Here is a 57,347-nt window from a genome sequence, read left to right on the forward strand (position 1 = left end):
CCTTGAGTGCGATTTCATTTTGCGTTTTTGGTAACGGGTCACTGCCGAAGAAACTATTCGCCGTAGCGGCATCCGCCTGATAGGCCGCTGCCTTACGTGTGACAAGTGTCTGGCGGACGGACATCTCGCGTTTTACCGCTTCGACGGGAGGTAGACTATTAGTTCCAAATTCCAGTCGCGTCGCCGCCAGTTGAGCTTCAATGGATGCTGCCAACGCCTGCGAGTCCGCGGCATACTGATCTTGCACTGGCTTCAGAATCGCATTGGTAAATGCAACCGTATAGGAGATGGAGGTGTTGAGCCGCCCCATCACCGTGCTCATTTGATGCGAAGTAAATACCGGCATACCGACATAATTACCAGGAATGAAGTTGTAACCACCGCCATTGCCCCAGTCTCGAACAGGGTCATATTTGTTATCAGGGTATACAAAACTTGTATCAAGCAGAATTGGACCAGCCATGACAATCTCCGAATATCTTGTGCAAACATGCACTTGATGAAGTCGAGCATGTATTACTCAACTTCCGCTCTCTGGCGCTGTTCGAGACTCATCGGTCTTCATGTTATTCAAGGTTCCACAGCGTGGACACTTGATTTGTATTTCGCTATACCGTCCCGCCCGGGCCAGAAGCTTGTTGCACTTTCCACATCTGCATTCCGTTAGCATGTGCAAGTCCCTTTGTTTGTGCATGGTGTCATGCCAATCGCACCTGCTACCTGCGACCCGCCATCTCTCATGCTGTCCCATAGATGGAATTTCAACAGTCCGACCGGCTTGCGAGAGATAGGCATTCCAAAAAGCCCGGCAGTCACCCGCCAGGCTTTTCAGTAATGCGCTCCTTCGCCTTCCTTCAATTCCTGTAACCCGGAAGGAAGCTGACTTTTCGGCGCTACTGGCGCGGTACGAGTCCATTCAGATTGTTTTTCCGACCGCGGTCCCTGCCCGCCGGATAACTGCTTCTGGTGCTTTACGCTGCACACCCGGGTCAGTTGCCAACCCTCTGAACCGTTGAGGCCGGTTCATCGCTGCCTGTTCTTGTCGAACTAAAGAGCTTGTCTTGCCAGCCGCTTTGTCGAGCGGCTTGGTGACAAGAATATGCATGGATGCATATACAGTCAATGCATAAATGCATTTATTTATGCACAAGAAATGCACGAACGCATGAAAAGCCGCGTGGTTGAAGGTCTTGGTGGCTTTTTCGAGGCGAAAAAAAACCCGCTGAGGGGCGGGTTCTATCTGACGGCGATCTGCTTATCGGGCGTACATGCCCCACCAGAAGACGTGACCAATGATGACGATCTGCTCTTCTTGGATTTCCTGGAAGCTGTAGTCCTCGTCCGGATGTTCGTCACGATTGAAGCTGCGCAAACGGATACCGGTGGGCAGGCGATAGAGTTGCTTCACCCGCAATTGACCGTTGTGGTTGATTGCATAAAGGTCGCCATCGATGATGTCGCCAATGCCGCATTTGCCGGCGTTGACACCGACGGTGGCGCCGTCACGCAGCACCGGCAACATGCTGTTGCCGCGCACGGTCACGCATTTGGCCTGGTCGAATTGCACACCGTTATGGCGCAAGCTGCGCTTGCCGAAGCGCAGACTAGAGCGCTCGCTCTCTTCCACGATGAATCTTCCTGATCCAGCCGCCAATTCAACCTCGCGAAGAAACGGTACCGACACCTCGTCATCATCGACCGGTGTGTCGTCGTCCCACAGGCTTATGTCCTTGAGTTCCGCGTGCACATCGTTGTTGCGCGCGCCAGCGCTCGCCGGCGGCGCATCCGCGCGACCGCGCAACAAGTCGGTGCTTACGGCGAAGTACTCGGCGATCTTCGAGATATGTTTATCCGAGGGATCGACGATCTTCCCGCTGAGAATTCGCGAGAGAGTGGATTGCGGCACGCCGGTGCGACGGTGAAGCTCCGTGGGGGAGATCCCGTGCTGATCAAGCAGTGCTCTTAAGACGGTTGCTACGTTGCGTTTTTGCATAACGCGCATAGTGCTTGAAGTTTTATCTCAAGACAAATGCCGAATTGCATAAAATGAGCATACAAAACGCATAAATCAAGATTTGACGCGTCGAGCCGCCGCGTTGGCGCGTTTGATCCGATCATTGCGCGCCTTTTTGTCGTAATCGTCTTTGGCGCCCATGATGCCACCGGCGGCGTGTACCCAATCGGTGGCGGTGCAGCCGGTGAGCAAAATGGCTGAGGTAAAGATTGAAGCGAAGATCACTGCGGTTTTCATTGGAAGGTTTCCTGATGTCATTGACACATACGTCATTCACAACGGCGGCTGTCACTCATCCACAAGCCGCTGCAATTTTTCCTCGGCGCGTTCGAGCCTGGCTTCGTGCTTCTTGATGACTTTCACATCACCGTACTGACGCGCTGCTTTCAGATGGTTTTGACGGCGCCGCACTTCGGCTTCGGCCTTGCGAATCGCTCTTGAATGATCATCCTCGGCAGAGGGCTCTCGGCAATAACGCTCGACATTGGCCAGCGCCTGCTCAAGTCCGGCCTGGCGATAAACGTTATCCGCCGCTTCTGCACGGTCTATTTGGCGAATAATTTCAGCGCGGCGCTCGGCGCAACTTTGTCGCGAGTCGGCGAATGAGTTTTCAATGATTAATACGCCGCTGACTGCGAGGGACAGACTGCAGAAAATACTGAGTTTCATGAGGCATACCCCAAGTAACTTCTCTCGCCATAATGCCCACCGAAATAGCTGACGCGAGACCAGGCATCGCGACAATTCAAGTTTCTTTGTATCGCAGTTAATGCTGCCATGACCATGTCGCGACAACGTGCCTTGCACATCGGAAAGTGTTCAACCATCCACGCCATCGGCACATAAACATGATCAAAACACAGCAATACCGGGATCCGTTCTGACAGTGTGGAAATACTCACCTCTTTTTCTTTCCCACCCACCGCCGCCGCAACAAACACAGTGCCTTGTCTGTTTATCGCAATTGATCGTTTCCAGACTGGAGCCTGAACGCCATATGCACTGCGCACACAAAACCAGAGCATGTATAAAACCCCTCAACACTCTAAACATCGTCACATTCTTCAAGGCAATAAAAACAGCCGAACTGCGCGGACTCTTCGGTGCCGTCGCAGAGGCTGTTGGCTTGAATCGCTTCCTTTGTAGGAGCTGCCGAAGGCTGCGATCTGTTGATCCTGATCTTCTTAAAGCAAGATCAAAAGATCGCAGCCTTCGGCAGCTCCTACGGGGAATGACATTAACAATGCGGGGCTGTCGTGGCCTTACTGGCGTCTTACTCAGTCTTACTTAGTCGCGCCGGGGGCTGAGTCAGCGAGGGACGTGGCAGACACCATTGATCAGGTTGTTGATGTTGTAGTAGTACTCGGCATCGGAGAAATAATTGAACGTGACCATGCCGCCTTGAAAGCCTCGCTCCATAAACGGCAGTTCATCTCCAGCGGTATCGGCATCGAACTTCACAACAGAACGTGTTTTGAACAGGAACCTTGAAGTGTCCAGATGCGTCAGGGCAATGTCGAACTTTCGATCATAGGTATAGACTTTTCCCTCTGGCGTTTTCACTACGTAATACACATAGAGAGCGCCTTCCTTTGGATCAATCGTCATATCACCGACACCATGCCAGCGGACTTTGTGATCATGGGTATGAACGAAGTCAATAGAAGCAAAACACGGTGCACGTGGAATATCACGATTGATCACGTAGAAATACCTGACCACCAGCCCACCGAAAACCAACACAGAGGCGATTGCCATCAATGCGATTATTTTTTTCCAACGAGCTGGTAATTCACGCATATGGCCTCCCCTTTACTTTCAGGCTTGACGCACTTGATCAATAACTGGGAGAGCGGCTTTCTTACATAATAATTAATGTCGGATAACACAATGGGCGGTTCAAACTCGCCGAGTGCTTTTACAATCTCGTCCTTGGACATCTTTTCACTTTCTTCCACATATAACTGCGCATCACCGTCTTGCCAGATGAGTTTCCACTCTTCCAGGTCGGCTGGTTTTTTAAACATCAGGTAGGCGTAAAACAACGGAAGCGCGATAGCCGGCACAACCAATGCAGGCAGCAAAAAACGCCAGTAGCGGTGCCGCGGCTTCGTTACCGAGATGACCGCCGGCGCTGCCGGTACGGACTCAGGCACCTCTGCGCTGATCAAACGGATCTCACACAACAGCACCACGCCCCGGCGCGGCAACGTCTTGAGGCTGTCACGCGGCAAACCAACATCAGCAAAATGCGTGCGCAGCATGTGCAGCGTCTTGTAATAACTGCTGTCGGAAATCACCAGCCCGCGCTCACCCCAGACCCGCGAAATCAGCTGCTCCTTGTCCGTCACCCCGGCAATCAACGCCAGCAACAGATCACTCTCATTACTGCCCAGAATCACCGACTGCTGCGCCCGAGTGAGGGTCATTTTTTCTGCATCGTAGTAACAATCGCTCGATGACGATCCCGAGCCGATGCCTTCAGACTGTTCCACGCCGCTTCCTCAACTGACCTTCAACCCACGAACTCCGATGATTCGATAGCTTTTCGGCACTATAGGACACAATGCCAACCCGAGCGGCGGCGCGTTGCTGCATCCACCTCAAAAAAACTTCATACTCCGCCCACTGAATCAACTCAGGGGCCTGCACCTCTGCCCCGACACATTTTCTCGGTATAGCTAAACCTCTGATGAATAAAGCAATTTCAGATCTGTCCTCCCACACTCCGATGATGCAGCAGTACTGGCGGCTGAAGAATCAGCACCCGGATCAGCTGATGTTCTACCGCATGGGCGACTTCTACGAGATCTTCTACGAAGACGCGAAGAAGGCTGCCAAGTTGCTCGACATCACCCTGACCGCGCGCGGGCAGTCGGCGGGGCAGGCGATTCCGATGTGTGGGATTCCTTACCACGCGGCGGAAGGTTATCTGGCGAAACTGGTCAAGCTCGGCGAATCCGTGGTGATTTGCGAGCAGGTCGGCGACCCGGCGACCAGCAAAGGCCCGGTTGATCGTCAGGTCGTGCGGATTCTCACGCCGGGTACGGTCAGCGACGAGGCGCTGCTCGATGAGCGCCGTGACAACCTGATCGCCGCGCTGTTGGGGGATGAGCGTCTGTTTGGTCTGGCCGTGCTGGACATCACCAGCGGCAATTTCAGCGTGCTGGAAATCAAGGGTTGGGAAAACCTGCTGGCGGAACTAGAGCGCGTCAACCCGGTTGAGTTGTTGATCCCGGACGACTGGCCACGCGACCTGCCAGCGGAAAAACGCCGTGGCGTCAGCCGTCGTGCGCCGTGGGATTTTGAGCGTGATTCGGCGCTGAAAAGTCTCTGCCAACAGTTTTCCACTCAGGATCTGAAAGGCTTCGGTTGCGAGAACCTGACGCTGGCCATCGGCGCTGCCGGTTGCCTGCTGGCTTACGCTAAAGAAACCCAGCGCACCGCCCTGCCCCATTTGCGCAGCCTGCGTCACGAACGTCTCGATGACACCGTGGTGCTCGACGGCGCGAGCCGTCGCAACCTCGAGCTCGACACTAACCTGGCCGGTGGCCGCGACAACACGTTGCAATCGGTGGTTGATCGCTGCCAGACCGCAATGGGCAGCCGTCTGCTGACGCGTTGGTTGAACCGTCCCTTGCGCGACCTGACCGTGTTGCTGGCGCGCCAGACCTCGATCACTTGCCTGCTCGATCGCTACCGTTTCGAAAAGCTGCAGCCGCAGCTCAAGGAAATCGGCGACATCGAGCGGATTCTCGCTCGAATCGGCCTGCGCAATGCCCGTCCTCGTGACCTCGCCCGCCTGCGCGACGCCCTCGGCGCCCTGCCTGAGCTGCAAGTGGCGATGACCGATCTGGAAGCGCCGCACCTGCAAGGTCTGGCGACCATCACCAGCACTTACCCGGAACTGGCAGCGCTGTTGGCTAAAGCCATCATCGACAACCCGCCGGCGGTAATCCGTGACGGCGGCGTGTTGAAAACCGGTTACGACAGCGAACTCGACGAGCTGCAATCGCTGAGCGAAAACGCCGGCCAGTTCCTTATCGATCTCGAAGCCCGCGAGAAGGCCCGTACCGGCCTGAGCCACCTGAAAGTCGGCTACAACCGCATTCACGGCTACTTCATCGAGTTGCCGAGCAAGCAGGCCGAGTCGGCGCCAGCGGATTACATTCGCCGGCAAACCCTGAAAGGCGCCGAGCGTTTCATCACGCCTGAGCTGAAAGAGTTTGAAGACAAGGCGCTGTCGGCCAAGAGCCGCGCCCTCGCCCGCGAGAAAATGCTCTACGAAGCGTTGCTGGAAGACTTGATCAGCCAGTTGCCACCGTTGCAGGACACCGCTGCGGCGCTGGCCGAACTGGACGTGCTGAGCAACCTCGCCGAGCGTGCGCTGAACCTCGATCTGAACTGCCCGCGTTTCGTCAGCGAGCCGTGCATGCGCATTACTCAGGGTCGTCACCCGGTGGTCGAGCAAGTGCTGACTACGCCGTTCGTGGCCAACGACCTGAGCCTGGATGACAACACGCGCATGCTGGTGATCACCGGCCCGAACATGGGCGGTAAATCCACTTACATGCGGCAAACCGCGTTGATCGTGCTGTTGGCGCACATCGGCAGCTTCGTGCCAGCGGCCAGTTGTGAACTGTCGCTGGTCGACCGCATCTTCACCCGGATCGGTTCCAGCGATGACCTCGCCGGTGGCCGTTCGACTTTCATGGTCGAGATGAGCGAAACCGCCAACATTCTGCACAACGCCACCGAACGCAGCCTGGTGCTGATGGACGAAGTCGGTCGCGGCACCAGCACCTTCGACGGGCTGTCGCTGGCATGGGCAGCGGCCGAGCGTCTGGCGCATCTACGCGCGTACACGCTGTTCGCCACTCACTACTTTGAACTGACCGTGCTGCCGGAAGCCGAGCCGTTGGTGGCGAACGTCCACCTCAACGCGACCGAGCACAACGAACGCATCGTCTTCCTGCACCACGTGCTGCCGGGGCCTGCCAGCCAGAGCTACGGCCTGGCGGTGGCGCAACTGGCCGGTGTGCCAAGCGAAGTGATCGTGCGGGCCCGCGAGCACCTGAGCCGACTGGAAGAAACCGCGTTGCCCCATGAAGCGCCGAAACCGGCGGCCAAGGGCAAACCGGCGACGCCGCAGCAAAGCGATATGTTTGCCAGCCTGCCGCACCCGGTTCTCGATGAGCTGGCTAAACTGGATCTGGACGACCTGACACCACGCCGTGCGCTCGAAATGCTCTATGCCCTGAAGAACCGGATATAAGCACTGAAGAAGCGGATATAACGCAAACGGCTTCAAGCTGTTAGAATCTCGCGCGGTTTGGGATGCTGCTGGCTAATAGCCTGGCCAGCAGGTATCGCTCCCGAACCTGGCGACCCCAACCGTGAAGGGGCAACGCTGCCGCCGCCTGAGGAGAAAATTAGAAATGACCTTCGTCGTCACCGACAACTGCATCAAGTGCAAGTACACCGACTGCGTAGAAGTCTGTCCGGTGGACTGCTTTTACGAAGGCCCGAACTTCCTGGTGATTCACCCGGATGAGTGCATCGACTGCGCCCTGTGCGAACCAGAATGCCCGGCCGTGGCCATTTTCTCCGAGGACGAAGTTCCGGAAGAGATGCAGGAGTTCATCCAGCTGAACGTTGATCTGGCTGAAATCTGGCCAAACATCACCGAGAAGAAAGAATCGCTGCCGGATGCCGAAGAGTGGGATGGCGTCAAAGGCAAGATCAAAGACCTCGAACGCTGATCTGTCACGCGCTCGAATAAAAGGCCCCTTGCGGGCCTTTTTGTTTGTCTGCGATTTACTTTTCTGCGGACAAAAAAAGGGGCGGTTTGACCCGCCCACATTTTTTCCCTAATCCCTGTATTCCTTTTCATCGTCCTGATGAATCGCATCCTGCGATGTCCATTCCCCTCTTCCTTGAAGGGCGTGTCTGTCCGTCGACACAACCTGAATACTAGAGGGTTCTGCGGCGGGGGCAATCGGCCTTCCGTGCTGAAAGCGTTTGTCATAACCGCTTCATATTTCAAAATAAGCTTATTAGTCAGCAGGTTAGTGATCGTCGACTGACTGAATGGGCGTCTGCCGAACTGTAAAAATAACGAACACCTACGAAAGAGTAAGCCAAGGCTTACAGCAGCACACTACAAACCCTCCCCCTGTAGGAGCTGCCGAAGGCTGCGATCTTTTGACCTTGATTTTAAAAAGCAGAATCGAAAGATCGCAGCCTTCGGCAGCTCCTACAAAAGCAACAGCAACAGCAACAGCAACAGCAACAGCAACAGCAACAGCAACAGCAACAGCAACAGCAACAGCAACAGCAACAGCAACAGCAACAGCAACAGCAACAGCAACAGCAACAGCAACAGCAACAGCAACAGCAACAGCAACAACAACATCAAAAGCTGCAGCAACAGCAACAGCAACAACAACATCAAAAGCTGCAGGCAACAAAAAGCCCCGAACCAGTCGGGGCTTTTTGCGGGCGGACGTGTGAGGCGCTTACTGAAACAGCGACTCGCTCGACAGGCCATTCTTCTCAAGGATTTCTCGAAGGCGCTTAAGGCCCTCTACCTGGATCTGCCGCACCCGCTCGCGCGTCAGGCCGATCTCCAGGCCTACATCTTCCAGCGTACTGCTCTCGTGGCCGCGCAGGCCGAAGCGGCGAATCACCACCTCGCGCTGCTTGTCGGTCAGTTCCGAGAGCCATTGATCGATGCTCTGCGACAGGTCGTCATCCTGCAGCAGTTCACATGGATCGGTCGGACGATCATCCGTCAGGGTGTCCAGCAGGGTTTTATCCGAATCCGGACCCAGCGAGACGTCGACCGAAGAAACCCGTTCGTTGAGGCCGAGCATGCGCTTGACCTCGCCCACCGGTTTTTCCAGCAGGTTGGCGATTTCTTCGGGTGAAGGTTCGTGGTCGAGTTTTTGCGTCAGCTCCCGTGCAGCCCGCAGGTACACGTTTAGCTCCTTGACCACATGAATCGGCAACCGGATGGTCCGGGTCTGATTCATGATGGCGCGCTCGATGGTTTGACGAATCCACCAGGTGGCGTAGGTCGAGAAGCGGAAGCCGCGCTCGGGGTCGAACTTTTCCACCGCGCGGATCAGTCCGAGGTTGCCCTCTTCGATCAGATCCAGCAGCGACAGGCCCCGATTGACGTAACGTCGGGCGATTTTAACCACCAGCCGCAGGTTACTTTCGATCATGCGCTTGCGTCCGGCAGGGTCGCCACTTTGCGACAAGCGCGCAAAATGAACTTCTTCTTCCGGAGAGAGCAATGGGGAAAAGCCGATTTCGTTGAGATACAACTGCGTGGCATCGAGTGCCCGCGTGTAGTCGATGTACTTATGCTGTTTGAGTGTCGCAGATTGTCTGGATTTGGAACGAACGGAAGGCGGTGCAGCCCCTTCATCATTCGACATCGAAGAATCCGAATCGATGCCGGCCTCCATAAGGAGAACCTCATCGTCGATGTCAAACTCCGGCACTTCTTTACTGAGAGCCATTGTTATAGTCCTTTGGTGAGTTCGACCCCAAGCTCAAGCGACGCCTTTATCCTTGGCAACGCTGGAGCCTGTCCCCTCTACGCGACGGAACAGGCTGGATGACAAATCAACGTCGTGGCAGGAACTGCAGTGGATCTACAGGTTTACCTTGGCGGCGAATCTCAAAATGCAGTTTCACCCGGTCTGTACCCGTTGACCCCATTTCGGCAATTGTCTGTCCGACCTTGACCTGCTGACCCTCCCGAACCAACAGCCTGCGGTTGTGACCGTAAGCACTGACGTAGGTTTCGCTGTGTTTGATGATGACTAATTCGCCGTAGCCCCTTAAGCCACTCCCGGCGTAAACCACCGTCCCATCAGACGCAGCTAAAACAGGCTGTCCCAAATCCCCGGCGATATCAATTCCTTTATTCAAACTACCGTTTGAAGAGAATTTTCCAATGAGAATGCCATTAGATGGCCATCCCCAGCCGGTCGGGGCCGGGCCTGCAGGAGGCATCGGAGCGGGGGTTTGCTTATTCGCGACGGACGGTGCAGCGCCCGTAGAACCGGTGGTTGTGGTGGTCGTCGTGCCATTCGCCTGGCGCCGGATTACCGTGGTTTTGCTCGACGAAGAAGGCGAAGAACTCGAGTTGCTTACCACCGCGCTCGACGTTGAACCGGTGCGCCCGTCAAAGCGAATTGTCTGACCCGGATGGATCGTATATGGCGTAGGAATATTGTTCCGGGCTGCGAGGGCTTTGTAGTCCCAGCCGTAGCGAAAAGCGATCGAAAACATCGTATCGCCCGGACGGACTACGTACTGCCCGGTCGTCACTGTCGGACGCTGGGCGACCGCCTTGTTGCGATCGACGACACTCACGTTGCTCGATTTGGTGCTGGAGCAACCGACCAGCAAGGTGCTCAAGACAAGGCCAGTCACCAGGCGCTGAAAGCTCGTGTTACCCATACGCTGCGCAATGACTGTGAGACTCACCCGCCGCTCCCTTTGTGGTGGCTGAAAAATTTGGAATGCCGGATTTCGGCATGAACTGTCGCAAGTATAACGGGCAGATTCGGCTTTACCCTTAATGAAGCGAAATCGCTTCACGCACACGTTTGCCAGCTGGCAATACGCTACGTTTAATCCGCTATCGCCGGTGTAAGACCGGAGCCGTTGAAAGGAATTCAACAGCGGCGAACAAATGCTCAGGCCAACGGCCCGTTGAGCAATGGAACGAAGCGCACCGCCCCCAGAACGTGACGGGAAAAACCGTTTTCTTCCCGCACGATCAACAGCAATTGCTGAACTTCGCCGGAGCCAACCGGAATCACCATGCGCCCGCCCGGGGCCAATTGATCCAGCAAGGCTTGCGGCACATCGGTGGCCACGGCGGTTACGATGATGCCGTTGTACGGCGCCAGCGCCGGCCAGCCTTCCCAGCCATCACCCCAACGAAACACCACGTTGCGCAGGTTCAGCTCGACCAGGCGTTCCTTGGCCCGATCCTGCAAAACCTTGATACGCTCAACCGAAAAAACTCGCTCAACCAGTTGCGACAACACCGCCGTCTGGTAACCGGAACCGGTGCCGATCTCCATCACTTTATCCAGCGGCCCGGCCTCGAGCAGCAGCTCGCTCATGCGCGCCACCATATAAGGCTGGGAAATGGTCTGGTTGTGGCCAATCGGCAGTGCCGTGTCTTCGTATGCGCGATGCGCCAGCGCTTCATCGACGAACAGATGGCGCGGCGTGCGGCGAATCACTTCGAGTACCTTGGCGTTCGACACGCCTTCTTCATACAGACGCTGGATCAGGCGTTCCCGCGTGCGCTGGGAAGTCATGCCGATGCCGCTGCGCAGTCTGTCGTCGTGTTCGCGAGCCATCAGCGCAGTCCCTCCAGCCAGCCGTCGAGACTTCTGAAGGCATCGTTGAAGGTGCGATCAAGCTGCAACGGGGTGATGGAAACGTAGCCCTGCATCACCGCATGGAAGTCGGTGCCCGGGCCGCCGTCTTCGGCGTCGCCGGCGGCAGCAATCCAGTAACCGGCCTTGCCACGCGGATCGACCACTTTCATCGGCGCCGCCGCCCGAGCGCGATGGCCGAGACGGGTCAGCTGAATGCCGCGAATGTGATCGATCGGCAGATTCGGAATGTTCACGTTGAGCACCGTGCGCGGCGGCAGATCCAGCCCGGCGTGGGCCTCGACCAGTTTGCGCGCGAAGTACGCCGCTGTCGGCAGATTATCCACCTGACGCGAGACCAGCGAAAAAGCGAACGACGGACGTTCGAGGAAGCGCCCTTCAAGGGCCGCTGCCACGGTTCCGGAATACAGCACATCGTCACCCAGATTGGCGCCGAGATTGATCCCCGACACGACCATGTCCGGCTGGCGTTCCAGCAAGCCATTGAGGCCCAGGTGCACGCAGTCGGTCGGGGTGCCGTTGAGGCTGATAAAGCCGTTGGCCAGGTATTGCGGGTGCAACGGACGGTCGAGCGTCAGCGAACTGCTGGCGCCGCTTTTGTCCTGCTCCGGGGCGATAACCACGCATTCGGTGTAATCCGCCAACGCAGCATAAAGCGCGGCGAGACCGGGTGCGGTTACCCCATCGTCGTTAGAAATCAGAATACGCATGGGCTGTCCGTCTGCCCCACCGGCACCAGATCAACGAGCTCGCGCACCAATACGGTGGCAAAGCATCCGGCCGGGAGGACGAATTCCAGTTGCAGAATGTCAGGCTGGGGATAATGCCACGTCAACCCGCCAATGGGCAGCCGCAGGATGCGACGCTCGTGGCTCATGCCGGCGTGAATCAACCAATCGCGCAGCTCCGCTTCGCGCGCGGCAATCCCCTGCTCCAGTTCATGGACAACGCCTGCGGTCGGCGAGTCACCTTCGCCCCACTGCGGGCCGGTCGGATGCAGATCGAGAATCGCCAGACGCGGGTCGCTGCATTCAGCTTCACCGGCGGGGAAAAAGCTGCGACTGTCGGTGAACGCGAGCAGATCACCGACTTGCGCTTGCTGCCAGGTGCCATCGGCCACACGCGCCGCCAACACTTGATTGAACAGAAAACTACGCGCCGTCGACAGCAGTCGCGAACGCACGTTGCGCTGCTCCGGCAAGGCTTTGCGCGCCGCCCACCCACGCGCATCAACAACGTTACCGCCGTCATGGCCGAAACGCTGGGCGCCGAAATAATTGGGAATGCCTTGCCTGGCGATCAGTTGCAAACGTTGTTCGATCGCGTCTTTGTCGCCAGCGAACTGGGTCAGGCGCAAGGTGAAACCGTTGGCCGAGTGTGCACCGCGTTGCAGCTTGCGCTTGTGGCGCGTGGTCTTGAGGATCTTCAGCGTGTCGTTTTCCGCCGCCGACAGATCCGGATCAGCCTTGCCCGGCAATTGCACGCTGAACCACTGTCGGGTCAGCGCCTGACGATCCTTGAGACCGGCATAGCTGACGGTGCGCAACGGCACGCCGGCAGCCTTGGCAATACGCCGTGCAGCTTCTTCAGTGTTGAGGCCACGTTTTTCCACCCAGATCCACAGGTGTTCACCGTCGCCGCTGAACGGGATGTCGAGGACTTCATCGACCTGAAAATCTTCAGCGATGGCTTTCAGTACCGCCGTGCCGAGGGGTTCGCCATAGGCACGCGGGCCGAGCAGTTGCAGTTCATTCATGCGCGCAGCAACAAGGCAACGGAGTGCACGGCGATGCCTTCTTCGCGACCGACAAAGCCAAGCTTTTCGGTGGTGGTAGCTTTCACGTTCACTTGATCCAACTCAACTTGAAGATCCGCCGCGATCAGCGCGCGCATCGATTCGATATGCGGGGCCATTTTCGGTGCCTGGGCAACGATGGTGTTGTCGACGTTGCCGACTTTCCAGCCTTTGGCGTGGATCAGCGCGACCACATGCCGCAGCAACGCTCGGCTGTCGGCGCCCTTGAATTGCGGGTCGGTGTCCGGGAAGTGTTTGCCGATATCACCCAGCGCCGCAGCACCGAGCAAGGCATCGCTCAAGGCGTGCAGCAGGACGTCACCGTCGGAATGAGCGAGCAGCCCGAAGCTGTGTGCAATGCGCACGCCGCCCAGAGTAATGAAATCGCCTTCAGCGAAACGATGCACATCATAGCCGTGGCCAATACGCATAAAAAAAACGCCCCGATTTTTGTCAGGGCGTGATTCTACCCGCATTAGCCCTTGAGGGCGCGTGCATGATGTTGCAAGTGGTCGTCAATGAAGCTCGCGATGAAGAAATAGCTGTGGTCGTAGCCCGGTTGCAGACGCAATGTCAGCGGATGGCCCGCTTGTTTTGCCGCTTGTTGCAGGGCTTCGGGTTTCAGCTGTTTTTCAAGGAAGTCGTCGCGATCACCTTGATCAACCAGCAGCGGCAATTGTTCATCCGCTTCAGCGATCAGTGCGCAGGCATCCCACTCTTTCCATTTCGAACGATCCTCGCCCAGATAACGCGAGAATGCTTTCTGCCCCCACGGGCAATCCATCGGGTTATTGATCGGCGAAAAGGCTGACACCGATTGGTAACGCCCCGGGTTGCGCAGCGCACAGACCAGCGCACCGTGGCCACCCATGGAATGACCGCTGATGCTGCGTTTATCCGACGCGGGGAAATGCGCTTCAACCAGTGAAGGCAATTCCTGCACGACGTAGTCATGCATCCGATAGTGCCGCGACCAAGGTTCCTGCGTGGCATTCAGATAGAAGCCGGCACCGAGACCGAAATCCCAGGCGCCATCCGGATCGCCCGGCACATCCGGGCCACGCGGACTGGTGTCGGGCGCGACGATGATCAGACCAAGCTCGGCGGCCATGCGCAGGGCGCCAGCCTTGTGCATAAAGTTCTCGTCGGTGCAGGTCAGGCCGGACAGCCAGTACAGCACCGGCAATTTGCCGCCCTGCTCCGCTTGCGGTGGCAGGTAAACGGCGAACACCATGTCGCAACCGAGCACGTCGGAGCGATGGCGATAGCGTTTGTGCCAGCCACCGAAACTTTTCTGACAGGAGATGTTTTCCAGGCTCATGGGGATTCTCCCAGCTGCAAGCAGCAAGCTCCGAGCTTCAAGAACAGGCAAAAGCGCAGTTACTTGCAGCTTGAAGCTTGTAACTTGCCGCTGCTTTTAGAAATGAATGACGGTACGGATGCTCTTGCCTTCGTGCATCAGGTCGAACGCTTTGTTGATGTCTTCCAGGCCCATGGTGTGGGTGATGAAAGTATCCAGCGGGATCTCGCCGCTTTGCGCCATGTCGACGTAGCTTGGCAACTCGGTACGGCCGCGCACGCCGCCGAATGCCGAACCGCGCCAGACGCGACCGGTGACTAACTGGAATGGACGGGTGGCGATTTCCTGGCCGGCACCGGCCACGCCGATGATGACGGATTCGCCCCAACCTTTGTGGCAGCACTCAAGCGCGGCGCGCATCAGTTGCACGTTGCCAATGCATTCGAAGGAGAAGTCGACGCCGCCATCGGTCATGTCGACGATCACTTCCTGAATCGGACGATCGAAATCTTTCGGGTTCACGCAATCGGTGGCACCGAGTTGCTTGGCGATCTCGAACTTGGCCGGGTTGATGTCGATGGCGATGATGCGCGCAGCCTTGGCTTTCACAGCGCCGATCACCGCAGACAGACCAATACCGCCCAGACCGAAGATGGCCACGGTGTCACCCGGTTTCACCTTGGCAGTGTTGAGCACTGCGCCAATGCCGGTGGTAACGCCGCAACCGAGCAGGCAAACCTTTTCCAGCGGGGCGTCTTTGGAAATCTTCGCTACGGAGATCTCCGGCAGTACGGTGTATTCCGAGAATGTCGAAGTACCCATGTAGTGGAAAATCGTTTCGCCCTTGTAAGAAAAACGCGAAGTGCCGTCCGGCATCAGACCTTTGCCTTGAGTCGCGCGAATCGCCTGACACAGGTTGGTCTTGCCCGACTTACAGAATTTGCACTGACCGCATTCCGGGGTGTACAGCGGAATCACGTGATCGCCAACGGCAACCGAGGTCACGCCCTCGCCGATCGCTTCAACGATGGCACCACCTTCGTGGCCAAGGATCGACGGGAAGATGCCTTCCGGATCAGCGCCGGACAGGGTGTAGGCGTCAGTGTGGCAAACACCGGAGGCGACGACGCGCAGCAATACTTCACCGGCCTTGGGCATGGCGACATCGACTTCTACGATTTCCAGCGGCTTTTTGGCCTCGAAGGCAACGGCGGCGCGCGACTTGATCATGCTGACTCTCCAGTGAATCCAATGAATAAAAAAACCAGACAGCGAGTGTAGTTCAGCGCTGGCTGATGAATAATCCGGACAAATGCAAAATATTATTGCCGTACAGGGATAATCCAATGTCCGAGAACCGCTGGGAAGGCATCGACGAGTTCGTCGCCGTCGCCGAGTGCAGCCAATTCACCGCTGCGGCCGAACGCCTTGGGGTTTCTTCCTCCCACGTCAGTCGACAAATCGTACGACTGGAAGAGCGTTTGCAGACGCGTCTGCTCTATCGCAGTACCCGCCGGGTGACGCTGACCGAGGCCGGGCAGACGTTCCTCCAGCATTGCCAACGTTTGCAGGATGGTCGTGAGGAAGCATTGCGCGCGGTCGGCGACCTGACCAGCGAACCGAAAGGCATGCTGCGCATGACCTGCGCGGTAGCGTACGGCGAACGCTTTATCGTGCCGTTGGTGACACGGTTTATGGGGCTGTATCCGCAGTTGCGCATCGATATCGAACTGAGCAATCGCCAACTTGATCTGGTGCATGAAGGGCTGGATCTGGCGATTCGGTTGGGTCGGTTACAGGACTCGCGATTGGTCGCAGCACGACTGGCCCCCCGGCGCATGTACCTGTGTGCATCCCCGTCCTACCTCGAACGGTATGGACGCCCACACAGTTTGTCGGAATTGAGTCGGCATAATTGCCTGATCGGCAGCTCGGACGTCTGGCAACTGGAACAGAACGGGCGGGAATTTTCTCAGCGGGTGCAGGGAAACTGGCGCTGCAACAGTGGGCAAGCGGTGCTGGACGCGGCGTTGCAGGGCGTCGGGTTGTGTCAGTTGCCGGATTATTACGTGCTGGAGCACCTGCACAGTGGCGCGTTGATTTCGCTGCTGGAGGCGCATCAGCCGCCGAATACGGCGGTGTGGGCGTTGTATCCACAGCAACGGCATCTGTCGCCGAAGGTGCGCAAATTGGTGGATTTTTTGAAGGAGGGGTTGGCTGAGCGGCCGGAGTATCGAGGTTGAAAGCAAAAGATCGCAGCCTTCGGCAGCTCCTACAAAAGCATGCGATCCATGTAGGAGCTGCCGAAGGCTGCGATCTTTTGATCTTTTAGCGGCGGTTAGCCCAACGCTGGCGCAACCACTCCAGATCTTCCGGCCGCGTCACCTTGAGGTTATCCGCGCGCCCTTCGATCAGTCGCGGCTTCAGCCCCGCCCACTCCATCGCCGACGCTTCGTCAGTGATCACGGCATCCGCGACCAGACTGTCCGCCAGCGCCCGATGCAACGCCCCAAGACGAAACATCTGCGGCGTATACGCCTGCCAGATCACGCTGCGATCGACGGTTTCAAGCACACGACCGTGCTTGTCGACCCGCTTCAACGTGTCGCGTGCCGGCACGGCGAGCAAACCGCCGACCGGGTCATCCATCAGTTCAGCAAGCAGCTTGTCGAGATCATCGCGACTCAGATTCGGCCGCGCCGCATCGTGCACCAGTACCCAATCGTCATCATCGGCACCCTGCGCATGCAAGTGCAGCAAGGCATTGAGCACCGAAGCCGATCGCTCGGCCCCGCCGTCAACCCGCTGAATTCGCGAGTCGCTTGCGCACGCCAGGTTCGGCCAGTAAGGATCATCAACAGTAAGACTGACCACCAGCCCTTGCAGGCTTGGGTGATCGAGGAAACAGCCGAGGCTGTGTTCGAGAATTGTGCGTCCGCCCAGCTGCAGGTATTGCTTGGGACGATCCGCGGCCATTCGGGCTCCGACGCCCGCGGCAGGAATCACGGCCCAGAAGGCCGGCAGGGAATTGATCATTGGGCCAACTGGTAGAGGGTTTCGCCGTCCTTGACCATGCCCAACTCATGGCGAGCGCGTTCTTCAACGGTCTCCATGCCTTTCTTCAGCTCGCTGACTTCAGCGTCCATCACCCGATTGCGCTCCAGCAGGGCTTCGTTCTCGGCGTGTTGATCAGCAATCTGCTGATTCAGCTCGGCGACTTGCGCCAGACTGCCATTGCCCACCCACAGGCGGTACTGCAGACCGGCCAGCAGCAAGAGCAAAACGAGAAACAACCAGTAGGGACTGCGCATCGAATATCAGGTATCCAGTGAAAAAAGACAGCCATGCCAAAACTTTGAAGCATCTGATAGCACGAAGCCTGGAAGATCCAGGCTTGTGCATATAAGGCATCAGATTAGTGGCAAATCCATCGCTGTCACGACTTTTCCGACACAATCCGGTGTCTTTTTACCATCTACGGCTTAACCGCGAAACTCGGAGCGACCGTTGTACTTGGCTTTGCCATTCAACTGCTCTTCGATACGCAGCAGTTGGTTGTACTTGGAAACGCGGTCGGAACGGCACAGCGAACCGGTTTTGATCTGGCCAGCCGAGGTGCCCACAGCCAGGTCGGCGATGGTCGAATCTTCGGTTTCGCCCGAACGGTGCGAGATCACAGCAGTGTAACCGGCAGCCTTGGCCATCTGGATGGCTTCCAGCGTTTCGGTCAGGGTGCCGATCTGGTTGAACTTGATCAGGATCGAGTTGGCGATGTTTTTATCGATGCCCTCTTTCAGGATCTTGGTGTTGGTGACGAACAGGTCGTCGCCCACCAGTTGCACCTTCTCGCCGATCTTGTCAGTGAGGATTTTCCAGCCAGCCCAGTCGGACTCGTCCAGACCGTCTTCGATCGAGATGATCGGATAACGTTCGGTCAGGCCTTTCAGGTAATCAGCGAAACCTTCAGCGGTGAACACCTGGCCTTCGCCGGACAGGTTGTACTTGCCGTCTTCATAGAATTCGCTCGCCGCGCAGTCCAGCGCCAGGGTCACGTCAGTGCCCAGCTTGTAACCGGCGTTGGCCACCGCTTCGGAGATAACTTTCAGCGCGTCTTCGTTCGAGGCCAGGTTCGGTGCGAAACCGCCTTCGTCGCCAACGGCAGTGCTCAGGCCACGGGCCTTCAGCACGGCTTTCAAGTGATGGAAAATCTCGGTGCCCATGCGCAGACCTTCCGAGAAAGACTTGGCGCCAACCGGCTGCACCATGAATTCCTGGATGTCGACGTTGTTATCGGCGTGCTCGCCACCGTTGATGATGTTCATCATCGGCACCGGCATCGAGTAAACACCCGGAGTGCCGTTCAGGTTGGCGATGTGTGCGTACAACGGCAGATCCTGATCCTGTGCAGCAGCCTTGGCCGCCGCCAGGGACACGGCGAGGATGGCGTTGGCGCCCAGGGTCGCTTTGTTTTCGGTACCGTCGAGCTTGATCATCGCGTGATCCAGCGCTTTCTGGTCGCTTGGGTCGGTGCCCAGCAGCAGATCGCGGATCGGGCCGTTGATATTGGCGACTGCTTTCAGTACGCCTTTGCCCAGATAACGGCTCTTGTCGCCATCACGCAGCTCGAGCGCTTCACGCGAGCCAGTGGATGCACCGGACGGCGCGCAAGCGCTGCCGATGATGCCGTTGTCGAGAAGCACATCCGCTTCCACGGTGGGATTGCCACGGGAGTCGAGAACTTCACGACCTTTGATGTCGACGATTTTTGCCATTGTTGTAAACACTCCAAAGTTGACGAAAACGACGCAGCTAGAGGAAATCTTTTTACCGTCGGCAAGTGTTGTGCAGCGGGCAGCTTGCAGACGACAACGCACATGCCCGAGGGCATGTGCGACAAATCGTGCGGTACTTTACCGGAGAATTGAGTGTTACGCGGTTTCTACCGTCGGAAAACTCTTCACCAGTTCGTCCAAAGCTTTGAGCTGGGCCAGAAATGGCTCCAGTTTGTCCAGACGCAAGGCGCAAGGGCCGTCGCATTTGGCGTTGTCCGGATCCGGATGTGCTTCGAGGAACAGACCCGCCAGCGACTGGCTCATGCCGGCCTTGGCCAAATCCAGCACCTGCGCACGGCGACCGCCAGCGGAGTCGGAACGACCGCCTGGCATTTGCAGCGCGTGGGTCACGTCGAAGAAAACCGGATACTCGAACTGCTTCATGATGCCGAAGCCGAGCATGTCGACCACGAGGTTGTTGTAGCCGAAGCTCGAACCACGCTCGCAGAGGATCAGTTGGTCGTTACCCGCTTCCACGCACTTGCTCAGGATGTGTTTCATTTCCTGAGGCGCGAGGAACTGGGCTTTCTTGATATTGATCACTGCGTTGGTCTTGGCCATCGCGACGACCAGATCGGTCTGGCGCGACAGGAAGGCCGGCAGTTGAATGATGTCGCAGACCTCAGCGACGACCGCGGCCTGATCAGGCTCGTGGACGTCGGTGATGATCGGTACGCCGAAGGCTTGTTTGATGTCCTGGAAGATGCGCATGCCTTCTTCCAGGCCAGGGCCACGATACGAATGCACAGAAGACCGGTTGGCCTTGTCGAAACTGGCCTTGAACACGTAAGGGATACCGAGTTTTTCGGTGACCTTTACGTACTCTTCGCAAACCTGCATGGCCATGTCACGGCTTTCCAGCACGTTCATGCCGCCGAACAGCACCATGGGTTTGTCGTTGGCAATCTCGATGTCGCCGACGCGGATGATCTTCTGTGCCATCGGGTTACGCCTTCTTCTGGTGTTGAGCCAACGCTGCTTTGACGAAACCGCTGAACAGCGGGTGGCCATCGCGTGGTGTCGAGGTGAACTCAGGGTGGAACTGGCAAGCAACGAACCATGGGTGATCGGCCGCTTCTACCACTTCAACCAGCGCTGCGTCAGCCGAGCGACCGGAGATTTTCAGGCCGGCTTCGATCAGTTGTGGCAGCAGCTTGTTGTTCACTTCGTAACGGTGACGGTGACGCTCGACAATCACATCCTTGGCGTAGCAGTCGTGCACCTTGGAGCCGGCTTCAAGCAGGCATTCCTGAGCGCCGAGGCGCATGGTGCCGCCCAGATCGGACGCCTCGGTACGCACTTCAACGGCGCCGGTCGCGTCTTCCCATTCGGTGATCAGACCCACAACCGGGTGGCCGCTGGCGCGGTCGAACTCGGTGGAGTTGGCGTCTTTCCAGCCCATCACGTTACGGGCGAACTCGATGACCGCCACTTGCATGCCGAGGCAAATGCCCAGGTATGGAACCTTGTTCTCACGAGCGTACTGAACGGCGGTGATCTTGCCTTCCACGCCGCGCAGACCGAAGCCGCCCGGTACGAGGATCGCGTCGACACCTTCGAGCAGCGCGGTGCCCTGGTTTTCGATGTCTTCGGAATCGATGTAACGCAGGTTTACCTTGGTGCGGTTGCTGATGCCGGCATGACTCATCGCTTCGATCAGCGACTTGTAGGCGTCCAGCAGCTCCATGTACTTGCCGACCATGGCGATGGTCACTTCGTGTTCCGGGTTCAGCTTGGCATCAACCACCGCTTCCCACTCGGACAGATCAGCGCTGCCGCACTGCAGACCGAAACGCTCAACGACGAAATCGTCCAGACCCTGCGAGTGCAGGATCCCCGGGATCTTGTAGATGGTATCGGCGTCTTCCAGCGCGATCACCGCACGTTCTTCAACGTTGGTGAACTGAGCGATCTTGCGACGCGACGAGATGTCGATCGGGTGATCGGAACGGCACACCAGTACGTCTGGCTGCAGGCCGATCGAACGCAGTTCTTTCACCGAATGCTGGGTTGGCTTGGTTTTGGTCTCGCCGGCAGTGGCGATGTACGGCACCAAAGTCAGGTGCATCAGCATCGCGCGCTTGGCGCCGACTTCGAAACGCAGTTGGCGGATCGCTTCAAGGAACGGTTGCGACTCGATGTCACCGACGGTGCCACCGATTTCAACCATCGCCACGTCAGCGTCGCCAGCACCCTTGATGATGCGGCGCTTGATTTCGTCGGTGATGTGCGGAATCACCTGGATGGTTGCACCCAGGTAGTCACCACGGCGCTCTTTGCGCAGCACGTGCTCGTAAACACGGCCAGTGGTGAAGTTGTTGTTCTGGGTCATGGTCGTGCGGATGAACCGCTCGTAGTGGCCCAGGTCCAGGTCGGTCTCGGCGCCGTCGTGGGTGACGAACACTTCGCCGTGCTGGAACGGGCTCATGGTGCCCGGGTCAACGTTGATGTACGGATCCAGCTTCAGCATGGTGACCTTAAGTCCCCGCGCCTCCAGGATGGCTGCCAATGAAGCCGATGCAATGCCTTTCCCCAAAGAAGAAACAACACCGCCCGTGACGAATATGTAGCGCGTCATGAAAAACCCTAGAAGTCTGCGTTAAAGCGGTCCGAGCCGCCGGGGGAAGCGAAGGAAGGCCGAAGCCCCCGATCACCTGCATTAATCACAGTGCACCTTTCAAAAAAACCGCCGCGTTGGGACAGACCGGCAGATGAAACACCGGTACGTTGCTCGCTACACATTTTTTGGAATCGCCCAGCAAAGACTGCTTGGTAATCGGCAACTCCTGCAATTCAGGCGAATCCACAGAAGTTGTATCAAGAAGGGAGCGTAGTCTACCGGAATGCTCCTTTCAGCTCAAACCCAGATCTTCGCCTGTTGGCTGCCAATGCAATTTCCAGCCGTCCTGCCCATTGCCATCAAGCCCCGGCAGGTTCGCCACCGCGAGCAATTCGTCACCGCGAAACAGCAGCGGCAATCTGCCACGCACAAAACCCGGCACCGCGCGCTCATTGAGCAGGCGTTTGAGATCGCGATGACCGCGATCCGCCAAATGCATCACTTCGCCGCCCTGACGATAGGCGATACGCAACGGGCCGCAAGGATTTTGCCCGTCGAACATGACGCGACCATTATCGGCCAAGCGTAGCGGTGAAGACGGCACTTGCCAGTCGGCGCCGATCATCGGCGTGCGCAACCAGTGGCCGCTGAGCCACCACACACGTCCGGCGCTGCGATGCAATTCGCCATTGGCCAGACACCAGATAGGGGAAGCATCGGAAGCCGCTTCGCACAGATCCGTCCAACCCGACCAATGGTCGCTATCCGGCAGTTGGGTGAAGGGTTCGAGCCAATGACTGATCGCGTTGCGTTGGCGCGCGGCGGACAGTGCGGCGAGTGGCGCCAGTTCCAGCGACGGCAAACCCAGCCATTCGAAATCGTGCGGGGTGCTCGCCTGTGTCAGATCGATCTGCGCCAGTTCATCGAGCAGCCCCTGCGCCTCACGCAGATGCGCGGCACTGCGGGCCATGCTCGCCTGCGCTTGCGGCCAGCGCCCGGTCAGCAGCGGCATGACCTGATGGCGCAGATAGTTGCGCGAGAATTGCCGATCCTGATTGGACGGGTCTTCGATCCAGGTCAATTGATGTGACTGCGCGTACGCTTCCAGTTCGGCGCGGGAGATGTCCAGCAGCGGCCGAACCAGTGTGCCCTGCCCCACCGGCCGCTGCGCCGGCATTGCAGATAGTCCGCGCACACCGGCGCCGCGCAACAGGCGAAATAACAGCGTCTCCGCCTGATCATCGCGATGCTGCCCGGTCAGCAACAGATCATTGGTCTGCGTCAGCGCACTGAACACCGCGTAACGCGCATCCCGTGCTGCTCGCTCCAGACTCGCACCCGGTTGCACCGTAACCCGCTCGATCAGCAACGAAACACCCAGCGCATCGCAAACGGCTTGGCAATGTTGCGGCCACGCATCAGCCGCAGCCTGAAGGCCGTGATGGATATGGACAGCGCTTAGCAGCGGGAGGGAATCGGATTTTGCCAGAGAGGCCAGCAGATGCAGCAGGACGGTGGAATCAAGACCACCAGAGAAGGCGATACGCCAATGAGCGGCATTGCGCCAAGGCTCAAGGTTCAGCAGAAGCCGGGAAGGCAAATCACTCTTCGAAGAATTCATAGAGAGGGTCGCTTCTCAAGGATCCTGTAGGAGCTGCCGAAGGCTGCGATCTTTTGATCTTGAAAGATCGCAGCCTTCGGCAGCTCCTACAGGGGTATTGCGTTCGACTTAGAGGCCGTAGCTCATCAGTCGATCATAACGGCGCTTCAACAGCGCTTCGTTATCGAACTTCTTCAGCATCGCCAGTTGCGAGCTCAGCTCGGCACGAATCGAAGCAGCGGCAGTCGCCGGATCACGGTGCGCGCCGCCCAGAGGCTCGCCAATCACCTTGTCGACAATGCCCAGGCCTTTCAGACGCTCAGCGGTGATGCCCATCGCTTCGGCAGCATCCGGCGCTTTTTCGGCGGTTTTCCACAGAATCGATGCGCAACCTTCCGGCGAGATCACCGCGTAGGTCGAGTACTGCAGCATGTTCAACTGATCGCAGACGCCAATCGCCAGTGCACCGCCGGAACCACCTTCACCGATAACGGTGGCGATAATCGGGGTTTTCAGGCGCGACATCACACGCAGGTTCCAGGCGATCGCTTCGCTCTGGTTGCGCTCTTCAGCGTCGATACCAGGGTAAGCGCCCGGGGTGTCGATGAAGGTCAGGATCGGCATTTTGAAACGCTCGGCCATTTCCATCAAACGGCATGCCTTGCGGTAGCCTTCCGGACGCGGCATGCCGAAGTTGCGGCGAACCTTCTCGCGCACTTCGCGGCCTTTCTGGTGACCGATGATCATCACCGGCTGGTCTTCCAGACGGGCGATACCGCCAACGATGGCGGCGTCGTCAGAGAAGTGACGGTCGCCGTGCAGCTCGTCGAACTCGGTGAAGATGTGCTCGATGTAATCGAGGGTGTACGGGCGTTTCGGGTGACGCGCCAGGCGTGCGATCTGCCAGCTGGTCAGCTTGCCGAAGATGTCCTCGGTCAGCGTTTTGCTCTTGTCCTGCAGGCGGGAGATCTCATCGCCGATATTCAGCGAATTGTCATTACCGACCAAGCGCAACTCTTCGATCTTGGCTTGCAGGTCGGCGATCGGCTGTTCGAAATCTAGAAAATTCGGGTTCATAGGCGTCCGTCTTGGGTCGAGTCCCAAATAAGCTTGGGCCGGCCGGTTGTCTATTCGCGCCCTACCTTAAGGGAGAGGCGCGCTGAGGTCGAGATTAAAAATTCAGGTTTCGGGCAAGTGCAATGATGGCACTCGCCGGTCAACGGTATTGGAGGAAGACGTTGTCTCGCCCGAACTGGTCACGCAGAGCCTGAATCAACGCATCCGCCGGGTCGATTCGCCACGTCTCGCCAAACTGCAGCAAGGTCTTCGCATCGGGGCTGGTGTACTCCATGGTCACCGGGCACGCGCCGCGATGGCGCTTGAGCAAATCACCCAACCAGCGTAGCTGATCGCCTTTCAGATCCTGGGTTTGCAGCTTCAGGCGCAGGCTCTCGGCAAGGTTGGTGCGCGCATCTTCCATGCTCATCACACGCTTGACCCGCAGGCGCAGGCCGCCGGAGAAGTCATCGTTGCTGACCTCGCCTTCAACCACCACCATCGCGTCGGTCTGCAACAGCGACTGTGCGGAGTGGAACGCATCGGCGAACAGCGACGCCTCGATTCGCCCCGAACGGTCGTCGAGGGTGATGAAGCCCATCTTGTCGCCCTTTTTGTTCTTCATCACGCGCAGGGCAATGATCATCCCGGCCACGGTCTGCGTATCGCGGGCCGGCTTCAGGTCGATGATGCGCTGACGGGCGAACCGGCGGATCTCACCTTCGTACTCGTCAATCGGGTGACCGGTCAAGTACAGGCCCAGGGTGTCTTTTTCACCCTTGAGGCGTTCTTTGAGGGTCAGCTCTTTGGCCTTGCGATGCACCGCGTAAACGTCGGCGTCTTCCTCAACGAACAAGCCGCCAAACAGGTCGGCGTGGCCGCTGTCGTGGGTGCGCGCCGTCTGCTCGGCGGATTTGATCGCTTCTTCCATCGCAGTCAACAGCACCGCACGGTTGCGGTCGATGTTGGCCTGATAAGCCTTTTGCTCTTCATGGAAGAACGGGCCGAGACGATCAAGCGCGCCGCTGCGGATCAATCCATCGAGGGTGCGCTTGTTGATTCGTTTGAGGTCGACGCGGGCGCAGAAATCGAACAGATCCTTGAACGGCCCGTCCGCGCGCGCCTCAGTGATCGCCTCGACCGGACCCTCGCCCACCCCCTTGATCGCGCCGAGGCCATAAATGATGCGGCCTTCGTCGTTCACCGTGAACTTGAATTCCGAAGTATTCACATCCGGCGCGTCGAGACGCAGCTTCATGGTGCGAATTTCTTCGATCAAGGTCACGACCTTGTCGGTGTTGTGCATGTCCGCCGACAGTACCGCGGCCATGAACGGCGCCGGGTAGTGAGTCTTCAGCCAGGCCGTCTGGTACGAAACCAGACCGTATGCAGCCGAGTGAGACTTGTTGAAGCCGTAACCGGCGAATTTTTCCACCAGGTCGAAAATGTTACCGGCAAGGTCGGCTTCGATATTGTTGGTCTTGCAACCTTCAATAAAACCGCCGCGCTGCTTGGCCATTTCTTCGGGCTTTTTCTTACCCATCGCCCGACGGAGCATGTCCGCACCACCGAGGGTGTAACCGGCCATCACCTGGGCAATCTGCATCACCTGTTCCTGATACAGGATGATGCCGTAGGTCGGTGCCAATACCGGCTTGAGGCCTTCGTATTGATAGTCGGAGTGCGGATACGCCAGCTCGGCGCGACCGTGCTTACGGTTGATAAAGTCATCAACCATGCCGGATTGCAGCGGGCCCGGACGGAACAGGGCCACCAGTGCGATCAAGTCTTCCAGGCAGTCGGGCTTGAGCTTTTTGATCAGCTCTTTCATGCCGCGGGATTCAAGCTGGAACACCGCGGTGGTTTCAGCTTTTTGCAACAGCGTGTAAGTCGGCTTGTCGTCGAGCGGAATGAACGCGATGTCCAGCGGCGGCTCGTCGACCTTGGCGCGGTCGCGGTTGATGGTCTTCAGCGCCCAGTCGATGACCGTCAGCGTCCGCAGACCGAGGAAGTCGAACTTCACCAGACCGGCGGCTTCAACGTCGTCCTTGTCGAACTGGGTTACCAGACCGTCACCGGCCTCGTCGCAATAGATCGGCGAGAAGTCAGTCAGCTTGGTCGGCGCGATAACCACACCACCGGCGTGTTTACCGACGTTACGCACCACGCCTTCGAGCTTGCGCGCCATCTCCCAGATTTCGGCGGCCTCTTCATCGACCTTGATGAAGTCACGGAGGATTTCTTCCTGCTCGTAGGCTTTTTCCAGAGTCATGCCGACTTCGAACGGAATCATCTTCGACAGACGATCCGCCAAACCGTAGGACTTGCCCTGCACCCGCGCCACGTCGCGCACCACAGCCTTGGCGGCCATGGAACCGAAAGTGATGATCTGGCTTACCGCGTTGCGCCCGTATTTCTCGGCCACGTAGTCGATCACGCGGTCACGACCGTCCATGCAGAAGTCGACGTCGAAGTCGGGCATCGATACCCGTTCCGGGTTAAGGAAACGTTCGAACAGCAGGTCGTATTCCAGCGGATCAAGGTCGGTGATCTTCTGCACGTAGGCCACCAGCGAACCGGCACCCGAACCACGGCCAGGGCCTACCGGCACGCCGTTGCTCTTGGCCCACTGGATAAAGTCCATAACGATCAGGAAGTAACCGGGGAAGCCCATCTGGATGATGATATCCAGCTCGAAATTCAAGCGATCTACATAGACCTGACGCTTGGCTTCGTAGTCTTCGGTGGTGTCTTTTGGCAGCAACACCGCCAAGCGCTCTTCGAGACCGTCGAAGGAGACTTTGCGGAAATATTCGTCGATGGTCATGCCATCGGGGATCGGGAAGTTGGGCAGGAAGTGCGTGCCCAGTTTCACGTCGATGTTGCAGCGCTTGGCGATCTCGACGGTGTTTTCAATCGCGTCGGGAATATCGCTGAACAGCTCGATCATCTCCTCGGCGCTTTTCAGGTATTGCTGATCGCTGTAATTCTTCGAACGACGCGGATCGTCGAGGGCGCGGCCCTCACCGATGCACACGCGGGTTTCGTGGGCGGCAAAGTCTTCCTGCTTGATGAAGCGCACATCGTTGCTCGCCACCAGCGGCGCGCCGAGTTTGTCGGCCAGCGCCACGGCGCCGTGCAGTTGTTCTTCATCGTTGGGACGGTTGGTGCGCTGGATTTCCAGATAGAAGCGATCCGGGAACACCGCCATCCATTCGCGCGTCAGGGCCTCGGCTTCAGCCGGGTTGCCACTGATCAGGGCCATGCCGATCTCGCCTTCTTTGGCGGCGGACAACATGATCAGGCCGTCGTTGGCTTCAGCGACCCACTCACGCTCGATGATGATCATGCCGTTGCGCTGGCCTTCAATGAAGCCGCGCGAGATCAACTCGGTGAGGTTGCGATAGCCCTTGGCGTTCATCACCAACAGGCTGAGCCGGCTCAGCGGCGCGTCCGGATCTTTGTTCGACAGCCACAGGTCGGCGCCGCAGATCGGCTTGATGCCGGCGCCCATGGTGTTTTTATAGAATTTGACCAGGGAACACATGTTGTTCTGGTCGGTGACCGCGACCGCCGGCATGTTCATGGCGGTCAGCGCCTTGACCAGCGGCTTGATCCGCACTAGCCCGTCGACCAGCGAGTATTCAGTGTGCAGGCGTAGATGAACGAATGAAGCCGGCATAGTGATCCTGTCCAGTTACATAGAGACAACAAGGCCCGGATTGTACCGGGCCTCGAACAAAACATCAGCCTTGCGACTAAACCTGCGTCAGGCCTTCCAGCGCTTCGTAAGCCAGACGCACCGGGGCAAACGAGCGCCGGTGAATCGGCGTCGGGCCCAGACGTACCAAGGCTTCCAGATGAACGGGCGTCGGATAGCCTTTATGCCCGCCGATGCCGTAACCCGGGTAGATCAATTCAAACGCAGCCATTTCACGGTCACGACTGACCTTGGCCAGAATCGACGCGGCAGCAATGGCCGGCACCTTACCGTCGCCCTGCACCACCGCTTCAGCGCGCATCGGCAAGTGTGGGCAGCGGTTGCCGTCGATCATCGCCAGTTTCGGCTGAATATGCAGGCCGGCGACCGCGCGCTGCATGGCGAGCATGGTCGCGTGAAGGATGTTCAGTTCGTCGATTTCTTCGACTTCGGCGCGGGCAATACACCAGCTCAGCGACTTCTCGATGATCTCGTCGTAGAGCTTTTCACGCTTGGCTTCGGTGAGCTTCTTCGAGTCGTTGAGACCGAGAATCGGCCGATTCGGATCAAGGATCACCGCCGCCGTCACCACTGCACCGCACAACGGGCCGCGACCGACTTCGTCGACACCGGCCACCAATTCTTCGACTTCGGCGACCAGGGTGAAATCCAGGCCCATCTGCATGCTTGTCTTGCTCATTGTTTTTGACCGATCAGGTTAAGGACGGCGTCCGCCGCCTGATTGGAGGCATCCCGGCGTAGCGTGCGGTGGATCTCGTCGAAACCGCGCGTCTGCTCTTCACCGCCTTCGATCAGCGGCGACAAGGTCTGGGCCAGTGCTTCAACCGTCGCATCATCCTGCAACAATTCTGGCACCAGCAGACGCTGGGCGAGCAGGTTCGGCAAAGATACGTAAGGGCTCTTGACCATGCGCTTGAGAATCCAGTACGTCAGCGGCGCCAAGCGATAGGCGACCACCATCGGCCGCTTGTACAGCAGCGCTTCAAGGGTCGCGGTACCGGAAGCGATCAACACGGCGTTGCACGCGGCCAGGGCCAGATGGGATTTGCCGTCGAGCAAGGTCACCGGCAGATCGCGGCCGGCGAGCAGCTCTTCAAGCTGCGCGCGACGCTCGGCATTGGCGCAAGGAATGATGAAACGCACACCCGGGCGCATGCTGCGCAGGCGCTCGGCGGTATCGAGGAACAGCGCGCCAAGTCGCGACACTTCGCCGCCACGGCTGCCGGGCATCAAGGCCACCAGCGGGCCGTCAGGCAAGCCCAACTCGGCACGCGCGGCAGCACGATCAGCCTCCAGCGGAATGGCATCGGCCAGCGTGTGGCCGACGAACCGAACCGGCACGCCCTTCTCTTCGTAGAATTTCGCTTCGAACGGCAACAACGTGAGCATCAAATCGCAGCCTTCGCGAATCTTCAACACGCGCTTCTGCCGCCATGCCCACACCGACGGGCTGACGTAATGCACGGTTTTGATCCCGGCCTGACGCAGCTTCAGTTCGATATTGAGGTTGAAATCCGGGGCATCGATGCCGATGAACACATCCGGTTTCTCGGCGATCAGCGTGGCGATCAGCTCCTTGCGGCGCTTGAGCAACTCACGCAGACGCCCGAGCACTTCTACCAGGCCCATGACCGACAAGCGTTCCATGGGAAAGTAGGAAGTCAGGCCTTCGGCCTGCATCAACGGGCCACCCACACCGATGAACTCGACCGCCGGATGCTGCGCCTTGAGGGCGCGCATCAGACCGGCGCCGAGAATGTCGCCGGAAGCCTCACCCGCCACCAGCGCAATACGCAGATTAGCCATGATCAGCGAGTGATGCCGCGAGTCGACGACTGGATCGAGTCGCGGAAAATCGCGACTTCCGGGAACTGCGCCGCCGGTTCAGCCAGCTCAGCCAGTGCCTGCTCGACCGTCAGGCCTTGGCGGTAGACGGTTTTGTAGGCGCGACGCAGGGTGTGGATCGCGTCTTCGCTGAACCCACGACGGCGCATGCCTTCGAAGTTCATGCTGCGTGCTTCCGCCGGGTTGCCGAATACCGTCACGAACGCCGGAACGTCCTTGCCGATCGCCGTGCCCATGCCGGAAAAGCTGTGGGCGCCGATGTGGCAATACTGATGTACGAGGGTGAAACCGGAGAGGATCGCCCAGTCATCAACGTGCACATGGCCAGCCAACGCGGTGTTGTTGACCAGAATGCAGTTGTTGCCGATGACGCTGTCGTGACCGATGTGGGCATAGGCCATGATCAGGTTGTGGTCGCCCAAGGTCGTTTCGGAACGATCCTGAACGGTGCCACGGTGAATGGTCACGCCTTCGCGGATGACGTTATGGTCACCAATCACCAGACGGGTTTCTTCACCTTTGTATTTCAGATCGGGCGTGTCCTCGCCTACCGAAGAAAACTGGTAGATGCGATTGTGCTTACCGATGCGGGTCGGGCCTTTAAGAATTACATGGGGCCCGATCACGGTACCCTCGCCGATTTCCACACCGGCGCCGACGATCGACCACGGGCCGACCTCGACGCCGTCAGCCAGAACGGCCGACGGATCGATGATTGCGCGAGGGTCAATCAAACTCATAGCTTGCGTTCCGCGCAGATGATTTCAGCCGAGCAGACCGGCTTGCCGTCGACCGAAGCCTGGCATTCGAATTTCCAGATCTGACGCTTGCAGCTGAGGAACTTGGCTTCAAGGATCAACTGGTCGCCCGGCAACACAGGCTGGCGGAAGCGCAGCTTGTCGGAACCGACGAAGTAGTAAAGCGTGCCGTCGGCAGGCTTCACATCAAGCATTTTGAAACCGAGGATCCCGGCAGCCTGAGCCATCGCTTCGATGATCAGTACGCCCGGCATGATTGGATGCGCAGGGAAGTGACCATTGAAGAACGGTTCATTGATGCTGACATTCTTGTAGGCGCGAATGCGCTTGCCTTCAGTGTCCAGTTCCACCACTCGGTCCACCAGCAGGAACGGGTAACGGTGAGGCAGGTATTCGCGAATCTCGTTGATGTCCATCATTTCGGGGGGAAGCCTATGTAAAGATTGGGAGCGCGACTGACGCGCACTCCTCTAGCAAATCAAGGAGGCAGTCTAGAGGCTGTGCACACTTGATATGGAAATGGTATCAGCCATCTGATGAAGCATTGCCGTCAGGGGTCACTTCCCCTACGCGCTTTTCCAGCTGTTTCAAACGTCGCGCGATGTCATCGAGCTGACGAATACGGGCCGCGCTTTTGCGCCATTCGGCCGCCGGTTGCATGGCTGTACCGGATGAGTAGGCGCCTGGCTCGGTAATCGAGTGGGTCACCATGGTCATCCCGGTGAGGAAAACGTTGTCGCAAATATCAATGTGCCCAACCAGACCGACACCGCCAGCGAGCATGCAATGCTTGCCGATCTTGGTGCTGCCGGAGATCCCGACACACGCGGCCATGGCAGTGTGATCACCGACCTGAACGTTGTGCGCGATCTGAATCTGGTTATCGAGTTTCACGCCATTGCCGATCACGGTATCGGCCAGCGCGCCGCGGTCGATAGCGGTATTCACGCCAATCTCTACGTCGTCGCCGATGGTCACGCCACCGATCTGGGCGATTTTCTGCCAGATGCCCTTCTCGTTGGCAAAGCCGAAGCCCTCACCACCGAGCACAGCACCGGACTGAATCACCACACGTTTGCCGATGCGCACGTCGTGATACAGGGTCACGCGGGGCGCGAGCCAGCCGCCTTCACCAATTTCACTGCGCGCACCGATAAAGCAGTGGGCGCCCAAGGTCACTTGAGCAGCGATACGCGCACCGGCTTCGATCACTACAAACGGGCCGATGCTGGCGGTTGGATCAACCACCGCGTCGTCCGCAATCACTGCCGACGGGTGGATACCCGCCACAGCTTTTGGTTTGGGATCGAACAAGTGCGAGATACGTGCGTAGGCCAGATAAGGATCCGGCACCACCAGCGCATTTCCGGCAAAGCCTTCAGCATCAGCTTCTTTGAGCAACAGCGCTGCCGCCTGCGAGCCTGCCAGGAATTTGCGGTATTGAGGGTTTGCCAGAAAGCTCAACTGAGCTGGGCCAGCCTCTTGCAAAGTGGCTAGCCCAGTAATTTGCTTCTCCGGGTCGCCACGCAGGGTGGCGCCGAGGAACTCGGCCAACTGGCCGAGCTTGATGGTCACGGTCATGGGTTACTTCAGCTGATTCATGCGCTCGATAACCTGGCGCGTGATGTCGTACTGAGGTTTGACATCGATCACTGCGCCACGCTCGAACACCAGGTCAAAACCACCTTTCTTGATGACTTCTTCCACTGCGCCATCCAGCTTCGGCTTCAGTTGCTTGAGCATTTCGCGGTCAGCAACGGCTTTGGCTTCGTTCAGTTCTTTGGACTGGAACTGGAAGTCACGGGCCTTTTGCTTGAATTCAAGCTCCAGACGCTCGCGCTCGCCCTGCTGCATTTTGTCGCCACCGGCCATCAGACGATCCTGAATGCCTTTGGCGCTGCTTTCCAGAGTCTTCAGTTTGGTCAGTTGCGGACCGAACTTCTTCTCGGCATCAACGGCGTACTTCTTGGCCGCGTCCGATTCCAGCAAAGCCATCTGATAGTTCAGAACAGCGATTTTCATGTCGGCGAAAGCCGGGCCTGCCACCAGTACGGAGGCCAGGAGAACCAATTGAGTCAACTTACGCACGATGCACTCCTACAAAATCCATTGTCGTTATCTTGGGTCAGACGCTTAGAACGTCTGGCCGAGGGAGAATTGGAACACTTGAGTTTCAGCGTCATCCGGTTTCTTGATCGGCATGGCCAACGCGAAGCTCAGAGGACCCAGTGCGGTGACCCAGGTCACGCCTACACCAACGGAACTCGCCATGTTGCTCAGGCTGATGTCGTTGCACTGCGTGTTGGACTTCGAACCATCAGTGTTCGTGGTGTCTTTGCACTGCGAATCAAACACGTTACCCACATCCCAGAATACCGACGTACGCAGGGAGCGTTGATCTTTGACGAAAGGCAGCGGGAACAATACTTCAACACCGCCCTGAATCAGAACGTTGCCACCGAATGGCAGTGGATCCTGATCCGGATCGGGCAGAGTACCGTTTTTACCCGTACTTGGTGTGCTGCGAGGACCCAGAGTGCTGTCCTTGAAGCCACGAACCGAGTTGAAACCACCAGCATAGTAGTTTTCATAGAACGGCAAGCCGTCAGTCGAACCGTAACCGTCGCCATAACCCAATTCGGTGTGCAGACGCAGGGTGTAGTTTTCAGTGATCGGCTGGAACAGCTGACCACGGTAATCAAGCTTGAAGAACGACAGGTCGCTGCCCGGAATCGTCGATTCCAGCGTCAGGCTCTGCGAACGACCACGGGTCGGCAGTACGCCTTTGTTCAGGGTCGATTCAGACCAGCCGGCCGACGCCTTGAAGTTCAGGTACTTGTCGCCTTCCTTGTTAACGAAGTCAAAAATCTCGTCAACTGTGTAGGTACCGGTTTTGATCTCATCCTGTTGAACGGACAGACCGAAGGTCAGACGCGAAGTCTCGCTGATCGGGTAGCCGACGTTTACGCCAGCACCCAGACTGTCTACCGCATAGCTTGCAACGTCGACATCGAGGTCATCGTAGTCAGTGGTGCGATAGAACGCGTTGTAACCCAGGCTCACGCCATCGGCGGTCCAGTACGGGTCAACGTAGCCGAAGTTGTAGCGGCTCTGGTATTCGCTTCGGGTCAGGCCGACGCTGACGCGGTTACCGGTACCGAGGAAGTTGTTCTGGGTGATCGAACCACCGAGGATCAGACCGGCGCTCTGGGCGAAACCGACGCTGGCGGTGATCGAACCGGAAGCCTGCTCTTCAACGCTGTAGTTCACGTCAACCTGGTCGTCGACACCTGGCACAGCCGGGGTTTCAACGTTGACTTCTTTAAAGAAGCCCAGACGCTCAAGACGGGTCTTGGACTGGTCGATCAGATAGGTCGAAGCCCAGCCGCCTTCCATCTGACGCATTTCACGACGCAGCACTTCGTCTTCCGACTTGGTGTTGCCACGGAAGTTGATACGGTTGACGTAAGCACGCTTGCCCGGATCGACAGCAAACAGGATGTCGACAGTGTGGTCGTCATCGTGTGGCTGCGGAACACCGTTGACGTTGGCGAAGGTGTAACCCTCGTTACCCAGACGACGGGTGATCAGTTCAGAGGTGGTGGTCATCAGCTTGCGCGAGAACACCTGGCCTTTCTGCACCAGCAACAGCGATTTGACCTGGTCTTCAGGGACTTTCAGGTCACCGCTGAGTTTGACGTCACGAACGGTGTACTTCTCGCCTTCGGTGACGTTAACGGTGATGTAGACGTGTTTCTTGTCCGGGGTGATGGACACCTGGGTCGAAGCGATATCCATGTTGATATAGCCGCGGTCCAGGTAGTAGGAGCGCAGACGCTCCAGGTCACCGGAAAGCTTTTCACGGGCGTACTTGTCGTCGTTCTTGAAGAACGACAGCCAGTTGGTGGTTTTCAGTTCGAACAGGTCGGTCAGGTCTTCCTCAGGGAAAACCGTGTTGCCAACGACGTTGATGTGCTGAATGGCCGCAACGGTACCTTCGTTGATCTTCACTTTCAGACCAACACGGTTACGTGGCTGCGAAACCACTTCGGTATCAACGGTGGCCGAGTAGCGACCCTGAGCAACGTACTGACGTTGCAGTTCGTTACGCACACCTTCGAGGGTGGCACGCTGGAAGATCTCGCCTTCGGACAGACCGGACTGTTTGAGACCTTTCATCAAGTCTTCGGTAGAGATCGCCTTGTTGCCTTCGATCTCGATACTGGCGACCGACGGACGTTCAACGACCGTGATTACCAGTACGTTGCCTTCGCGGCCCAGCTGGATATCTTGAAAGAAACCGGTTTTGAACAACGCACGAGTGGATTCCACCAGGCGACGATCATCCGCCTGCTCGCCGACGTTCAACGGCAAGGCACCAAAGACACTACCCGCGGAGACCCGCTGGAGGCCATTGACGCGAATATCAGAGATAGTGAAGGACTCGGCGTGAACTTCGGCGATCATCAATACGGTGAGAACCGCAGTTAGCAGCAGACGTTTCATGAAGTCCTTTCTTATTCCAACTGGCAATAAACAAACTGCCGCAAAATGCGGCAGATTCGCAATTCAGCGAAGCGTTACAGTCGACCCAGATCGTTGACCAGAGCTAACAACATCACTCCGACCACCAAACTGATACCGATCTGTATCCCCCAACCTTGCACCCGATCCGACAAGGGACGACCACGCGCCCACTCGATCAGATAAAACAACAAATGCCCCCCATCCAGTACAGGAATGGGCAGCAAATTCAGAACCCCCAGGCTAATACTCAGATAAGCAAGGAAATTCAGGAAATCAGCGACGCCCGACTGGGCAGAAGCGCCCGCCACTTTAGCAATGGTTATCGGTCCACTCAAGTTTTTTACCGAGAGCTCGCCGAACAGCATTTTCTTTAGCGAATCGAGGGTCAGAACGCTCATGGTCCAAGTGCGACGAGCGCCCTCGCCAATCGCGGCCAAAGGCCCGTAACTGACCTCGCGGATCATTTCCGGTGGCCAGTCGATCGCTTTGACGCCAGCGCCCAGATAACCGCTCGGCGCCTTGCTTTCGCCACGCGCTGCCAGCGTCACCGGGACGTCGATTTGAGCACCATCACGCTCGACACGCAGCATGATTTTGGTATCAGGACGCGTACGAACGGTATCGACTACTTGCTGCCAGTCGCTCAGCACCACGCCGTCAAGCGAGACCAGACGGTCGCCGGTTTTCAGGCCAGCAGCTTGCGCCGGGCCTTTTGGATCAAGTTCTGCGAGCACCGGCGGCAAGGCCGGACGCCATGGACGAATACCCAACGAGCGAATCGGATCCGGCTCATCAGCTCCTTTCAGCCAATGATCCAGCGCCAGCTCGCGCGGCGAATCAGCCGTAGAGCCCTGCTCACGCACCAACAACTGCAGTGAACCGCTCTCACCCAGTCGACGTACCAACTGCAAATTGACCGCTGCCCAACCAGAAGTCGGCTCGCCATCAATTGCGACAATTTCCTGACCCGCCGTCAAACCAGCCTTGGCCGCGATACTGCCGGACTCCACACCACCGATAACCGGGCGTATTTGCTGACTGCCAAGCATCGCCAGCACCCAGAAAAACACCAGAGCCAGCAGGAAGTTGGCGATCGGGCCGGCAGCCACGATGGCAATACGCTGGCGTACAGATTTGCGATTGAACGACTGATCGAGCTGATCCAGCGGCACTTCGCCTTCACGCTCGTCGAGCATCTTGACGTAACCACCCAGCGGAATCGCGGCGATCACGAACTCGGTGCCTTTCTTGTCGTGCCAGCGCAGCAACGGCATACCAAAGCCTACGGAAAAACGCAGAACCTTGACGCCACAGCGACGCGCGACCCAAAAATGGCCGAATTCATGAAAGGTGACCAGCACACCCAAAGCGATCAGGGTGCCGGCAATCATATAGAGCGCGCTCATCTACTTTCTCCGCAATCCTGTTCAGTGCCGCGTAAAGCCATTGTGTTGCAAAACTTATCGGTCGTGACGTTTCAACCATTGTTCGGCCAAAACTCGTGCCTTCGCGTCGGCGGTAAACACCGCATCGAGATCATCCAGCGCCACCACGGGTTCGAGATTCAAGACCTCCTCGATGATACTCGCGATTTCCAGGTAACGAACCCGCCCATCGAGAAACGCTGCCACAGCCACTTCATTGGCCGCATTGAGCATCGCCGGTGCACTGTCGCCGGCCTCGGCGGCTTGACGCGCCAGACGCAGACAAGGGAAGCGCTGTTCATCCGGCGCTTCGAAATCCAGGCGCGCGATGGCAAACAGATCGAGCGGCGCCACACCGGAATCAATACGCTCCGGCCAAGCCAACGCATTGGCAATCGGCGTGCGCATGTCAGGATTACCCAACTGCGCCAGCACCGAGCCGTCGACGTAATCGACCAGCGAGTGAATCACGCTTTGCGGATGGATCACCACCTCGATCTGCGATGGCTTGGCATCGAACAACCAGCAGGCTTCGATCAGCTCAAGGCCTTTGTTCATCATGCTGGCCGAATCCACGGAAATCTTGCGCCCCATGGACCAGTTCGGATGCGCACACGCTTGGTCAGGTGAAACATGCACCAGTTCAGCCATCGGTGTCTGTCGGAACGGGCCACCAGAGGCTGTCAGTAAAATCCTTCGCACGCCGACCGAGCTCAAGCCACGAGCAAAATCCTGCGGCATGCACTGGAAAATCGCGTTGTGTTCGCTGTCGATCGGCAACAGCACCGAACCGCTTTTGCGCACGGCCTGCATGAACAAAGCACCGGACATCACCAGCGCTTCTTTATTAGCCAGGAGAATCTTTTTGCCAGCCTCGACGGCGGCCAAAGTCGGACGCAGCCCCGCTGCACCCACAATCGCCGCCATCACCGCATCGACTTCCGGCGCGGAGGCGACCTGGCACAAGCCCTCCTCCCCCACCAGCACCCGCGTTGGCAAACCCGCGGCACGCAGATCATCCTGCAAGCCACGGGCAGCGGCGACTTCAGGCACCACGGCAAATTGCGGCACGTGACGCACACACAAGGCCAGCAGTTCGCTAAGACGCGTGAAACCGCTCAGGGCGAATACTTGATAACGCTCAGGGTGACGCGCAATGACATCCAGGGTGCTCAGGCCAATCGAACCGGTCGCCCCCAGAACGGTAATCTGTTGGGCTCGGCTCACGGTGCGGCCATCCACAACAGCACGGCAAACACCGGAATCGCTGCGGTCAGGCTGTCGATGCGGTCAAGCACACCGCCATGCCCGGGCAACAGATTGCTGCTGTCCTTGATGCCGGATTGACGCTTGAACATGCTTTCGGTGAGGTCGCCGACCACCGAGATAAAGACGATCAGCGCAGCGCCGATCAAGCCCTTGAGCAGTTCGGCCACTGTCCAGTCGCGCACCAGACCAACGATGGCGGTGATCACCAGGCTCAATGCCAGACCACCGTAAACGCCTTCCCAGCTCTTGCCCGGGCTGACCTGCGGGGCCAGTTTGCGCTTGCCGAAAGCACGGCCGGAGAAGTAGGCGCCGATATCAGCGCCCCACACCAACACCATCACCGCCATGATCAGCCAGTTACCCAACGGGTACTGTTTGATCTGCACCAGACCTTGCCAGGCCGGCAACAGAATCAGCAGACCGATCACCAGTTTGGTCGCCGCACTGGACCAATGAGCACTGGAGGCCGGGTAAGTAAGCACCAGGTAAGTCGCCACTGCCCACCACAACACCGAAGCACCGAGCACCCATGGCGCAAGGCCGGGCAAGATGTACATGATGAAGAGCATGAACGCGACCACGGCGGCAAAAGCCACACGGAACGCTTGCCCGGTGAAACCTGCCAGACGCGCCCATTCCCAGGCGCCCAAAGTCACGACCAGACCGATGAACAAGGCAAACCCGGAGCCTTCGAGCAGGAAAAACCCGCACAAGGCAATCGGCAGCAGGATCAGTGCAGTGATGATTCGTTGTTTAAGCATTAAACCCGGGCTCCAGCTTCGACCTGTTCGCTCGTTTTACCGAAGCGACGTTGACGTGAAGCGAAATCGGCCAGCGCAGTACGCATGGCATCGTGTTTGAAGTCCGGCCAGAACAGGTCGGAGAAGTACAACTCGGCGTAAGCCAGCTGCCACAGCAGGAAGTTGCTGATGCGGTGCTCACCACCGGTGCGGATGCACAAATCCGGCAACGGCAGATCGCCGGTGACCAGACAGGTTTGCAAAAGATCCGGAGTGATGTCTTCCGGACGCAGATGCCCGGCCTGAACTTCGCGTGCCAGGCGCTGTGCAGCCTGCGCAATATCCCACTGACCGCCGTAGTTGGCGGCGATCTGCAGAACAAAACGGTTGGCACCGGCAGTCATTGCTTCGGCTTCGCGCATCGCCGCCTGAAGTTCAGGATGGAAGCGCGTGCGATCGCCAATGATGCGCAGGCAGATGTTGTTGTCGTTGAGGCGCTTGGCCTCACGACGCAATGCCTTGAAGAACAGATCCATCAAGGCGCTGACTTCATCGGCCGGGCGCTGCCAGTTTTCACTGGAGAAGGCGAACAAGGTCAACACTTCGACCTTGGCCTCAGCGCACACCTCGATGACGGCTCGCACAGCATCCACGCCCGCTTTATGCCCGGCGACACCCGGCATAAAGCGTTTTTTAGCCCAGCGATTATTACCATCCATGATGATCGCGACATGGCGCGGCACCGCGGACGGCGCAGTCTGCTTGGTCTTGTCCATTAAAAGCTCGACCCTTATACGGCCATCAGGTCTTTTTCTTTCTCTTCCGTGGCCTTGGTGATCATGGCTTCGGAATCCTTGGTCAGCTTATCGATATCGGCGATTGCACGACGCTCTTCGTCTTCGCTGATTTCTTTATCCTTGACCAGCTTCTTCAGCTCGCCCAACGCGTCACGACGGATGTTGCGCACGGCAACACGAGCGTCTTCAGCAGCACTGCGCGCCTGCTTGGTGAAGCCCTTACGGGTTTCTTCAGTCAGGGCAGGCATGGAGATCAGCAACAACTCACCGAGGTTGGTCGGGTTGAGGTTCAGGCCAGCGCTCTGGATTGCCTTGTCGACGGCAGCGAGCATGTTGCGCTCGAAGGCCACGACTTGCAGGGTGCGCGAGTCTTTAACAGTGATGTTGGCAACCTGGGTGATGGAGGTGTCAGCGCCGTAGTACGGCACCATCACGCTGCCCAGAATGCTTGGGTGAGCCTTACCGGTACGGATCTGGCCAAAGGCGTGAGCCAGAGAGTCCAGGGATTTTTGCATGCGCTCTTGAGCGTCTTTTTTGATTTCGTTGATCATTGTTGACCTTCCTCGATCAGGGTGCCTTCAGCGCCGCCATGGACGATGTTCAGCAGGGCACCAGGTTTGTTCATGTTGAATACGCGCAGCGGCATCTTGTGATCGCGGCACAGGCAGATAGCGGTCAGATCCATTACACCCAGCTTGCGATCCAGTACTTCATCATAAGTCAGATGATCGAACTTCTCGGCATGCGGGTCTTTGAACGGGTCTGCGGTGTAAACACCATCGACCTTGGTCGCTTTCAGCACGACGTCGGCATCAATTTCGATGGCACGCAGGCAGGCTGCCGAATCCGTGGTGAAGAACGGGTTGCCGGTACCGGCTGCGAAAATCACGACGTCTTTGGAGTTCAGGTGGCGCATGGCTTTGCGGCGATCATAGTGATCGGTTACGCCAACCATGGAAATCGCCGACATCACGATGGCCGAGATATTGGCACGTTCCAGCGCATCGCGCATGGCCAGGGCGTTCATCACAGTGGCCAGCATGCCCATGTGGTCGCCTGTGACCCGATCCATACCGGCTTTGCTCAGGGCTTCGCCACGGAACAGGTTACCGCCACCGATCACCAGACCGACCTGAACACCGATGCCGACCAGTTGGCCGACTTCCAGCGCCATGCGATCGAGTACTTTCGGATCGATCCCGAACTCTTCCGAGCCCATCAGGGCCTCGCCGCTAAGCTTGAGTAGAATGCGTTTATAGCGAGCCTGATAACCACTGCCCTGCTGAGCCATTGCGAATCTCTCCTGCGGCGTATTAAAAAATTCTGTGCGAGCTGTTTACAGCTGGCGTTCACTCTAGCTTGGCGCTGCTTCAGCGCCATCGGAACATGGCTTTGTAAGTCAGTTCCAAGTGGAAACCAATAAAAAATTGGCTACCCCATCTGAAAAGAGGCTGCGCGCGTAAGCGGGCAGCCTCTTTCGGGCGACAGTTGAAAACTGTCTTATTGCTTGGCGGCAGCCAGCTGGGCAGCAACTTCTTCAGCGAAGTTGTCGACCGGCTTCTCGATGCCTTCGCCTACTTTGAAGTAAGTGAAGGAAACGATTTCAGCACCGGCTTTCTTGGCCAGTTCGCCAACCTTGATTTCAGGGTTCTTGACGAACGCCTGCTCAACCAGGCTTGCTTCTGCCAGGAACTTGCTGATACGGCCTTTGACCATATTTTCAACAATGTTTTCTGGCTTGCCTTTGATCTTCTCTTCGTTCAGCTGCAGGAACACAGCTTTTTCGCGCTCGATCGCTTCAGCCGAAACTTCCGATGGCAGCAGGAACTCAGGGTTGCTGGCCGCTACGTGCATAGCGATGTCTTTGGCCAGTTCAACGTTGCCGCCTTTCAGAACAACTGCAACACCGATCTTGTTGCCGTGCAGGTAGCCACCAACAACGTCGCCTTCTACGCGAACCAGACGACGGATGTTGACGTTTTCGCCAACCTTGCCGACCAGTACCAGACGAGCAGCTTCTTGCGCTTCGATCAGCGGAGCAACATCGGTCAGCTTGTCAGCGAAGGCTTTTTCAATGCTTTCAGCAACGAATGCCTTGAAGTCGTCCTGCAGAGCCAGGAAGTCGGTCTGCGAGTTCACTTCCAGCAGAACAGCAGATTTGCCGTCTTCTTTCAGAGCGATCGCGCCTTCAGCAGCTACGTTGCCTGCTTTTTTGGCAGCCTTGATTGCGCCCGAAGCACGCATGTCATCAATGGCTTTTTCGATGTCGCCGTCAGCCTTTTCCAGGGCTTTCTTGCAATCCATCATGCCTTCGCCGGTACGCTCACGCAGTTCTTTAACCAACGCTGCAGTAATTGCTGCCATTTTCAAATTCCTCTTGGATAGGTTTTCAACCATTCCACCCGATCGAACGGGCGTTCAATTCTTCCCGAAGCCGTTTGTAGCCGCTGCACGTTACAGATGCTGTAGCTGCGCTGCCGACAAATGGTTTTCGAGGTGGCAAAAAGGGGGCCAAGCCCCCTTTTTGCTTACTGAGTCAACGCCAGGGCGTTAATTACTCAGCTGCAGCTGCCGGAGCTTCTTCAGCTGCGAACTCTACAGTGCCGCCGCCAACATTGTTGCGACCACGGATAACTGCGTCAGCCATCGAACCCATGTACAGCTGGATAGCGCGGATTGCGTCATCGTTGCCTGGGATGATGTAGTCAACGCCTTCCGGGCTGCTGTTGGTATCGACAACGCCGATAACCGGGATGCCCAGCTTGTTGGCTTCGGTGATCGCGATGCGCTCGTGGTCAACGTCGATCACGAACAGTGCGTCTGGCAGACCGCCCATGTCCTTGATGCCGCCCAGCGAACGATCCAGCTTCTCAAGATCACGAGTGCGCATCAGCGCTTCTTTCTTGGTCAGCTTGGCGAAAGTACCGTCTTCGGCTTGAACTTCAAGGTCACGCAGACGCTTGATGGAAGCACGAATGGTTTTGAAGTTGGTCAGCATGCCGCCCAACCAGCGGTGATCGACGTACGGCGAACCGCAACGTGCTGCTTCTTCAGCAACGATCTTGCCAGCGGAACGCTTGGTGCCGACGAACAGAATCTTGTTTTTGCCCTGGGCCAGACGCTCTACGAAAGTCAGAGCTTCGTTGAACATTGGCAGGGTTTTTTCAAGGTTGATGATGTGAATCTTGTTACGCGCGCCGAAAATGTACTTACCCATTTTCGGATTCCAGTAACGGGTTTGGTGACCGAAGTGCACACCGGCCTTCAGCATATCGCGCATATTGACTTGGGACATGATAGTTCCTTAATAAGTCGGGTTTGGCCTCCACGTATCCCAATGACCAACCAGTGGCATAAAGCCAAAAGCACCCAGGTCATCGTGTCGACACGTGTGTGGATTTAAGCTTTTCGGGGTATCCCCGGAAAGCGGCGCATTTTATACCACAGGGTGCGCAGAAACGGAACACGAAATCTGTATTCGCACCAAGGACATGGGCGCAGCCCCCTTGGAATCGGCTTCAGGGGCACCATTGTATAGAGAGAAGCGATGCACGCAGGCACTGAATTGCGCCGTGCGTCTGTTAGAATCGCGTTTTTCAGGGTCGCAAAACGCACACTTGCCACCCTATTCGTATCAGCAAGCGCCGCCGAGCGCAGAGAGAGCCTGTATGACCGTCAACCTCAAAACCCCCGAGGACATCGCTGGCATGCGTGTCGCCGGCAAACTGGCCGCCGATGTGCTGGAAATGATTGCCGAACATGTCAAACCGGGCGTCACCACCGATGAGCTGAACCAGATCTGCCACGATTACATCGTCAACGTGCAGCAAGCCATCCCTGCCCCGCTCAACTACAAGGGCTACCCGAAGTCGATCTGCACCTCGATCAACCACGTGGTGTGCCACGGCATCCCGAACGACAAGCCGCTGAAAAACGGCGACACCCTGAACATCGACGTGACCGTGATCAAAGACGGCTACCACGGCGACACCAGCCGCATGTTCCACGTAGGCGAAGTGCCGGTCTGGGCCGAGCGTCTGTCGCAGATCACTCAGGAATGCATGTACAAGGCGATCGAAATCGTCAAACCCGGTTGCCGCCTCGGCGACATCGGTGAAGTGATTCAGAAGCACGCGGAAAAGAACGGTTTCTCAGTCGTTCGCGAGTTCTGCGGCCACGGCATCGGCAAGGTGTTCCACGAAGAGCCGCAGATTCTGCACTACGGCCGGGCCGGCACTGGCATGGAACTGAAGGCCGGCATGACCTTCACCATCGAACCGATGATCAACCAGGGCAAGGCCGACACCAAAGTATTGGGCGACGGCTGGACCGCGATCACCAAAGACCGCAAGCTGTCGGCACAGTGGGAACACACCCTGCTGGTCACCGACACCGGCTACGAGATCTTCACCCTGCGCGCCGACGACACCATCCCGCGCATCTCGGCCTGATCCAGCAAACGCTCCCAGCCTTATAGAAGGAAAGCCAATCAATGCCGCAGGTGGATCCCGAACTCTTCGACCGCGGCCAGTTCCAGGCTGAACTGGCCCTCAAAGCGAGTCCTATCGCGGCGTTCAAGAAGGCGATCCGCCAGGCTCGCGAGGTACTCGACACGCGTTTTCGCAATGGCCGCGACATCCGCCGCCTGATCGAAGACCGTGCCTGGTTCGTCGACAACATCCTGCAAAAGGCCTGGGAGCAGTTCAACTGGAGCGAAGACGCCGACATCGCGCTGGTCGCGGTCGGTGGCTACGGCCGTGGTGAGTTGCACCCGTATTCCGACATTGATTTGCTGATCCTGCTGGACAGCGCTGATCACGAAGTCTTCCGCGATTCCATCGAGCGTTTTCTCACTTTGCTGTGGGACATCGGTCTGGAAGTCGGTCAGAGCGTTCGCTCGGTCGACGAATGTGCCCAAGAGGCGCGCGCCGACCTGACTGTGGTCACCAACCTGATGGAAAGCCGCACCATTTGCGGCCCCGAGCGCTTGCGTCAGCGCATGCTTGACGTCACCAGCACCGCACACATGTGGCCCGCGAAGGAATTCTTCCTGGCCAAACGCGCCGAACAAAAGGCTCGCCACCACAAATACAACGACACCGAATACAACCTGGAACCCAACGTCAAAGGCTCGCCCGGCGGACTACGGGATATTCAGACCATTCTGTGGGTTGCGCGTCGCCAATACGGCACGCTGAACCTGCGCGCCCTCGCTGGCGAAGGTTTCCTCGTTGAGAGCGAAAACGCCCTGCTCGCCTCCTCCCAGGAATTCCTCTGGAAAGTGCGTTACGCCCTGCACATGCTCGCTGGCCGTTCCGAAGACCGCTTGCTGTTCGATCACCAGCGCACCATTGCCGGCCTGCTGGGTTTTGAAGGTGACGACGCCAAACAGGCCGTCGAAAACTTCATGCAACAGTATTTCCGCGTAGTGATGAGCATCGCTCAGCTCAGCGACCTGATCATCCAGCACTTCGAGGAAGTCATCCTCGCGCCGGAAGACGAAGCGCCGCCGCAGCCGATCAACGCACGTTTCCAGTTGCATGACGGCTACATCGAAGCGCGCAACGACAACGTGTTCCGCCGCACGCCATTCGCCATGCTGGAAATCTTCGTGCTGATGGCCCAGCAGCCGGAAATCAAAGGCGTACGTGCCGATACCATTCGCTTGCTGCGTGAGCACCGTCACCTGATCGACGACAATTTCCGTAACGATATTCGCAACACCAGCCTGTTCATAGAACTGTTCAAGTGCAAGATCGGCATCCACCGCAACCTGCGCCGGATGAACCGCTACGGCATTCTCGGGCGTTATCTGCCGGAGTTCGGTTTTATCGTCGGGCAGATGCAGCACGACCTGTTCCACATCTATACGGTCGACGCGCACACGCTCAATCTGATCAAGCACCTGCGCAAATTGCAGTACACCCAGGTGTCGGAAAAATTCCCGCTGGCCGCCAAGCTCATGGCGAAGCTGCCCAAGCCCGAACTGATCTACATGGCCGGCCTGTACCACGACATCGGCAAGGGTCGGCATGGCGACCACTCGGAGATCGGCGCGGTCGATGCCGAGGCGTTCTGCCAGCGCCACCAGTTGCCGGTGTGGGACAGCCGCCTGATTGTCTGGCTGGTGCAGAACCATCTGGTGATGTCGACCACTGCGCAGCGCAAGGACTTGTCCGACCCACAGGTGATCCACGATTTCGCGCAGGCAGTCGGCGACGAAACCCGCCTCGACTACCTGTACGTGCTGACCGTGGCCGACATCAACGCGACCAACCCGACACTGTGGAATTCATGGCGAGCGAGCCTGTTGCGTCAGCTCTACACCGAGACCAAACGCGCGTTGCGTCGTGGCCTGGAAAACCCGGTCGATCGCGAAGAACAGATCCGCCAGACCCAGAGCGCGGCACTGGACATTCTGGTGCGCGGCGGCACCGATCCGGACGACGTCGAGCAGTTGTGGGCGCAGTTGGGCGATGACTATTTCCTGCGCCACACTGCTGGCGACGTGGCTTGGCACAGCGATGCGATCCTGCAGCAACCGGTCGATGGCGGGCCGCTGGTGTTGATCAAGGAAACCACCCAGCGCGAGTTCGAGGGCGGCACACAGATCTTCATTTATGCACCGGATCAGCACGACTTCTTCGCGGTGACCGTGGCGGCGATGGATCAGCTCAACCTGAACATTCACGACGCGCGGGTTATCACCTCGAGCAGTCAGTTCACCCTCGACACCTACATCGTGCTCGACAACGAAGGCGAATCCATCGGTGACAACCCGACACGGGTCAAACAGATCCGCGAAGGCCTGACCGAAGCGCTGCGCAACCCGGACGACTACCCGACGATCATTCAGCGTCGGGTGCCGCGTCAGCTCAAGCATTTTGCCTTTGCGCCGCAAGTGACGATCCATAACGATGCGCAGCGCCCGGTCACCGTGCTGGAGCTGACCGCACCTGATCGACCGGGACTGCTCGCGCGGATCGGCGGGATTTTCCTTGAGTTCGATTTGTCGCTGCAGAACGCCAAGATTGCGACCTTGGGCGAACGGGTGGAAGACGTGTTCTTTATCACCGACGCGCACAACCAGCCGCTGTCCGACCCGCTGCTGTGCAGCCGTTTACAGGATGCGATCGTTGAGCAGTTGAGCGTCAATCAGGAGCCGGATATCAAGCTTTCGCGTATCAGTATTTGAATTGAAGTAACTATTACTCCTGTGGGAAGGAAGACTCCGATACCAGCCTGCTCAACAAACCCCCTGTAGGAGTGAGCCTGCTCGCGATAGCGGTTCATCAGCTTGCATAGATATTGAATGTGCCTTCCTCATCGCGAGCAGGCTCACTCCTACAGGTTTTGTGTAAGGCGCGCATTGAAGCAATCCCTCCCACATTAAAAGAGGCCCCAATGAACAACGCTCTGAACCAGCTCCAGCCCTACCCGTTCGAAAAGCTCCGCGCCCTGCTCGGCACTGTGACGCCGAACCCGGACAAGCGCCCGATCGCGCTGTCGATCGGCGAACCGAAACATCGCTCGCCGAGCTTTGTCGCCGAAGCGCTGGCGAACAATCTGGATCAGATGGCGGTGTACCCAACCACATTGGGCATCCCGGCCCTGCGCGAAGCCATCGCCGGCTGGTGCGAACGTCGCTTCGGCGTACCGAGCGGCTGGATCGATCCGGCGCGCAACGTACTGCCCGTCAACGGCACCCGTGAAGCGCTGTTCGCCTTCACTCAGACCGTGGTCAATCGCGGCGATGACGCACTGGTCGTCAGCCCGAACCCGTTCTATCAAATCTATGAGGGCGCCGCGTTCCTCGCCGGGGCCAAGCCGCACTACCTGCCGTGCCTCGACGAGAACGGCTTCAACCCGGATTTCGACGCGGTGTCGCCGGACATCTGGAAGCGTTGCCAGATTCTGTTCCTGTGCTCGCCGGGTAACCCGACCGGCGCGCTGATCCCGGTCGACGTACTGAAAAAGCTAATCGCACTGGCTGACGAATACGACTTTGTGATCGCCGCTGACGAGTGCTACAGCGAGTTGTACTTCGACGAACAAACCCCGCCGCCGGGCCTGCTCACTGCTTGCGTCGAATTGGGCCGCAAGGATTTCAAACGTTGCGTGGTGTTCCACAGCCTGTCCAAGCGTTCCAACCTGCCGGGCCTGCGTTCCGGTTTCGTTGCTGGCGATGCCGACATCCTCAAAGGCTTCCTGCTCTATCGCACCTACCACGGCTGCGCGATGCCGGTGCAAACGCAACTGGCCAGCGTTGCCGCGTGGAACGACGAAGAACACGTGCGCGCCAACCGTGCGCTGTACCGCGAGAAGTTTGATGCAGTACTGGAAATCCTCAGCCCGGTGATGGACGTGCAGCGTCCGGATGGCAGCTTCTATCTGTGGCCGAATGTGAACGGTGATGACGCGGCGTTCTGCCGTGATTTGTTCGAACAAGAGCATGTCACTGTGGTGCCGGGTTCTTATCTGTCCCGTGATGTCGATGGCGTTAATCCGGGTGCCGGCCGTGTGCGTATGGCGCTGGTTGCGCCGTTGGATGAATGCGTTGAAGCGGCGGAACGAATTCGCGCGTTTATTACCCGTCAGAAATAAACAACTGAATACCGTGCCAGGCAATCTGGCACGGTAACTTGCCCATGCAAGTTACACTTCAAGACAACTAAAGACTCTCTTCCTTCTTGCCCACGACTTATATTCGGTCGTGCGCTACTGCACTCGGCTACAAATAAAAACCAACTCAAGGAAGAACAAAAATGTGGGCAACAAATAACCCATCCAAACTGTGGACGCCCGGTCGCACACTTACAATTGCCTTTCTCAATGGTACACAGGAGGCCAAAGATATAATCATTGCCGCCGCGAGCAGCTGGCTGCCGCACATCAATTTGAACTTCGATTTCGTTGAAGGTCATGCAGGTGATATCCGCATTCGTTGCGACGGTGGCGCTTTCTTTTCCGCCGTCGGCACTGACGCACTGCTTCATGACGAAGGCGCAACGATGCAGCTCGGTTCACACCTGGCTGAACGCCCCCGTTTTTTCGCCGCCAATGTCATGCATGAGTTTGGTCATATGCTGGGTGCCAAACACGAACAGACTCACCCGCTGGCCGACATCCCTTGGGACTTGTCAACGATCTACGAATCACATGGACTGACTGACGATCCGGATGAAGACGATGAGTTGACGCGCTCGAAGCGTGACTGGCTGCACGACTTGTATATTGATTGCGCCGATCGCGAAGACAGCATTTACTCAGACTATGACCGCAAGTCGATCATGCACTACTTCATCCCCCAATCCTGGACAAAGGGCGATTTCCAGAATCTCCTTAACCTGGAACTTAGCGACAACGACAAGGCCTTCATGGCGAAGGCTTATCCCTATCCGGTGTAAACCTGCCGTCTATTTTTTTCACTCAAATAGATATCGACCAACACTTTGTAAAAACCGCACCACATCTCGAACTGCTGGATTCAAGCAGATTGAAAAAACTATTTAAAAAGGAACTTTAAATGAAACAGAACAAACCTTGTTCGATAATTCGCCCACACGATGAGAGTGCCTCCCATCACGCAGCGCTCCGGGAAAACCCTGCGAACACTCGTGCACCAAACGCCATGGGGCACGGTATCAGGGCAACTGGTTATTTCAAGAAATTCTGGAGAGCGGGCAGGACATTGAGAGTACGCTTTCTAGATCCTCATTCGTTCATTGGAAAGATGGTTTACATGGCGGGATTCTGGGAGTGGCAGCGATATGCGAATATAGACTTCCAACTGTCAGAGGACGAGGATGCCGAGATCAGAATCCGAACCATTTGTGACGATAGTTGCTCAACCATCGGCACTGATGCGTTAATCATTGAGCAGAGTGAAGCAACCCTTTACCTCGCCATTCCGATTGGCGAAGAAGGTTTTATGGCGACTCTACGTCATGAAATCGGACATGTACTGGGCTTCGAGCATGAACACATGCATCGCGATGCGAACATCCCCTGGAACAAAGAAAAAGTCTACGCCTACTATCTTGAGGAACATGAGTGGGATAAAGAGCGTGTTGATCACAACATCCTCAAAACCGTCGATCCGGACAATGTTGCAGACACTGATTACGACACGACCTCCATCATGCACTATGAAGTCGATGCGGAACTCACCGACGGCGTTTTCGAAGTCGGCGAGAATAATGAACTCAGCGAAAAAGATATAAAAGCCGCCCGTTATTTTTACCCAAAAGATCCAGACAGTGTTCCTTGGAAAGACCTGTTGGACAATCCATGAGTTTACAACGGGTATCTATTTGACCAGTCCAAGATTTGCTTCACTCAAATCGAGCTCTCCCAACACTTCACGTAATACGTCATCACCAATCTGGTGATGACGGCTGAGACTATAGAGTTCCAGGCGCTGCGCTCGCAGCGCCTTCAAACGCAAACGCCGCTCCAGCAGATCCATCTGAAACGCCATCGCCTGCGCTTCGGCGGAGTCGTTGAACACGTCGAGTTGATGGCGATATTCAGACATGATCCGCGCCTTGAGCTCTGCCGCCAGCGCCGCTTGAGCGGCATCCTGCGGTGGGAGCTCCTCGGTTTCCAGTGAGTGAATCGCTGCTTCGGCGGTTTTCCGCCAGGCATCGCGTACTTCTTGGCGACGCTTGTCGTCCGGGCTCTTTTCGATGCCGCGCAGTAACAGCGGCAGCGCGATACACGCCGAAATCAGTGAGAGCAGAATCACCCCGGCGGCGATGAAGATCAGCAGATCACGCTCGGGAAATGCCTCCGCGCCCATCAACATCGGCACCGACATCACACCCGCCAGCGTCACCGCCCCACGCACACCGCCGACGGTCAGCAACCAGCAGGAACGTGCGGTCGGTACTTGCGTCAACTCGCCTTTGCCGCGCACACGCCGCAGCAACACCGACAAACGCCAGATGCTCTGCACCCAGATAAACCGCAGCAGCACCAACGCGAGGAAAATTGCCACGACGTCGAGGCCGCGATACAGCAGGGTCGGCCACAACGTCGGTTCGTGGCTGACCACGGCTTTGATGATGTCCGGCAATTGCAGGCCGAGCAGCAGGAAGATCAAGCCGTTGAAAGCAAATTCCAGCAGCGACCAGACGCTGCGGTTGAGCAAACGGGTGCTGGTCTGCCGGGGCAGCAGGTCGAGCCAGCTCTGCATCATCCCCGCCGCCACTGCCGACAGAATGCCCGAGACGCCAAGGCGTTCAGCCAAGACATACGCGGCGAACGGCAACAGCAACATAAATACAACGTGCGTCGCTGGATCATCCCAGCCGCGCGCGATCATCCACGAGCGCAGGCGCCCGACCAGCCAGCTCAGCGCCACGCCGACCGCCAGACCACCGAGCGCCACCACGACAAAGGTCAGGCTGGCGTTGGTCAGCGAGAACACGCCAGTGATGGCTGCGGCCAAGGCGAACTTGAAGGTCACCAGGCCCGAAGCGTCGTTCATCAGCGCCTCGCCCTGGAGGATGTGCATCAGCGGGGTCGGCAAGCGGTTCTGCGAAATAGCCGAGACGGCCACGGCGTCGGTCGGCGACAACACGGCCGCCAAGGCGAAAGCCACGGGCAATGGGATCGTCGGCAATAACCAGTGAATGAAGTAACCGGCGCCGACCACGGTGAACAGCACCAGCCCAACGGCCAGCGTCAGAATCGGCCCGCGCAAATGCCAGAATTCGCGTTTGGGCATGCGCCAGCCATCGGAAAACAGCAGCGGCGGCAGGAACAGAAACAGGAACAGTTCGGGATCGAGGGCCACGTGCAAACCCAGCGTCGGCCAAGCGAGCAAGGCACCGGCGGCGATTTGCACTAAAGGAAGCGGCAGCGGGATGACCCGTCCGACCAGACGCGAGACGCTGACCAGCATCAGCAGGATCAGGACGGTGTAAGCGGTTTGCATAAAGCGGAAATCTCAGACAATCGACAGCGTTGAACTGCCATATTAGCCGCTTAGGATGCGTCTGGCGTTTGCACCTATGTCGCACACGCCCCAAATGATGTCCGCACAACAATGTGTAAGAGCTGCGGCACGCTGCGATCTTTTGATCTTTGAAGACACAATCAAAAGATCGCAGCCTCGTTTCACTCGACAGCTCCTACAGGGTTTTGCGTATTCGCCGAAGGGTCATGGCATAATCCGTCACCATTTTTCTCCAGCACCTGTAAAGGGGGCAATTCCTTGACCGTTTCAAGTAAAACGTTGCACCTTTTCGGCATCAAAGCCTGGGATGCCGCATAGGAATCAATCAAGGCCTTTAAAATCAAGGCTTTGAGACGTAAATCATCACTGAAAACCACCCGATTTTTCGACCGTTCAGAAACTAATAAACATTGGCCCGAACGGTTGCGTTTTGGGGAAGACTGCATACCCGCCAGCGGCGTCCTGCCGACATTCACAAATCCAAAATCCTACAGCTCGTCGCCTCACTCTCGCTCGCCATACGCGCCTCGATTACTGTATATGCAACCAGTATTCAGTAAGGCATTCCAGTGGATCACCTCATAGAAGACACCGACGATTGGCTCGGCTGCCCGACGCCGCTCGAAACCTGCCAGCACCAACTCAGAATGTACGAAAGCGAGTTCGAGGAGTTGACTCTGCAGTTACGCCAGGAGCGTGAGCGGATTTTCAAATTGGTTGAGATGCACGCTGAGGCCGTTCGCGACAGAGACTTGGCTATGGCTACTTTGCGTGAAAAAGCAGCGGAGACAGCAGCGATCCGCAGAAAAATGCATGATCTACGAACGTTAGGCAATGCCTACAAAAAAGAGGTCGGAGACCTCAGAGAAATGCTGAACGGATACACAACCTCAGCAAAAACGCCGCCGTAGGTAGCGAGAGAGTGCTACCGGGCAGTAGAAGCGTTGGAGAGGCTAACCATCCTCTCCACCTCCAACGCGATCAAAACTATTTCCACACACTGCTTTTGGTTATTAGATATTCCGAGCCCGACACTGACAAATGCGCGTCGTCGTACGCCGTAGGGCTCAATCCGTGCTCGTCAGTTATCGTTGTCATGCATCCACTCTTATCGCAGAAGATGCTGCTCGAAGAAATATAAGAGACATGATTTTTCTCAGCTACGGCATGGAGCTGACCATCAACCACGGACACGTAATCTGAAAACCCCACTGCAAGCCTCTCGGGGATCTGTGCATTCGCGGCTTCAGATTTGCCTACGCTCTTAACGAGCAAATCAGGAAGGTACTCACTCCAGCTTGGCACTGGCCCGAATATTTGGATTTTCTTAACGCCGTTACTTTGCAAAAATTCAATAGTCTTACTGACTGGCGACCAGTCATACCCTGGCCACCGAGCTGAAAGTATTACCTGATCGGGCTTATTAGTGATGATCCAATCCCTAACATAATCGTTGATCTTCTTGCAGTTCGGCCGATTTGATAGTTCAACATCTAGGAATGGCGGGCATGCGCTTGCTGTCAATTGAGTGAACTCAACGTTATGCGGAAGCGTTTTTACTAGACCGGGATAGAGCTGAGCAGCATGCGAATCACCCCACAACAGAGCAGACGTATGTATCACGGAATCAGAATGAGAAGAACAACCATTGAAATCCTTGAAATTCTGCTCTGGTCTGAGGAAGCAGGTTCCGTCTCGCCAATCTGCCATATTGAAATGATACTTTGTTAACTCAGCTACACCTGCAGGATATCTAGATGGATATCCTGCATTCGCTGTAATTACAACGCTACAAGCCAAAACGGAGGCCGTGACACCAAACGATGCAACAAGGCTGCGTTTTGCATTCCCCTTAAAGAAATGTTTCCGGGCTGGCCCTTCTATGTACCTGTAGGACAAGTGACCCACAATGAGTGTCGCGACAAGCCCAGCCACCGTATACCAGTGTGGGTGACCGCCTTCTAAATTTTTTACATATATGGATATCGGCCAATGCCAAAGATATAAGGAGTAGGAGCGGTCACCGAGCCACTGAGCAACCTTCCCTGACGTCCATTTGGAATCACTCTGATTCGACAAGATTATCAAAGCGGTTGCCACAGTCGGCACAAGCGCGTACAGCCCCGGCCATGGGAGTGTTGAGTCGAAAAAAAGCACCACGCCGATCAGCGTCACAAAAGAAACACGCTCAACTAGCTTTGCCTTTTTTCCTTCAATGGAAAAATTGCACGATATGAAAAATATCATACCGCCTAACACCAGCTCCCAAGCTCTTGAGCTTAACAAATAGAATGCTGCATCTGGCGCTTTAAAGGACTCAAATACCGAGTATGCCAAGGAGATCAAAAACGCCAGCACTAGCGCTACAAACAAAGACGCTCTGGTACTTTTCAACTTCCAAGCGGCGAGCATAAAAAACGGTAGCACCACATAAAATTGCCACTCTACTGAAAGCGACCACGTGTGCAGTAAAAGCTTTTTGCCCGAGGCAACATCAAAATAACCGGCCTGATCGAAAAAAAGAATATTCGAATAAAACAGAACCGCACTCAAGCTCTGTTTAGCAAGTAGCTCGAATTCAGCCGGATTAGAATAGAACCATCCCAGCACCAGCAAGACTATGCAAACTGCAATTAACGCCGGGGATATCCTTCTAACTCTAGCAAGAAAGAAACTAGTTATCTGCGAAGACACAGCCTTGCCGCTCTTATCTTCTAGTATTCGTGTAATGATTCCGGTCATTAGAAAACCGGAGATCACGAAGAATATATCAACGCCGGCAAACCCGCCGTTAAAGAAGCTAATTCCGAAGTGATACAAAACTACTACGACAACGGCCCACGCTCTCAGTCCATTGATGTCCGACCTAAAATTCATACGCTTTTAACCTTCCGTCAATGCTTCGATGCGCAGCACGTTGACGAATTTTGCCAGAATTTTTCTGAATTACGTAGTGGTATAGATCAGTCCAAGGAGGAGACTTTTGCTGCATAAGCCTGACAAGCAGCGAGCGCTATCATGGCTCGGTCACCGGTATCGGTAATGGCGATAATTCTTTGAGCATGCGCTGGGTCAAGTCGGGCGCGTACGGTTGCATGATCCACGCCGCCGGCGCCGGTGGAGGCTGGCAAATTGCAGCCCTTGGCAACGTCGCTTGCATCGAGGAGGACTGACAGGCGCACATCAGCAGTGGCAAGGCGATCGCGCAAGCGATCCTGATCACGTTGGGCATCGCTCATTTTCCTGAAGTGTGTTTGTTCGATAGTCGCTAGCCTTTGCTCGAGCGCGAGACGCTTGTCCTGCTCGGCCTGTTGCGCAGCGGCAGCAGCCAGCGTCACTTGGTTGAGGGCTTCGGAGTGCAGGCGGGCCTCTTCAGCCAACTGACTTCCATAACGCCAATTTTGGAACTGCCAAGCGCTACTGGCGCCGACCAACAGCAGCACCAGCGCTCCAACTGCTCTCCAAGGCACGGCTATCACGGCACGTCCCTGAAAAAGACGTGGCCGCCCAACTTCAAGGTCTGCTTCGCCTTCACCGACCAAGCCGGCGCCTTGATGCTTATCGCGTAATAGTGCGTGGCCCCGCCAGTGGGATCCGGCACCTTGCCGTCGATCACTTGGTCAGCAGCGATTCGCGCCTGCGCCAGCTCGCGGAATGGGATCTGCTTCACGCCGATCAGGAACTGGTAGTTCGGGTCAGCCTTGTTCCAGCAGCTGAACTGATATGGCTTTTGGCACACTCCCGCATACCCCTCACCCCACCACGATTTTTCCTTTCCATCGAACACACGGTTTCGCACTGTCCACGCCACGGCAATCTGGCCTGCAATACTCTCGCCGCGCGCCTCACCCCACAACGTTCGGGCGAGGATGTCTCGATCTCTTTCGGTTGCAGTCATCAGTATTCTCCAAGCGTAAAAAAACCCGCACTGTGCGGACTGCTATTCGGGCATGGCTGGCCATGAGGGGGAAGGGTCGGTGAGGTCAATGCGATTCACAGTCACCCGATATCGTTTCCAGGCGGTAAGTCGAGCAGACTCGTCTTCCGTGTCCATTCCTAAATCAACTGCATCCTGCAGTGGCGCAATTGCCTTCGTTGCAGCGCTCAGGAAATAGTCCCGGCTTGCGGTGTTGGATGAGAAAATTTGCTCAGGCGACGGAACGCTCGGTACAGGGGCGGAGAAGGCGCCGGTCGTTGCGTCGTATGTCCATCCATCGACAACATCCTCTGCTCCTGCCGTGAGCAAAATCCACTCCATACCTGGAGCGAACATTTCGTTGATATCGCCTTCGGTTTCGAAGATTTCGTGCACAACCCCATCGCTCACGCGTGCGTAAGTGAACATCAGCTGTATTCCTCAATGATTACGATGCCGTTGGTGCCTTTGCCGCCAGTCCGTGCGATCGAACTGGCGAGGCAGAGTGCGCCGCCTCCGCCAGCTCCGAAACCGGAGCCGTTTGTTCCGTCGCCAGAACCATTCACTGACGCACCACCAGCTCCCAGCAGGCTGCTTGCTCCTTGCCCGGAGTAGCCGACCGAAAGCGACGTAACGAATGCCATGGGTGGTGCTCCACTGTGGATACCCATGATGTTTGCGCCCGTGATAGATGTGCCCGCAGGATTTACGTTTGCCGTCAGCGGCGGGACGGTTGGGCCTAATTGGTTTCCACCTGTACCCCCACTGACGGAAATCAGCGAACCCACAGACGATGAACCACCATTACCTCCAGTGGTGCCTTGAACCCCAATACCACCCAGCCCCACAGTCACCGCAGCGGTAGCGGGCACGGTGGTGTAATAACCTTCCGCATAACTGCCAGAGCATCCGCCCGTTCCAGCCGAGATCTGGGAGGCATTAGTTGCGGTGGCGCCACCTCCAGCGGCACCGCCACTTACGAGCCGTATGCGGATCGCTTTCGTTCCAACAGACCGCGTATAAATCCCGCTTGTATTGAACACCGCCACATTGATGAGACGGCCGCCAGTGATGGCCTTTATCGCCGTGATGAGTTGGTTGTTGGCCGTCTCATTGGGAGCGAAGCCGGCAGCCGCGATAACGTTCAAAAGCTCTTCAGTTACGCTGTTACCCCACTGCGCAGGGATCAAAGACCCCGGCGTTCCAGTGAGCTGATCTTCGTCGACAAACTTGCCGCCAACCAGCCCAATGCCGGGGACACTTTTAGGAAAATCCACTGTTTTGCACCTCAGTCAAAATTGATATGAACAACGGTATGCGCGGGGGCTGGACGCTTAATCGAACACTCGAGTGGGTTTCCGGGATTGGTTCCGAATCGCTCGCCCCAGTAGCTAACACCGAAGCGGCGACCCTTTCGCTGTCGTCCTCCGGTGTTCAATGTCCACATGAACTGGGCTTTCCACGTCCCAAAATGAGCTACGCCAAAACGCGAACGCCCCATACGGGGCGCTCGATGCTCGGTGATGGTGGCTGCGGGATATCCTTGGCTCACGGCTATTTCAATGAAGTAGGCCCGGCTCTGCCCGCCTACTTCAACCAGGCGCCGGCGCACCGCCAGTCGGCGATCCTCGAACGCAGGGTTCGGGCCCAAACACGGATCGGGTAGGTTCATAACGGACTCCCAGTCCGGAACCAGTTCACTGATACCCGACGGATCCATCTCATTCAGCAGATCAACAGCCCTCGCATCCAGGCGGGAAAATTCGAGAGAAACTCCCGCCAGCACCAGATCAATCT

57 protein-coding genes (2 of these 57 running past the window's edge) are annotated in these 57,347 nt (G+C 57.2%); 9 read left to right on the forward strand and 48 right to left on the reverse strand.

What is annotated here, in order from left to right:
* From ACP3TY_RS19360 to ACP3TY_RS19395, 8 genes are all read right to left on the reverse strand, one after another.
* Positions 1-463, reverse strand: the beginning of a protein-coding gene (locus tag ACP3TY_RS19360) for a colicin-like pore-forming protein (RefSeq protein WP_400649096.1). It extends 1,211 nt beyond the left edge of the window; the window shows 463 of its 1,674 coding nt (coding positions 1-463); its start codon is at positions 461-463; the stop codon falls past the left edge of the window.
* Between the two features lie 57 nt (positions 464-520).
* Entirely contained in the window at positions 521-676 is a 156-nt protein-coding gene (locus ACP3TY_RS19365) for a Com family DNA-binding transcriptional regulator (protein WP_371925983.1), read from the reverse strand.
* A 579-nt stretch (positions 677-1,255) separates the two neighbouring features.
* Positions 1,256-1,993 (reverse strand): XRE family transcriptional regulator, encoded by a 738-nt coding sequence (locus tag ACP3TY_RS19370; RefSeq protein WP_053117672.1) that lies wholly within the window; start codon positions 1,991-1,993, stop codon positions 1,256-1,258.
* 75 nt (positions 1,994-2,068) lie between these two features.
* Positions 2,069-2,251, reverse strand: coding sequence for a hypothetical protein (locus ACP3TY_RS19375; RefSeq protein WP_426618240.1), 183 nt, complete (start codon positions 2,249-2,251; stop codon positions 2,069-2,071).
* A 51-nt stretch (positions 2,252-2,302) separates the two neighbouring features.
* On the reverse strand, positions 2,303-2,683 hold the full coding sequence (locus tag ACP3TY_RS19380) for a DUF1090 domain-containing protein (RefSeq protein WP_426618241.1): 381 nt from the start codon (positions 2,681-2,683) through the stop codon (positions 2,303-2,305).
* Positions 2,680-3,039: a hypothetical protein gene (locus ACP3TY_RS19385; protein ID WP_159813123.1), complete on the reverse strand. Its 360-nt coding sequence runs from the start codon at positions 3,037-3,039 to the stop codon at positions 2,680-2,682. Before ACP3TY_RS19385 ends, ACP3TY_RS19380 begins: the two co-directional genes overlap by 4 nt.
* Positions 3,040-3,322: 283 nt before the next feature.
* Complete coding sequence (locus ACP3TY_RS19390) at positions 3,323-3,814, reverse strand: hypothetical protein (protein ID WP_426618242.1); 492 nt, start codon at positions 3,812-3,814, stop codon at positions 3,323-3,325.
* The gene (locus ACP3TY_RS19395; RefSeq protein ID WP_426618243.1) at positions 3,781-4,509 is read right to left on the reverse strand and encodes a winged helix-turn-helix domain-containing protein; all 729 of its coding nucleotides are present in this window, start codon (positions 4,507-4,509) and stop codon (positions 3,781-3,783) included. The genes ACP3TY_RS19390 and ACP3TY_RS19395 overlap by 34 nt, the downstream gene beginning before the upstream one ends.
* A 209-nt stretch (positions 4,510-4,718) precedes the next feature.
* Here ACP3TY_RS19395 and mutS point away from each other — a divergent pair, with 209 nt between their 5' ends.
* Both mutS and fdxA read left to right on the forward strand, forming a co-directional pair.
* A complete protein-coding gene (gene mutS, locus ACP3TY_RS19400; protein ID WP_426620502.1) occupies positions 4,719-7,289 on the forward strand; it encodes a DNA mismatch repair protein MutS in 2,571 nt (856 codons plus the stop codon).
* Positions 7,290-7,452: 163 nt separating this feature from the next.
* Positions 7,453-7,776 carry a ferredoxin FdxA gene (gene fdxA, locus ACP3TY_RS19405; protein ID WP_008077096.1) on the forward strand — a complete coding sequence of 108 codons (324 nt, stop codon included), beginning with the start codon at positions 7,453-7,455 and terminating at the stop codon, positions 7,774-7,776.
* Positions 7,777-8,270: 494 nt separating this feature from the next.
* Here the strand turns inward: fdxA and ACP3TY_RS19410 are convergent, their stop codons facing one another.
* The 9 genes from ACP3TY_RS19410 to ACP3TY_RS19450 form a co-directional block, all read right to left on the reverse strand.
* Positions 8,271-8,465 carry a hypothetical protein gene (locus tag ACP3TY_RS19410; protein ID WP_426618244.1) on the reverse strand — a complete coding sequence of 65 codons (195 nt, stop codon included), beginning with the start codon at positions 8,463-8,465 and terminating at the stop codon, positions 8,271-8,273.
* Positions 8,466-8,532: 67 nt separating this feature from the next.
* Positions 8,533-9,459: an RNA polymerase sigma factor RpoS gene (gene rpoS, locus ACP3TY_RS19415; protein WP_371925982.1), complete on the reverse strand. Its 927-nt coding sequence runs from the start codon at positions 9,457-9,459 to the stop codon at positions 8,533-8,535.
* A gap of 190 nt (positions 9,460-9,649) precedes the next feature.
* Entirely contained in the window at positions 9,650-10,519 is an 870-nt protein-coding gene (locus tag ACP3TY_RS19420) for a peptidoglycan DD-metalloendopeptidase family protein (protein ID WP_053117660.1), read from the reverse strand.
* Positions 10,520-10,731: 212 nt separating this feature from the next.
* Positions 10,732-11,367, reverse strand: coding sequence for a protein-L-isoaspartate(D-aspartate) O-methyltransferase (locus tag ACP3TY_RS19425; protein WP_172680082.1), 636 nt, complete (start codon positions 11,365-11,367; stop codon positions 10,732-10,734).
* A gap of 41 nt (positions 11,368-11,408) precedes the next feature.
* Entirely contained in the window at positions 11,409-12,158 is a 750-nt protein-coding gene (gene surE, locus ACP3TY_RS19430) for a 5'/3'-nucleotidase SurE (protein ID WP_008081730.1), read from the reverse strand.
* Complete coding sequence (gene truD / locus ACP3TY_RS19435) at positions 12,146-13,204, reverse strand: tRNA pseudouridine(13) synthase TruD (protein WP_401242257.1); 1,059 nt, start codon at positions 13,202-13,204, stop codon at positions 12,146-12,148. The genes surE and truD overlap by 13 nt, the downstream gene beginning before the upstream one ends.
* Positions 13,201-13,674, reverse strand: coding sequence for a 2-C-methyl-D-erythritol 2,4-cyclodiphosphate synthase (gene ispF / locus ACP3TY_RS19440; protein ID WP_034149878.1), 474 nt, complete (start codon positions 13,672-13,674; stop codon positions 13,201-13,203). The genes truD and ispF overlap by 4 nt, the downstream gene beginning before the upstream one ends.
* 44 nt (positions 13,675-13,718) lie before the next feature.
* Complete coding sequence (gene fghA / locus ACP3TY_RS19445; protein WP_426620503.1) at positions 13,719-14,570, reverse strand: S-formylglutathione hydrolase; 852 nt, start codon at positions 14,568-14,570, stop codon at positions 13,719-13,721.
* Between the two features lie 90 nt (positions 14,571-14,660).
* The gene (locus tag ACP3TY_RS19450) at positions 14,661-15,773 is read right to left on the reverse strand and encodes an S-(hydroxymethyl)glutathione dehydrogenase/class III alcohol dehydrogenase (RefSeq protein WP_007908835.1); all 1,113 of its coding nucleotides are present in this window, start codon (positions 15,771-15,773) and stop codon (positions 14,661-14,663) included.
* Positions 15,774-15,889: 116 nt separating this feature from the next.
* Between ACP3TY_RS19450 and ACP3TY_RS19455 the strand changes: the two genes are divergently transcribed.
* Positions 15,890-16,786 (forward strand): LysR substrate-binding domain-containing protein, encoded by an 897-nt coding sequence (locus tag ACP3TY_RS19455; RefSeq protein WP_053117652.1) that lies wholly within the window; start codon positions 15,890-15,892, stop codon positions 16,784-16,786.
* 85 nt (positions 16,787-16,871) lie between these two features.
* Here the strand turns inward: ACP3TY_RS19455 and ispD are convergent, their stop codons facing one another.
* The 23 genes from ispD to rpsB form a co-directional block, all read right to left on the reverse strand.
* The gene (gene ispD / locus ACP3TY_RS19460; RefSeq protein ID WP_426618245.1) at positions 16,872-17,579 is read right to left on the reverse strand and encodes a 2-C-methyl-D-erythritol 4-phosphate cytidylyltransferase; all 708 of its coding nucleotides are present in this window, start codon (positions 17,577-17,579) and stop codon (positions 16,872-16,874) included.
* On the reverse strand, positions 17,576-17,854 hold the full coding sequence (gene ftsB / locus ACP3TY_RS19465; protein ID WP_003222158.1) for a cell division protein FtsB: 279 nt from the start codon (positions 17,852-17,854) through the stop codon (positions 17,576-17,578). Before ftsB ends, ispD begins: the two co-directional genes overlap by 4 nt.
* 171 nt (positions 17,855-18,025) lie before the next feature.
* Positions 18,026-19,315 (reverse strand): phosphopyruvate hydratase, encoded by a 1,290-nt coding sequence (eno, locus tag ACP3TY_RS19470; RefSeq protein WP_007908839.1) that lies wholly within the window; start codon positions 19,313-19,315, stop codon positions 18,026-18,028.
* Between the two features lie 156 nt (positions 19,316-19,471).
* A complete protein-coding gene (gene kdsA / locus ACP3TY_RS19475) occupies positions 19,472-20,317 on the reverse strand; it encodes a 3-deoxy-8-phosphooctulonate synthase (RefSeq protein ID WP_008081720.1) in 846 nt (281 codons plus the stop codon).
* A gap of 4 nt (positions 20,318-20,321) precedes the next feature.
* The gene (locus ACP3TY_RS19480) at positions 20,322-21,953 is read right to left on the reverse strand and encodes a CTP synthase (protein ID WP_053117648.1); all 1,632 of its coding nucleotides are present in this window, start codon (positions 21,951-21,953) and stop codon (positions 20,322-20,324) included.
* Positions 21,954-22,227: 274 nt separating this feature from the next.
* On the reverse strand, positions 22,228-23,556 hold the full coding sequence (gene tilS, locus ACP3TY_RS19485) for a tRNA lysidine(34) synthetase TilS (RefSeq protein WP_426618246.1): 1,329 nt from the start codon (positions 23,554-23,556) through the stop codon (positions 22,228-22,230).
* A gap of 108 nt (positions 23,557-23,664) precedes the next feature.
* The gene (locus tag ACP3TY_RS19490) at positions 23,665-24,612 is read right to left on the reverse strand and encodes an acetyl-CoA carboxylase carboxyltransferase subunit alpha (protein WP_053117644.1); all 948 of its coding nucleotides are present in this window, start codon (positions 24,610-24,612) and stop codon (positions 23,665-23,667) included.
* Positions 24,613-24,751: 139 nt separating this feature from the next.
* Complete coding sequence (gene dnaE / locus ACP3TY_RS19495; RefSeq protein WP_426618247.1) at positions 24,752-28,273, reverse strand: DNA polymerase III subunit alpha; 3,522 nt, start codon at positions 28,271-28,273, stop codon at positions 24,752-24,754.
* Between the two features lie 76 nt (positions 28,274-28,349).
* Positions 28,350-28,976, reverse strand: coding sequence for a ribonuclease HII (rnhB, locus tag ACP3TY_RS19500; protein ID WP_159813170.1), 627 nt, complete (start codon positions 28,974-28,976; stop codon positions 28,350-28,352).
* Between the two features lie 11 nt (positions 28,977-28,987).
* Positions 28,988-30,118, reverse strand: coding sequence for a lipid-A-disaccharide synthase (gene lpxB / locus ACP3TY_RS19505; protein ID WP_426618248.1), 1,131 nt, complete (start codon positions 30,116-30,118; stop codon positions 28,988-28,990).
* A gap of 2 nt (positions 30,119-30,120) precedes the next feature.
* Positions 30,121-30,897 (reverse strand): acyl-ACP--UDP-N-acetylglucosamine O-acyltransferase, encoded by a 777-nt coding sequence (gene lpxA, locus ACP3TY_RS19510; RefSeq protein WP_159813095.1) that lies wholly within the window; start codon positions 30,895-30,897, stop codon positions 30,121-30,123.
* A complete protein-coding gene (fabZ, locus tag ACP3TY_RS19515) occupies positions 30,894-31,334 on the reverse strand; it encodes a 3-hydroxyacyl-ACP dehydratase FabZ (RefSeq protein ID WP_053117635.1) in 441 nt (146 codons plus the stop codon). The genes lpxA and fabZ overlap by 4 nt, the downstream gene beginning before the upstream one ends.
* 106 nt (positions 31,335-31,440) lie before the next feature.
* Positions 31,441-32,496 (reverse strand): UDP-3-O-(3-hydroxymyristoyl)glucosamine N-acyltransferase, encoded by a 1,056-nt coding sequence (lpxD, locus tag ACP3TY_RS19520; protein WP_426618249.1) that lies wholly within the window; start codon positions 32,494-32,496, stop codon positions 31,441-31,443.
* A gap of 3 nt (positions 32,497-32,499) precedes the next feature.
* Positions 32,500-33,003, reverse strand: a complete 504-nt coding sequence (locus ACP3TY_RS19525) for an OmpH family outer membrane protein (RefSeq protein ID WP_042557882.1) — start codon at positions 33,001-33,003, stop codon at positions 32,500-32,502.
* Positions 33,004-33,048: 45 nt separating this feature from the next.
* Positions 33,049-35,421 carry an outer membrane protein assembly factor BamA gene (bamA, locus tag ACP3TY_RS19530; protein ID WP_053117631.1) on the reverse strand — a complete coding sequence of 791 codons (2,373 nt, stop codon included), beginning with the start codon at positions 35,419-35,421 and terminating at the stop codon, positions 33,049-33,051.
* A gap of 74 nt (positions 35,422-35,495) precedes the next feature.
* Positions 35,496-36,848, reverse strand: a complete 1,353-nt coding sequence (gene rseP, locus ACP3TY_RS19535) for a sigma E protease regulator RseP (protein WP_426618250.1) — start codon at positions 36,846-36,848, stop codon at positions 35,496-35,498.
* A 54-nt stretch (positions 36,849-36,902) separates the two neighbouring features.
* Complete coding sequence (gene ispC, locus ACP3TY_RS19540; protein WP_426618251.1) at positions 36,903-38,093, reverse strand: 1-deoxy-D-xylulose-5-phosphate reductoisomerase; 1,191 nt, start codon at positions 38,091-38,093, stop codon at positions 36,903-36,905.
* Complete coding sequence (locus ACP3TY_RS19545) at positions 38,090-38,896, reverse strand: phosphatidate cytidylyltransferase (protein WP_426618252.1); 807 nt, start codon at positions 38,894-38,896, stop codon at positions 38,090-38,092. The genes ispC and ACP3TY_RS19545 overlap by 4 nt, the downstream gene beginning before the upstream one ends.
* On the reverse strand, positions 38,896-39,651 hold the full coding sequence (uppS, locus tag ACP3TY_RS19550) for a polyprenyl diphosphate synthase (protein WP_053117623.1): 756 nt from the start codon (positions 39,649-39,651) through the stop codon (positions 38,896-38,898). The genes ACP3TY_RS19545 and uppS overlap by 1 nt, the downstream gene beginning before the upstream one ends.
* 14 nt (positions 39,652-39,665) lie before the next feature.
* The gene (gene frr, locus ACP3TY_RS19555; RefSeq protein WP_053117621.1) at positions 39,666-40,223 is read right to left on the reverse strand and encodes a ribosome recycling factor; all 558 of its coding nucleotides are present in this window, start codon (positions 40,221-40,223) and stop codon (positions 39,666-39,668) included.
* Positions 40,220-40,963, reverse strand: a complete 744-nt coding sequence (gene pyrH, locus ACP3TY_RS19560) for a UMP kinase (RefSeq protein ID WP_003222124.1) — start codon at positions 40,961-40,963, stop codon at positions 40,220-40,222. Before pyrH ends, frr begins: the two co-directional genes overlap by 4 nt.
* A 209-nt stretch (positions 40,964-41,172) precedes the next feature.
* A complete protein-coding gene (tsf, locus tag ACP3TY_RS19565) occupies positions 41,173-42,036 on the reverse strand; it encodes a translation elongation factor Ts (RefSeq protein ID WP_007908856.1) in 864 nt (287 codons plus the stop codon).
* A 190-nt stretch (positions 42,037-42,226) separates the two neighbouring features.
* The gene (gene rpsB / locus ACP3TY_RS19570) at positions 42,227-42,967 is read right to left on the reverse strand and encodes a 30S ribosomal protein S2 (protein WP_053117619.1); all 741 of its coding nucleotides are present in this window, start codon (positions 42,965-42,967) and stop codon (positions 42,227-42,229) included.
* Between the two features lie 373 nt (positions 42,968-43,340).
* Here rpsB and map point away from each other — a divergent pair, with 373 nt between their 5' ends.
* The 5 genes from map to ACP3TY_RS19595 all read left to right on the forward strand — a co-directional run bounded on the left by map (position 43,341) and on the right by ACP3TY_RS19595 (position 49,966).
* The gene (gene map / locus ACP3TY_RS19575; protein WP_016985097.1) at positions 43,341-44,123 is read left to right on the forward strand and encodes a type I methionyl aminopeptidase; all 783 of its coding nucleotides are present in this window, start codon (positions 43,341-43,343) and stop codon (positions 44,121-44,123) included.
* A 41-nt stretch (positions 44,124-44,164) separates the two neighbouring features.
* Complete coding sequence (locus ACP3TY_RS19580) at positions 44,165-46,867, forward strand: [protein-PII] uridylyltransferase (RefSeq protein ID WP_053117617.1); 2,703 nt, start codon at positions 44,165-44,167, stop codon at positions 46,865-46,867.
* Between the two features lie 209 nt (positions 46,868-47,076).
* On the forward strand, positions 47,077-48,276 hold the full coding sequence (gene dapC, locus ACP3TY_RS19585; protein ID WP_426618253.1) for a succinyldiaminopimelate transaminase: 1,200 nt from the start codon (positions 47,077-47,079) through the stop codon (positions 48,274-48,276).
* 161 nt (positions 48,277-48,437) lie between these two features.
* Positions 48,438-49,079 (forward strand): hypothetical protein, encoded by a 642-nt coding sequence (locus tag ACP3TY_RS19590; protein ID WP_426618254.1) that lies wholly within the window; start codon positions 48,438-48,440, stop codon positions 49,077-49,079.
* A gap of 119 nt (positions 49,080-49,198) precedes the next feature.
* Positions 49,199-49,966 (forward strand): M12 family metallopeptidase, encoded by a 768-nt coding sequence (locus ACP3TY_RS19595; protein ID WP_426618255.1) that lies wholly within the window; start codon positions 49,199-49,201, stop codon positions 49,964-49,966.
* A 15-nt stretch (positions 49,967-49,981) separates the two neighbouring features.
* On the opposite strand, the gene ACP3TY_RS19600 is transcribed toward ACP3TY_RS19595, so the two are convergent.
* Complete coding sequence (locus ACP3TY_RS19600) at positions 49,982-51,613, reverse strand: Na+/H+ antiporter (protein ID WP_426618256.1); 1,632 nt, start codon at positions 51,611-51,613, stop codon at positions 49,982-49,984.
* A 182-nt stretch (positions 51,614-51,795) separates the two neighbouring features.
* Positions 51,796-52,110 (reverse strand): hypothetical protein, encoded by a 315-nt coding sequence (locus ACP3TY_RS19605; protein WP_426618257.1) that lies wholly within the window; start codon positions 52,108-52,110, stop codon positions 51,796-51,798.
* Between the two features lie 93 nt (positions 52,111-52,203).
* On the opposite strand from ACP3TY_RS19605, the gene ACP3TY_RS19610 reads away from it, so the two are divergent.
* Positions 52,204-52,545: a hypothetical protein gene (locus ACP3TY_RS19610; protein ID WP_426618258.1), complete on the forward strand. Its 342-nt coding sequence runs from the start codon at positions 52,204-52,206 to the stop codon at positions 52,543-52,545.
* A gap of 76 nt (positions 52,546-52,621) precedes the next feature.
* On the opposite strand, the gene ACP3TY_RS19615 is transcribed toward ACP3TY_RS19610, so the two are convergent.
* The 6 genes from ACP3TY_RS19615 to ACP3TY_RS19640 form a co-directional block, all read right to left on the reverse strand.
* Positions 52,622-54,511 carry an acyltransferase family protein gene (locus ACP3TY_RS19615; protein ID WP_426618259.1) on the reverse strand — a complete coding sequence of 630 codons (1,890 nt, stop codon included), beginning with the start codon at positions 54,509-54,511 and terminating at the stop codon, positions 52,622-52,624.
* Positions 54,512-54,597: 86 nt separating this feature from the next.
* Complete coding sequence (locus ACP3TY_RS19620) at positions 54,598-55,110, reverse strand: lysis system i-spanin subunit Rz (RefSeq protein ID WP_426620504.1); 513 nt, start codon at positions 55,108-55,110, stop codon at positions 54,598-54,600.
* Positions 55,110-55,532 (reverse strand): cell wall hydrolase, encoded by a 423-nt coding sequence (locus ACP3TY_RS19625; RefSeq protein ID WP_426618260.1) that lies wholly within the window; start codon positions 55,530-55,532, stop codon positions 55,110-55,112. The genes ACP3TY_RS19620 and ACP3TY_RS19625 overlap by 1 nt, the downstream gene beginning before the upstream one ends.
* A 42-nt stretch (positions 55,533-55,574) precedes the next feature.
* Entirely contained in the window at positions 55,575-55,979 is a 405-nt protein-coding gene (locus ACP3TY_RS19630) for a tail fiber assembly protein (RefSeq protein ID WP_426618261.1), read from the reverse strand.
* On the reverse strand, positions 55,979-56,827 hold the full coding sequence (locus tag ACP3TY_RS19635) for a hypothetical protein (protein WP_426618262.1): 849 nt from the start codon (positions 56,825-56,827) through the stop codon (positions 55,979-55,981). Before ACP3TY_RS19635 ends, ACP3TY_RS19630 begins: the two co-directional genes overlap by 1 nt.
* A gap of 11 nt (positions 56,828-56,838) precedes the next feature.
* On the reverse strand, positions 56,839-57,347 hold the 3' portion of the coding sequence (locus ACP3TY_RS19640; RefSeq protein ID WP_426618263.1) for a YmfQ family protein. The gene runs 91 nt beyond the window's last position; only the last 509 of its 600 coding nucleotides appear in the window; its start codon lies off the right edge, out of view — the gene reads right to left on this strand; it ends in the stop codon at positions 56,839-56,841.

Origin of the sequence: Pseudomonas rustica (genome assembly GCF_049959085.1) — a bacterium.
GTDB lineage: Bacteria > Pseudomonadota > Gammaproteobacteria > Pseudomonadales > Pseudomonadaceae > Aquipseudomonas > Aquipseudomonas rustica.

Bases quoted from the DNA above. Each gene is read 5' to 3' on its own strand.
- ACP3TY_RS19370 (WP_053117672.1), bottom strand. From the start codon at position 1,993: ATGCAAAAACGCAACGTAGCAACCGTCTTAAGAGCACTGCTTGATCAG.
- ACP3TY_RS19375 (WP_426618240.1), bottom strand. From the start codon at position 2,251: ATGAAAACCGCAGTGATCTTCGCTTCAATCTTTACCTCAGCCATTTTG.
- ACP3TY_RS19380 (WP_426618241.1), bottom strand. From the start codon at position 2,683: ATGAAACTCAGTATTTTCTGCAGTCTGTCCCTCGCAGTCAGCGGCGTA.
- ACP3TY_RS19385 (WP_159813123.1), bottom strand. From the start codon at position 3,039: ATGCTCTGGTTTTGTGTGCGCAGTGCATATGGCGTTCAGGCTCCAGTC.
- ACP3TY_RS19390 (WP_426618242.1), bottom strand. From the start codon at position 3,814: ATGCGTGAATTACCAGCTCGTTGGAAAAAAATAATCGCATTGATGGCA.
- fdxA (WP_008077096.1), top strand. From the start codon at position 7,453: ATGACCTTCGTCGTCACCGACAACTGCATCAAGTGCAAGTACACCGAC.
- ACP3TY_RS19410 (WP_426618244.1), bottom strand. From the start codon at position 8,465: ATGTTGTTGTTGCTGTTGCTGTTGCTGCAGCTTTTGATGTTGTTGTTG.
- rpoS (WP_371925982.1), bottom strand. From the start codon at position 9,459: ATGTCGAATGATGAAGGGGCTGCACCGCCTTCCGTTCGTTCCAAATCC.
- ACP3TY_RS19425 (WP_172680082.1), bottom strand. From the start codon at position 11,367: ATGACTTCCCAGCGCACGCGGGAACGCCTGATCCAGCGTCTGTATGAA.
- surE (WP_008081730.1), bottom strand. From the start codon at position 12,158: ATGCGTATTCTGATTTCTAACGACGATGGGGTAACCGCACCCGGTCTC.
- truD (WP_401242257.1), bottom strand. From the start codon at position 13,204: ATGAATGAACTGCAACTGCTCGGCCCGCGTGCCTATGGCGAACCCCTC.
- ispF (WP_034149878.1), bottom strand. From the start codon at position 13,674: ATGCGTATTGGCCACGGCTATGATGTGCATCGTTTCGCTGAAGGCGAT.
- ACP3TY_RS19450 (WP_007908835.1), bottom strand. From the start codon at position 15,773: ATGATCAAGTCGCGCGCCGCCGTTGCCTTCGAGGCCAAAAAGCCGCTG.
- ACP3TY_RS19455 (WP_053117652.1), top strand. From the start codon at position 15,890: ATGTCCGAGAACCGCTGGGAAGGCATCGACGAGTTCGTCGCCGTCGCC.
- ispD (WP_426618245.1), bottom strand. From the start codon at position 17,579: ATGATCAATTCCCTGCCGGCCTTCTGGGCCGTGATTCCTGCCGCGGGC.
- ftsB (WP_003222158.1), bottom strand. From the start codon at position 17,854: ATGCGCAGTCCCTACTGGTTGTTTCTCGTTTTGCTCTTGCTGCTGGCC.
- eno (WP_007908839.1), bottom strand. From the start codon at position 19,315: ATGGCAAAAATCGTCGACATCAAAGGTCGTGAAGTTCTCGACTCCCGT.
- kdsA (WP_008081720.1), bottom strand. From the start codon at position 20,317: ATGGCACAGAAGATCATCCGCGTCGGCGACATCGAGATTGCCAACGAC.
- ACP3TY_RS19480 (WP_053117648.1), bottom strand. From the start codon at position 21,953: ATGACGCGCTACATATTCGTCACGGGCGGTGTTGTTTCTTCTTTGGGG.
- tilS (WP_426618246.1), bottom strand. From the start codon at position 23,556: ATGAATTCTTCGAAGAGTGATTTGCCTTCCCGGCTTCTGCTGAACCTT.
- ACP3TY_RS19490 (WP_053117644.1), bottom strand. From the start codon at position 24,612: ATGAACCCGAATTTTCTAGATTTCGAACAGCCGATCGCCGACCTGCAA.
- dnaE (WP_426618247.1), bottom strand. From the start codon at position 28,273: ATGCCGGCTTCATTCGTTCATCTACGCCTGCACACTGAATACTCGCTG.
- rnhB (WP_159813170.1), bottom strand. From the start codon at position 28,976: ATGCAGATGGGCCTGGATTTCACCCTGGTCGCCGAAGTCGAAGAATTG.
- lpxB (WP_426618248.1), bottom strand. From the start codon at position 30,118: ATGGCTAATCTGCGTATTGCGCTGGTGGCGGGTGAGGCTTCCGGCGAC.
- lpxA (WP_159813095.1), bottom strand. From the start codon at position 30,897: ATGAGTTTGATTGACCCTCGCGCAATCATCGATCCGTCGGCCGTTCTG.
- fabZ (WP_053117635.1), bottom strand. From the start codon at position 31,334: ATGATGGACATCAACGAGATTCGCGAATACCTGCCTCACCGTTACCCG.
- lpxD (WP_426618249.1), bottom strand. From the start codon at position 32,496: ATGACCGTGACCATCAAGCTCGGCCAGTTGGCCGAGTTCCTCGGCGCC.
- bamA (WP_053117631.1), bottom strand. From the start codon at position 35,421: ATGAAACGTCTGCTGCTAACTGCGGTTCTCACCGTATTGATGATCGCC.
- rseP (WP_426618250.1), bottom strand. From the start codon at position 36,848: ATGAGCGCGCTCTATATGATTGCCGGCACCCTGATCGCTTTGGGTGTG.
- ACP3TY_RS19545 (WP_426618252.1), bottom strand. From the start codon at position 38,896: ATGCTTAAACAACGAATCATCACTGCACTGATCCTGCTGCCGATTGCC.
- uppS (WP_053117623.1), bottom strand. From the start codon at position 39,651: ATGGACAAGACCAAGCAGACTGCGCCGTCCGCGGTGCCGCGCCATGTC.
- frr (WP_053117621.1), bottom strand. From the start codon at position 40,223: ATGATCAACGAAATCAAAAAAGACGCTCAAGAGCGCATGCAAAAATCC.
- pyrH (WP_003222124.1), bottom strand. From the start codon at position 40,963: ATGGCTCAGCAGGGCAGTGGTTATCAGGCTCGCTATAAACGCATTCTA.
- tsf (WP_007908856.1), bottom strand. From the start codon at position 42,036: ATGGCAGCAATTACTGCAGCGTTGGTTAAAGAACTGCGTGAGCGTACC.
- rpsB (WP_053117619.1), bottom strand. From the start codon at position 42,967: ATGTCCCAAGTCAATATGCGCGATATGCTGAAGGCCGGTGTGCACTTC.
- map (WP_016985097.1), top strand. From the start codon at position 43,341: ATGACCGTCAACCTCAAAACCCCCGAGGACATCGCTGGCATGCGTGTC.
- ACP3TY_RS19580 (WP_053117617.1), top strand. From the start codon at position 44,165: ATGCCGCAGGTGGATCCCGAACTCTTCGACCGCGGCCAGTTCCAGGCT.
- dapC (WP_426618253.1), top strand. From the start codon at position 47,077: ATGAACAACGCTCTGAACCAGCTCCAGCCCTACCCGTTCGAAAAGCTC.
- ACP3TY_RS19590 (WP_426618254.1), top strand. From the start codon at position 48,438: ATGTGGGCAACAAATAACCCATCCAAACTGTGGACGCCCGGTCGCACA.
- ACP3TY_RS19595 (WP_426618255.1), top strand. From the start codon at position 49,199: ATGAAACAGAACAAACCTTGTTCGATAATTCGCCCACACGATGAGAGT.
- ACP3TY_RS19600 (WP_426618256.1), bottom strand. From the start codon at position 51,613: ATGCAAACCGCTTACACCGTCCTGATCCTGCTGATGCTGGTCAGCGTC.
- ACP3TY_RS19615 (WP_426618259.1), bottom strand. From the start codon at position 54,511: ATGAATTTTAGGTCGGACATCAATGGACTGAGAGCGTGGGCCGTTGTC.
- ACP3TY_RS19625 (WP_426618260.1), bottom strand. From the start codon at position 55,532: ATGACTGCAACCGAAAGAGATCGAGACATCCTCGCCCGAACGTTGTGG.
- ACP3TY_RS19630 (WP_426618261.1), bottom strand. From the start codon at position 55,979: ATGTTCACTTACGCACGCGTGAGCGATGGGGTTGTGCACGAAATCTTC.